41 protein-coding genes and 1 tRNA gene (1 of these 42 running past the window's edge) are annotated in these 57,671 nt (G+C 42.9%); 24 read left to right on the top strand and 18 right to left on the bottom strand.

Features of this window, described 5'->3' with window-relative positions; all coding sequences use genetic code 11:
• The 10 genes from hppD to L1286_RS10250 all read right to left on the bottom strand — a co-directional run.
• A protein-coding gene (gene hppD, locus L1286_RS10295; protein ID WP_235406866.1) for a 4-hydroxyphenylpyruvate dioxygenase crosses the window boundary here: on the bottom strand, nucleotides 1-563 show its 5' portion. It extends 484 nt beyond the left edge of the window; only the first 563 of its 1,047 coding nucleotides appear in the window; it begins with the start codon at nucleotides 561-563; its stop codon lies beyond the left edge, outside the window.
• Nucleotides 564-992: 429 nt separating this feature from the next.
• Nucleotides 993-2,429 carry a peptide MFS transporter gene (locus L1286_RS10290; RefSeq protein WP_235406865.1) on the bottom strand — a complete coding sequence of 479 codons (1,437 nt, stop codon included), beginning with the start codon at nucleotides 2,427-2,429 and terminating at the stop codon, nucleotides 993-995.
• A gap of 275 nt (nucleotides 2,430-2,704) precedes the next feature.
• A complete protein-coding gene (locus L1286_RS10285; protein WP_235406863.1) occupies nucleotides 2,705-3,913 on the bottom strand; it encodes a DUF642 domain-containing protein in 1,209 nt (402 codons plus the stop codon).
• 172 nt (nucleotides 3,914-4,085) lie between these two features.
• Nucleotides 4,086-8,186: a poly-gamma-glutamate synthase PgsB gene (locus tag L1286_RS10280; RefSeq protein ID WP_235406862.1), complete on the bottom strand. Its 4,101-nt coding sequence runs from the start codon at nucleotides 8,184-8,186 to the stop codon at nucleotides 4,086-4,088.
• Nucleotides 8,176-12,474 (bottom strand): hypothetical protein, encoded by a 4,299-nt coding sequence (locus L1286_RS10275; protein ID WP_235406861.1) that lies wholly within the window; start codon nucleotides 12,472-12,474, stop codon nucleotides 8,176-8,178. Before L1286_RS10275 ends, L1286_RS10280 begins: the two co-directional genes overlap by 11 nt.
• On the bottom strand, nucleotides 12,453-13,220 hold the full coding sequence (locus L1286_RS10270) for a hypothetical protein (protein ID WP_235406859.1): 768 nt from the start codon (nucleotides 13,218-13,220) through the stop codon (nucleotides 12,453-12,455). The genes L1286_RS10275 and L1286_RS10270 overlap by 22 nt, the downstream gene beginning before the upstream one ends.
• A complete protein-coding gene (locus tag L1286_RS10265) occupies nucleotides 13,207-15,495 on the bottom strand; it encodes a hypothetical protein (protein ID WP_235406857.1) in 2,289 nt (762 codons plus the stop codon). Before L1286_RS10265 ends, L1286_RS10270 begins: the two co-directional genes overlap by 14 nt.
• Entirely contained in the window at nucleotides 15,482-18,598 is a 3,117-nt protein-coding gene (locus tag L1286_RS10260; RefSeq protein ID WP_235406856.1) for a poly-gamma-glutamate biosynthesis protein PgsC/CapC, read from the bottom strand. Before L1286_RS10260 ends, L1286_RS10265 begins: the two co-directional genes overlap by 14 nt.
• On the bottom strand, nucleotides 18,598-20,568 hold the full coding sequence (locus L1286_RS10255) for a hypothetical protein (RefSeq protein ID WP_235406854.1): 1,971 nt from the start codon (nucleotides 20,566-20,568) through the stop codon (nucleotides 18,598-18,600). Before L1286_RS10255 ends, L1286_RS10260 begins: the two co-directional genes overlap by 1 nt.
• 14 nt (nucleotides 20,569-20,582) lie before the next feature.
• Nucleotides 20,583-22,802: a CapA family protein gene (locus tag L1286_RS10250; protein WP_235406853.1), complete on the bottom strand. Its 2,220-nt coding sequence runs from the start codon at nucleotides 22,800-22,802 to the stop codon at nucleotides 20,583-20,585.
• A gap of 237 nt (nucleotides 22,803-23,039) precedes the next feature.
• Here L1286_RS10250 and tyrR point away from each other — a divergent pair, with 237 nt between their 5' ends.
• A complete protein-coding gene (gene tyrR, locus L1286_RS10245) occupies nucleotides 23,040-24,596 on the top strand; it encodes a transcriptional regulator TyrR (RefSeq protein WP_235406852.1) in 1,557 nt (518 codons plus the stop codon).
• A 26-nt stretch (nucleotides 24,597-24,622) separates the two neighbouring features.
• Here tyrR and L1286_RS10240 read toward each other — a convergent pair whose 3' ends face one another.
• Entirely contained in the window at nucleotides 24,623-25,117 is a 495-nt protein-coding gene (locus L1286_RS10240; protein ID WP_235406850.1) for a hypothetical protein, read from the bottom strand.
• A gap of 164 nt (nucleotides 25,118-25,281) precedes the next feature.
• Here L1286_RS10240 and L1286_RS10235 point away from each other — a divergent pair, with 164 nt between their 5' ends.
• Nucleotides 25,282-25,821 (top strand): thioesterase family protein, encoded by a 540-nt coding sequence (locus tag L1286_RS10235; protein ID WP_235406848.1) that lies wholly within the window; start codon nucleotides 25,282-25,284, stop codon nucleotides 25,819-25,821.
• Between the two features lie 66 nt (nucleotides 25,822-25,887).
• On the opposite strand, the gene L1286_RS10230 is transcribed toward L1286_RS10235, so the two are convergent.
• On the bottom strand, nucleotides 25,888-26,538 hold the full coding sequence (locus L1286_RS10230) for an OmpW/AlkL family protein (protein ID WP_235406846.1): 651 nt from the start codon (nucleotides 26,536-26,538) through the stop codon (nucleotides 25,888-25,890).
• 290 nt (nucleotides 26,539-26,828) lie between these two features.
• Between L1286_RS10230 and dapE the strand changes: the two genes are divergently transcribed.
• Complete coding sequence (dapE, locus tag L1286_RS10225; RefSeq protein WP_235407045.1) at nucleotides 26,829-28,001, top strand: succinyl-diaminopimelate desuccinylase; 1,173 nt, start codon at nucleotides 26,829-26,831, stop codon at nucleotides 27,999-28,001.
• Between the two features lie 50 nt (nucleotides 28,002-28,051).
• Here dapE and L1286_RS10220 read toward each other — a convergent pair whose 3' ends face one another.
• The 3 genes from L1286_RS10220 to L1286_RS10210 are packed head-to-tail and all read right to left on the bottom strand — an operon-like array spanning nucleotide 28,052 to nucleotide 30,803.
• On the bottom strand, nucleotides 28,052-28,603 hold the full coding sequence (locus L1286_RS10220; RefSeq protein ID WP_235406845.1) for a hypothetical protein: 552 nt from the start codon (nucleotides 28,601-28,603) through the stop codon (nucleotides 28,052-28,054).
• Nucleotides 28,600-29,793 carry a peptidylprolyl isomerase gene (locus L1286_RS10215; protein WP_235406843.1) on the bottom strand — a complete coding sequence of 398 codons (1,194 nt, stop codon included), beginning with the start codon at nucleotides 29,791-29,793 and terminating at the stop codon, nucleotides 28,600-28,602. The genes L1286_RS10220 and L1286_RS10215 overlap by 4 nt, the downstream gene beginning before the upstream one ends.
• Nucleotides 29,793-30,803, bottom strand: a complete 1,011-nt coding sequence (locus L1286_RS10210; protein ID WP_235406842.1) for a phospholipase — start codon at nucleotides 30,801-30,803, stop codon at nucleotides 29,793-29,795. Before L1286_RS10210 ends, L1286_RS10215 begins: the two co-directional genes overlap by 1 nt.
• Nucleotides 30,804-30,986: 183 nt before the next feature.
• On the opposite strand from L1286_RS10210, the gene L1286_RS10205 reads away from it, so the two are divergent.
• On the top strand, nucleotides 30,987-31,805 hold the full coding sequence (locus tag L1286_RS10205; RefSeq protein ID WP_235406840.1) for a MipA/OmpV family protein: 819 nt from the start codon (nucleotides 30,987-30,989) through the stop codon (nucleotides 31,803-31,805).
• A complete protein-coding gene (locus L1286_RS10200; protein ID WP_235406839.1) occupies nucleotides 31,795-32,187 on the top strand; it encodes a DUF3019 domain-containing protein in 393 nt (130 codons plus the stop codon). Before L1286_RS10205 ends, L1286_RS10200 begins: the two co-directional genes overlap by 11 nt.
• A 57-nt stretch (nucleotides 32,188-32,244) precedes the next feature.
• Here L1286_RS10200 and L1286_RS10195 read toward each other — a convergent pair whose 3' ends face one another.
• From L1286_RS10195 to L1286_RS10185, 3 genes are all read right to left on the bottom strand, one after another.
• Entirely contained in the window at nucleotides 32,245-32,751 is a 507-nt protein-coding gene (locus L1286_RS10195; protein WP_235406838.1) for a hypothetical protein, read from the bottom strand.
• A 65-nt stretch (nucleotides 32,752-32,816) separates the two neighbouring features.
• Nucleotides 32,817-33,290 carry a globin gene (locus L1286_RS10190; RefSeq protein WP_235406837.1) on the bottom strand — a complete coding sequence of 158 codons (474 nt, stop codon included), beginning with the start codon at nucleotides 33,288-33,290 and terminating at the stop codon, nucleotides 32,817-32,819.
• Nucleotides 33,291-33,534: 244 nt separating this feature from the next.
• Nucleotides 33,535-34,320, bottom strand: a complete 786-nt coding sequence (locus tag L1286_RS10185) for a delta-class carbonic anhydrase (RefSeq protein ID WP_442961705.1) — start codon at nucleotides 34,318-34,320, stop codon at nucleotides 33,535-33,537.
• Between the two features lie 203 nt (nucleotides 34,321-34,523).
• On the opposite strand from L1286_RS10185, the gene L1286_RS10180 reads away from it, so the two are divergent.
• From L1286_RS10180 to L1286_RS10090, 19 genes are all read left to right on the top strand, one after another.
• Nucleotides 34,524-34,600, top strand: a tRNA-Met gene (locus tag L1286_RS10180).
• Nucleotides 34,601-34,859: 259 nt separating this feature from the next.
• Nucleotides 34,860-35,315: a ribosome maturation factor RimP gene (gene rimP / locus L1286_RS10175; protein WP_063355430.1), complete on the top strand. Its 456-nt coding sequence runs from the start codon at nucleotides 34,860-34,862 to the stop codon at nucleotides 35,313-35,315.
• A gap of 39 nt (nucleotides 35,316-35,354) precedes the next feature.
• A complete protein-coding gene (gene nusA / locus L1286_RS10170; RefSeq protein WP_235406836.1) occupies nucleotides 35,355-36,854 on the top strand; it encodes a transcription termination factor NusA in 1,500 nt (499 codons plus the stop codon).
• A gap of 26 nt (nucleotides 36,855-36,880) precedes the next feature.
• Nucleotides 36,881-39,562: a translation initiation factor IF-2 gene (gene infB, locus L1286_RS10165; protein WP_235406835.1), complete on the top strand. Its 2,682-nt coding sequence runs from the start codon at nucleotides 36,881-36,883 to the stop codon at nucleotides 39,560-39,562.
• Between the two features lie 107 nt (nucleotides 39,563-39,669).
• Nucleotides 39,670-40,074, top strand: a complete 405-nt coding sequence (rbfA, locus tag L1286_RS10160) for a 30S ribosome-binding factor RbfA (protein ID WP_235406833.1) — start codon at nucleotides 39,670-39,672, stop codon at nucleotides 40,072-40,074.
• Nucleotides 40,074-41,009: a tRNA pseudouridine(55) synthase TruB gene (gene truB, locus L1286_RS10155; RefSeq protein WP_235406832.1), complete on the top strand. Its 936-nt coding sequence runs from the start codon at nucleotides 40,074-40,076 to the stop codon at nucleotides 41,007-41,009. Before rbfA ends, truB begins: the two co-directional genes overlap by 1 nt.
• Nucleotides 41,010-41,112: 103 nt before the next feature.
• Nucleotides 41,113-41,382: a 30S ribosomal protein S15 gene (gene rpsO / locus L1286_RS10150; RefSeq protein ID WP_063355435.1), complete on the top strand. Its 270-nt coding sequence runs from the start codon at nucleotides 41,113-41,115 to the stop codon at nucleotides 41,380-41,382.
• 244 nt (nucleotides 41,383-41,626) lie between these two features.
• Nucleotides 41,627-43,756, top strand: coding sequence for a polyribonucleotide nucleotidyltransferase (gene pnp, locus L1286_RS10145; protein ID WP_235406830.1), 2,130 nt, complete (start codon nucleotides 41,627-41,629; stop codon nucleotides 43,754-43,756).
• 107 nt (nucleotides 43,757-43,863) lie between these two features.
• Nucleotides 43,864-44,745, top strand: coding sequence for a lipoprotein NlpI (gene nlpI / locus L1286_RS10140; protein WP_268832248.1), 882 nt, complete (start codon nucleotides 43,864-43,866; stop codon nucleotides 44,743-44,745).
• A gap of 4 nt (nucleotides 44,746-44,749) precedes the next feature.
• Nucleotides 44,750-45,937 carry a hypothetical protein gene (locus L1286_RS10135; protein ID WP_235406828.1) on the top strand — a complete coding sequence of 396 codons (1,188 nt, stop codon included), beginning with the start codon at nucleotides 44,750-44,752 and terminating at the stop codon, nucleotides 45,935-45,937.
• A gap of 224 nt (nucleotides 45,938-46,161) precedes the next feature.
• The gene (locus L1286_RS10130; protein WP_235406827.1) at nucleotides 46,162-48,954 is read left to right on the top strand and encodes a monovalent cation/H+ antiporter subunit A; all 2,793 of its coding nucleotides are present in this window, start codon (nucleotides 46,162-46,164) and stop codon (nucleotides 48,952-48,954) included.
• Nucleotides 48,954-49,325 carry a Na+/H+ antiporter subunit C gene (locus L1286_RS10125; protein ID WP_235406825.1) on the top strand — a complete coding sequence of 124 codons (372 nt, stop codon included), beginning with the start codon at nucleotides 48,954-48,956 and terminating at the stop codon, nucleotides 49,323-49,325. The genes L1286_RS10130 and L1286_RS10125 overlap by 1 nt, the downstream gene beginning before the upstream one ends.
• On the top strand, nucleotides 49,322-50,833 hold the full coding sequence (locus L1286_RS10120) for a monovalent cation/H+ antiporter subunit D (RefSeq protein WP_235406824.1): 1,512 nt from the start codon (nucleotides 49,322-49,324) through the stop codon (nucleotides 50,831-50,833). Before L1286_RS10125 ends, L1286_RS10120 begins: the two co-directional genes overlap by 4 nt.
• Nucleotides 50,834-51,370, top strand: coding sequence for a Na+/H+ antiporter subunit E (locus tag L1286_RS10115; protein WP_235406822.1), 537 nt, complete (start codon nucleotides 50,834-50,836; stop codon nucleotides 51,368-51,370).
• Nucleotides 51,364-51,633, top strand: a complete 270-nt coding sequence (locus tag L1286_RS10110; protein ID WP_063370914.1) for a K+/H+ antiporter subunit F — start codon at nucleotides 51,364-51,366, stop codon at nucleotides 51,631-51,633. The genes L1286_RS10115 and L1286_RS10110 overlap by 7 nt, the downstream gene beginning before the upstream one ends.
• Before the next feature lie 6 nt (nucleotides 51,634-51,639).
• A complete protein-coding gene (locus L1286_RS10105; protein WP_235406821.1) occupies nucleotides 51,640-51,969 on the top strand; it encodes a Na+/H+ antiporter subunit G in 330 nt (109 codons plus the stop codon).
• A 246-nt stretch (nucleotides 51,970-52,215) separates the two neighbouring features.
• The gene (locus tag L1286_RS10100) at nucleotides 52,216-54,330 is read left to right on the top strand and encodes a methyl-accepting chemotaxis protein (protein ID WP_235406820.1); all 2,115 of its coding nucleotides are present in this window, start codon (nucleotides 52,216-52,218) and stop codon (nucleotides 54,328-54,330) included.
• 96 nt (nucleotides 54,331-54,426) lie between these two features.
• Nucleotides 54,427-56,364 (top strand): DNA topoisomerase III, encoded by a 1,938-nt coding sequence (locus tag L1286_RS10095; RefSeq protein WP_235406819.1) that lies wholly within the window; start codon nucleotides 54,427-54,429, stop codon nucleotides 56,362-56,364.
• A 71-nt stretch (nucleotides 56,365-56,435) separates the two neighbouring features.
• Nucleotides 56,436-57,293: a tetratricopeptide repeat protein gene (locus tag L1286_RS10090; RefSeq protein ID WP_235406818.1), complete on the top strand. Its 858-nt coding sequence runs from the start codon at nucleotides 56,436-56,438 to the stop codon at nucleotides 57,291-57,293.
• The last annotated feature ends 378 nt before the right edge of the window (nucleotides 57,294-57,671 follow it).

Below are 57,671 nucleotides of genomic sequence, written 5' to 3'. Positions count from 1 at the left end.
AAGTAACGCACTTCTTCAAAACCAAATACGCCTTTGTAGAAGTTAGCCCATGTTTCCATTGTCCCTTTGTAAACATTGTTTGTTAGGTGGTCAATACGAAGGAAGCCTTTGTCTTCAACAATATTTTGCTCAGCTAAATCTTCAAAATCATTTTCGAAGATAGAGCCTTTATCACCGAAAACATCGATGAAGTAAATTAGGCTGTCACCAATACCGTAAATTGCTGGGTAAGGTAGGTCTTTGTTTGCAGAATCAGTTGCAGGTTTTGCACCACGCTCTACAGCGACTTCAAATGCTTTTGCAGCATCTTCTACACGCCAACCCATTGAGCAAATCGCTGGGCCATGTGACTTTGCAAACTCCGCAGAGAAACCGTCGCGCTCATTGTTTAGTAAGAAATGGATATCGTTCTGGTTGTAATGAACGATGTCTTTACCTTTAAACTTTTTAAGTTTAGAAAAACCAAACTCGGCAAAGATTGTGTCCATGTAATCTGCGTCTGGGGTTGCGTATTCAGTAAATTCGATACCTACAAGGCCAAGAGGATTATTTACTTCACTCATTGTCATTCTCCTGCATTAAGCACTGGATTGCTTGTTGTAATTTATGCAGTGGATGATTAATCAAATTTACCTAAAGGGGAAGGTTTTAGGTGCAATTGCCTGTGATACGTTTTGTAAATTTGGCTGCACGTTTACAGGCGTTTAGACACAAAATGAAAACAGACAATTTTTTTAGATTGAAAATGTGTTATTAAACTAAAAAATGGCATAAAAAACGGCCTCTGTTTTGGGTTTTATAATTTTAACTATCTGAATTTATTTGTATTGTGTGGTTTTTTATTGATTTTTAGTAAGACGCATGTTTGGAGATAATCATAGCTCAGTTACACGGAAAATCCGATTAGGTGTAAAATTATCTATACATTTATTTGTTCAGATATAAAAAAACCGCGCTATTTGGCGCGGCTTTTTATAAATTCTATTGGCGGTTTATTGTCTTTCACCGCTCACTTCAAGCTCTTTTTCAAGGTAGTGCTCTTGTGTGTGAGGCTCGTTGTCGCCTTCTGCACCATGCATCCAGTCAACAAGCTTATTGCTTAGTAAGTACATTGCAAGCGCAGATAGTAATGCGGTCGCACCTAAACCGATGAAGATGCCCATCGCATTGTTCATTGCTTCTTGACCTTCGCCTAAGAACGAGCCGACAAAGCCTGCGATCTTATTGGCAACAGCAGTACACAGGAACCAGATACCCATAAGCAGAGAAGCAAGACGTAGCGGAGCTAATTTACTTACCATAGAAAGGCCAATTGGAGATAAGCATAGTTCACCAAGCGTGTGGAAAAGGTAAAATAGCACTAACCACATCATGCTAATTTGTAATGTTTGTCCAGGTTCTGCGCTTTCTGTCATCAGTGCTAACATCATTGTCAGGAAGCCAAGTGCTAAAAATACAAGACCGATGGCAAATTTTACTGGCGAGTTAGGCTCTTTTTTATCTAGCTTAAGCCAAATCAACGCGACGATTGGTGCAAACATAATAATGAAAATGGAGTTCAAAGATTGGAACCAAGAAGCAGGGATTTCAAAGCCCATTAACATACGATTAGTATAGTCATTGGCAAACAGGTTCATTAAGCCGCCCGCTTGTTCAAATCCCATCCAGAAGATGATACTGAATACAGACATAGTGAAAATGACGCGGATTCGATCTTTTTCTACCTTGGTCAACGGCTCTTTAGTGCCTGACGCCGATTGCTGTTGTGAGAGCTTCGCTGATGGTACAACGCCTATGTCACCTAAGTATTTTTGACTTAGTAGCATCTGCATCACAACTGAAATCACCATACCGATACCCGCGGCAATAAAACCAGCCTGCCAGTTAATAACCGCTGCGACATAACCTGCCACGAGTGGACCTAGGGCGCCACCCATGTTGATACCCATGTAGAAGATAGTAAATGCACCGTCACGGCGTTTATCACCTTCTTCATATAGATCACCAACCATCGTAGAAATATTTGGTTTGAATAAACCGTTACCAATACATAGTAGTGTTAAGCCAATATAAAAAACGTTTTCTTCTTGACCCGCAACAATGCTATGAGGAATACCCATAATAAAGTGACCAGCGGCCATCAAGATACCACCAATGATGATGGCCTTGCGTTGTCCGAGTACGTTATCTGCTAGCCAACCACCGAACAAAGGGGTTAGGTATACAGCCATTGTAAATGTACCATATAGGCTTAATGCGTCTGCATTAGTCCAACCAAAACCGCCATTTTGTACTTGCGCTACTAGATAAAGTACTAAGATTGCACGCATACCGTAGTAGCCAAATCGCTCCCACATTTCCGTGCCGAAAAGCAAGAATAGGCCTTTAGGGTGACCTAGGATCTCGCCTCGATTAGGTAATGAATTCATGTTTTCTTCCTAAACTTAATCATAATGTGTTTTGTGGCCTTAATATTATTGGTGAGTTAATACAGCTTTATGAAGCCAAATTAGCGCACGCTTTGAACGGGTGGCCAGTTCCCAAATTGCTTACATGCAAAGTAAATGTTGACTAACTATGCATGAAAAGCGAGTCAGTATACCCAGCGGACAGACTTTGGGGAAGCCTTACCAGCTAGGATTAGACGCATTTAGATATAAAAAAGCCAGCTCAACGCTGGCTTTTTTGTTTCAACAAGTTGTGATTAACGACAATAATTGTCGACAAAGGTTAAATCGTTGATGTGCTCAGGGCCGTCCATGACATAGGTCGCAACCCCAGTATTCGGGTTTAATGTGTAAATTTTAGCATTTTGACCACTTTGGCGACCTGATACATACAATGTACCGTCATCTGATATCGCCAAACCTGACGCCCAATTTACACCATGCTTACCAATTTCAGTCAGTGTCATATCTGCAGTATCTAAAGTATAAAGTGCTTTGCCTGTTAGTACGTAAAGTACATTGTTATCGGCTGAGTAAGCGATGTCGCCGTGACTAAAATCATCGCCAGCGTACTTTAACTTACCTAATACTGTTTTTGCACCCGTCGCTAAGTCGTAGTCATACATGTAAGTCTTGCTCGTCGCACGAAGTGATAAGCCATCATCACTGATTGCTGAGCGATAGATAGGCCAAGACGTGGCATTGGCAACTGCTGATTCTACATTACCATCCAAATCAAGAGACCACAGCGTAGACGCTTTAGTTGACTTGTCATTTTGTTCCATGAAATACAACACGCCATCTTTTGAAGCAATGTTTGATGCGGTGTGTGAGACACCCGCTACTTTGCTGTATGTACCGTTTTGAACGTCGAAGTTGAATATGTAACCATTGCCCGCATCGCCAAAGTTATTGATACCAAATAAACCAGTTACACAATCAGCAGTCACTGACACGTTATCAATCAATGCGCCATATGAATCTGATGTGCCGCTTCCGCTAAAAGTGAGTGTACTTTGTGCAGCATTTGCGGTCACAGTGACGGTAATATGTTGCCAACCACGAGCAGTGCCATTTAAGTTTGCAACAACTTGCCCATCCCAGCTTACCGTTGCTTGGTTTGTCTGAGCGTTATTTGCTACGCGTGGTGAGTAGTAAAAGCTAATTGTGTATCTTTTACCTGCTTCAGTGGCAATGGTTTGAAATGCACTGTAGTTGCTGGTTGAGTCTAACTCTAGGTACTGACTGCCTGCTTGTGGCTGGATTAGACCCAAACGGTCAGTTTGAATTTCAAAACGTGCACCGCTTCTTTGCCAGCCTGGTAGATCATTAAAAAGTTTCCAAGTCCCTGTGATATTGCCCGATTGTTCGAAAGAACCATTGCTAATTAGATTGTCGTCAGCCAATACAGATTGGCTTGCTGCTAATGCGGTGATAAATAAAACAGATGACTTCGATAACTTCATTCGCTACTCCCAACGATTACCTAACACTTGGTGTTAGTAAATTGTTAATACATAATGCTTGCTTCTAATCTTATTTTCCTAGTTAAAAGGTCTCGGGTCAATTAAAATACAAAAAATGACTGGAATTTATTATTCCTTAGTTCTAAGTCTTAGTAAAACCAGTTAAAAAGTATTACTTTTTAACTAAGTTTAGCCTCTTTCGCTTCTGCTGAAGGGCTAACCACCCAGGCTTTTGGCTGCGATTGAGTGCGGCGAGTACCACAATGGCTTTTTCCATCGTGATGCGCTGATTGGCAATATCTTTATAAACTTGTTGTGCGGTTTTTTTACGTTTTACCGCTGCACCTGCGTCTAAAAATGATTCTACGACCTGTAATACAAAACGCATCACCCGGTTTTGTTGCACGTCAGGCTCGCCAGTTTGTTGGTCATCATCATCACTTTGCAAACGCTCTTTGAGGTGCGATATTTCTGCTTGGCTAAACTCGTTTTGGGCGAGTGGCAATTTACTCAGCTGGGCCAAAAAAGCGTTAAAATAGTCATGTTCGATTACGCCAATACGAGAGATTTGCGACAGTTTAAGCAGCCCAGCTCTAAATTGAGCTTGACTAATATGGGTACTGAGCAGTTGCTCACAAGTTTGATGTAACTGGTGCCACTTTTGCCAAGCGTAAACGTAATTAAGCCCAGCCCCTTTGATATTCTGCATACCGACAATTAATTGATGTTGACCATCGATCCCCAATTTTGCGAGCCTTTGTGTCAGCTCGTCGGCACTGATATAGGGGTTTTCAACCAAGTGCGTTCGGCTTGTCAAAAGTTTACCGAGACTGTCAGATAAGGTTTTTGCATTTGATCTTAAATCTTCTATCTCAACTAGACTATGTGCTAGGTGCCAATCAGCAGCAATCTGTTTAAACAAGGCCAATTGACGTTGGCAACTGACCTTTTGTTCAAGTATCGTATAAATTCGTTCTAATTCATGAAAGTCTTTGCTGTCTAGCTGGGCTTCTGGCAGTAACGCAGAGAATTTGTCGCACAGCATTTGATCTGAAACTAAACATTTAAATTGTTCGAGTAATTTGACAAGGTCCTCTCTATCATTGTTCGCGACAATTCTTGTCAGGCGCGCTTGGAGTGCCTGATTAAAGTAAGCCAAAAAGCCATCTACATTGGTACCAATGACCACGATATGGTCGAAGGTTAAATCCTCGACCAATATTTGTGCAAACACCTTCGTGCGCGCGATACGGTCATTACGATTATTTATCAATGCAATAGTATGTACTTTGGGTTGTTGACTCAAACCAAATAGATTGAGCCGGCGCCAGTTCTCAATGGTGGCAAGACGTTCGTTGGCGGACATACTGTTCACAAAAGACTGAGTTAGATTACCGATAGGTGCCTGTTCAAAGTGTTGTAAAACACCGATATCAGGTACGATTCTTTCGGCTGTTTCTTTGTATACATAATCTTTTTGGATGCCAATGTATTGCGCCATTTTGCTAACGAGCGCGATATTGTCTGGATGCTCTTCATAAGGATAGAGGGCACGTATATCGTCCGTGATTTGGAAGCCATCACCCCAATGCACTTGAATCAGGGTTGAGTTTTTTTGCTCTGCAGATTTATTCAGTACAGGGTACATGGTTTGCTCTGCTGTAAAGACCTGCGTATTACGTCCAATAAACGAAGACATTTCACGGGCAACGTCGAGTCCTGTTGGGCCTAATATGTCTTCATGATCGGGGTAAGCATTGGTAATTGTCGCAAAATTATCGTTCATCCAGCGCCTAAGTATTCTCACATACCTTGGTGTAAGACCCATACATTCCCACAAAAATACATCGGCTTTGACTGATTTGGCAAAAGCGAGTACGTCGCTTTGCTCCCAGATACTGGCTTTATCAAATGGTCTAAACAATGGGAGCTCGTGTTGCTCACCGTCACTGGTCGCATAGATCATCATCGCTTCACAGCCGGTCGTTTTTGTGATGACCTTCAAAGCAATGCTGCTAAACAATGCGGCTTTTAGGCGCTCTGTACCTGATTTCCCTCTCGTGCCCCAGCCGCCAATAGAAATGGGAATATGTTTTCTATTGCTGCGGATTTGTTGGCTGACTTTGATGTGTCTTGACCAGAAGTAAGCCATAAAAGCACACACAAAAAAGACCAATTGGCCGATGCTATTTTGATAAATAGAATATAAATATTCTTTAAATCCCAAACCGATGTTCACCAGTGCGGTAGTGATAGAAGCCCGGTTAAATAGTCTCTGAATCCCTTGTTCAACGGGGAAGTGGGCATTGAGTGTGGAACCATAAGCACTAAACTCAATCTTAAAATCAAGTGCTCTGATTGCCTCAAGATAGTTTTGCTGTTCAATTTCACCACCTTTTCTCATTTGATCAAGTGCAGAAAAGCGCAGTGAAATATGCCAGTACGCACGTAACCTTTTTAGTAAAGTCGGTGGTCGAATGATGGTTAAAATACCATCAGGGGTGTAGCTTTTTGCTTCAGGGGACAGATTGTCTTGGCTTAAAATTGACAGTAAATAGTCCGGCAGCGGTAAGTAAGGTCTGGATGAATGTTCCTTGAGGTTATAAAGGGCTTCACCAGGTACATTGGTTTCACTGATCTCGGCGGTTGTACAGCTGGGCACGTACAGTTGGGCGGATGGTTTTTTGGCTTGAGTGTGGCTATAGCTTTGACGTTTGTCCGTACTCGGCGTAAAAAACTCATGCCATATGCGCCAAAACCGGCGGCCTGTAGCGGTTCCTATCTGGATTTGCCATCCGCCATTTTGTTGATAGCCATTAAACCCTTCCTCCGATTGAGCGATAAAGCTGAGTGCTCTACCTATCTCATCAATATCGTGAGCCGATTTGACGTCAATTGATTGCCCTATGCTCAATTGGTCTTCAATATCGACAACCAAAGACTGTAAATAAAAACTGTTCAGCTGCTCCCTCGTTCGGGTAATAAAGCGCTTAACGGCAAGGTTAGGCTCAACGTCTAATTGTGCATTGAGTATGCGTATGAACGACTCAAAAACGGCATCAGGTTGCTCTGTTTCGAGCTGCATGTTGAGCATGAGTCGTGCACTTTGCTCCAAGGCAATGCGCTTTATTTCAAAGCTTTCATCTCCCTCAATGCAAGACTGCCAGCGTGTTAAGGCAAAATTATCAGTACTAAAACGTGCAGCAGTGAGTTGTTTGACGAGAGTAAAACGAATGGCATCGGCGGTTTCCGCTTTGAATCTGCTTTCCAGTAACTGGATCGCAAACTCATCTTCATAATAGGGCGTGCATTCAATTGTCGCCTGACGAACTCTAGGGTAGGGGTGCTCGCTCAATTGTAATAACAGCTTTAAATCTGAATCTGTGAGTAAGCGCTGCTGTACCAGTACTCGCGGGAGTGCAACCAGAATAAAAAGCTGATCATTGCTTTTTGGCTTATCGGGGTAATCGTTAACAGACTCTGCAACTTTGGCCCACATAAAGCTACGTATAAAAGTTGGCCGCTGGTGGATAAGTATTTCTAGGATATCTGTTATTGCAAGATAAGGGGTGTTTTCAGCCTCAAGTAGCTCGATTAATTGAGCCACCAAATCGGCATCTAACTCTGGATCTGCACTGAATTCGTGGATTAACGAAACCTGATTAACCAAGGCCCGTATCATACCGTGTCGGATATGAATACTGTTACTATTTGCCAGTAAATGTAAAAAGAATGGCTGCAAATCGAGTTTTTGCCATGCCGTACTAAGGTCATCTTTGCTCAATCTTAAATACCGATTGGTTAATGCCCCTAGTTTTGATATCAAAAATTTTAAATTTTGCTCTAACCCTGCCACTTTGCTTTGATAGCGAGATATGACAGCGCCTTCGTCAAACCATCTTGAAAAGGCAATTTTGTCCTGTTGTAGTTGTAATCGAGTGGCCCCGAGTTGCTCTGCATATTTTAATATATGCAGCTCTTTTTCTGCTTTTAGTTCAGCTTTATTTAGCCGCTCAATAAAGTTTTTGTAATCAGCATCAATTGCCTGAAGTTGCCCATAATGACTTTCAATTTTATGACGTAAAAAAGCGATTGTTTGTAGCAATTGCCAGTAAGATGTTTGTTCGTGATCAGGTTTGTTTTTAACAAGCTCCCATTCACTTAACTCATCAACGAGCTGTTGATATTTATGCTGATACAGGTTTAGCCAAAACTTTTCGGTATCTGCAAATAGTAAATCTTGGAGTTGATCCCTAAGGGTCTTATCTGCCATTAATGTCTTGCTCCAAGAAGTGTGTTAATTGTAGAGACTCGAATATGATTTCATCATGCGCGAAGGGAGCAAACCCTGTATTTTGTAGGTTGCCCAATGTGACTTCTAAGCGCAGATTATGATTGTTTCTAAACCAATCTTGTGTCCAGTTTAAGCTTATCCAGCCGGCGGTTTGCTCACTGAAATCAAACAAGGTTTGCCAGCCTATGGAGGTTAAATACTGCCATGTTGCGTTGGGTCGGTGCTCATCTGCAAATACGTAACTACTGCTGAGGCCAACATTAAATATATGGCCTTGATAATACTGCTGCCAGCTGCCGCTAAAGGTCACTGTGTCCAAACTTGTCCAGTCCTCATTTGAAACACTGGAAATTTGCGCATTAAATTGGCTATCTACCCAAGGTTGATAGCGAATACGATAACCTGCTTGCCAACCATGCATATGTTGGGCGCGATAAAAGTTATACATATCTTGGCTGATGAGCGCATCATCAAGATATTCTTGTTTGTCGATGCTGGTGTAATAGTAATAGGGTTGCCACCACCATTGATGCCTGACTGAGGTGTCATCTCGCCATATCTGGCCAATCGTAGCGTCAATATGACTTGTTAGGTGTGTCTCATTGCTTAGGTGCGTTTCTTGCCAGCGGTTATAGAGTCCAATTTCAGTATACCAAGGCGAATCGTCATCAAGCCAATTGTAGATGCCGTTTAACGCAACGGACTCATAGCGCAAATTGTTAACACGATACGCCCCCTCTAGCAAATACCAATTTTGTTTGTAGCGATTTCTGAGCCTTATACCAACATCGAGTCGATGAGCGGTTGCAATTGGCTCACTGGTTTGAAATATGCCATCGCGATCATAACTAATAAAACCTTCGACATGTGTTTTATTCCCATTGGCATTGATCAATGGGGTATTAAAATGTTTTGCTAGTTTATCAAAATGCAGCTTTGGTCGTTTCAAAGGGAGCGGGGCTACGGGCGGAGCAACCGCAATTTTCTGACGATTTAAGTTAAGTTGCCAAGAGAACAGCCTTGCAAGCTTGGAGTAACTTCTGGGGATGGTAATTGTGCCAGCTGGGTAGAATGCAACGGCCTCTTGGCGCAAGTTATTCTTAACGTATTCAATTTTTACGAGCGCGTCTTTGGCAAGCGTAGCCGATACCGGTTGCGTATTACTGGCATAATAAAACAACTGTCTTTGGTCCAATTCGATATTTTTCCATCCTTGACGGCTCATGACTTGCACTTCAACTTCCAACACTTGTGATAAGTAAGGGTTTAGCCAGCGAATTTTTACAACCTCATTGTCCAATTCGGTTTGCTGCAGGCCAAAGGTGCTTACTTCATCTGTGATGGGCCAGACTGTTTGCCCATCGGCGGTGTTTATTGTGACCAATGCTGCCGCATTGGTAATCAATTCTGCGTCAGAAAAGTGAAATACCAAACGGGTTTGCAGAGCCGTTAAAGCACTAAAATCAAGTGATAGCGTATGATAAGGCCGGATTGTGAGCCCTTTTGCGTTGTCGACTTGTGATGTATGACGACTGATTTGTTCTGCAATACTACGGGCCTCTAATGCAGATAAATCGATAAGCTGCGTCCCAGCGTAATTGAGGTAGTGTTCTACCGGTACCCAGTGGCCATAGCTTTGTACGCGGGCATGCAATTTATCTAATTGCGGCGGGATTTGTAGCGTACTGAGCTTAGAGAATAAGGCAGTAAATTCATAGTCTTTAAGGGTGTTGTTGTCGAGTCGATAAAGTGCATTGTTTAATAAGTTGGTAAGTGAATCTAAATTAGTACCTGATTGGCTGTGTAGTAATTCTACAAAAGAAGTGCCCAACTCAAAGTTGCTCAGCTGCTGGGTTGAATAAGGGTCAAAGTGGGTGTCTTCAAATATCTGCATTTGCAGATATACTGCGGCTTCGCTACTGACAGTCAGCGTCTCTCCAGCCTCTAGCGTGATCATGCTACTGGACGCAATTGAAAGCGTGATCTGTTCATCCGGTGTGAGAGCTGATGTTGTAGACAAAACGTCACTAAACAACGGCATAATATAGGTGTTCGTTTGAGTGTCTACATGTAGCCACTGGATTGCATTCTCTTCGCTGTTTTGGCCTTCAACTCGCGCGTTTATTTTTATATTGAGGGGCGTATGTGCAGTAATATCAAGTGCTGAATCACTGACTTTAAACGCTTTGTAGGTTGCGGTGTCGCCTAGAAGCTGTACTTGCTCGAAATAGCGAATATCATAACTTGGCTGAATAGGGTCAGAGCGTTTCCCATAACTGGCGAATCCCAGACCTTGATACAGTTTTTGACTTTGTGTGGAGAGTAGCTTTGCGTCGTGATCAAGCCACAAAGTTTCAAGAAACTTCCCTTGAGCAAACAGCGTGCTTCTTACCAGTTGTGGGCATCCAGTAAGTGTGTCTTTCAATGCGCACAACCCCTGAATGTTGAATACTTGGTTACTTTGTTGGTAGCGCTTTAATAGAGCATTTGCGGCAAACGCGCTGAGCTTCTCATCAGGGAGCTGTAACAGTGCAGACAGATAACGCAATACGGCATTTTGTTGACCAAGCTGATTTAAAATCTTCAATCTCAATTGCCATGCTCGCAAACGTACATCTGAATAGGGGCTTTTCACTAACGCTCTCAGTTTAGGGAGTGCTTCAGTCGGGGATTGGTCAGTCAAATACTCTATTTCACCCAGCCGATATAGCCAATGAGCCAGGGGGGCAGAATTGTTTTGTGTAATCGCGAAAGGGCTACTCGGTTCCAATTCAGATTGAATTTTGAACAACGCCAAACTGTTGATGTAGCTGTCTGCTTTGAGCTGTTGAAGCTGTGTGAGCAAAGTCGTGATCACGTAACTTTTCTCATTTAATGGCTTGGTTTGAGCATAAAGCAATTCATTGTTTGGTAACGGAAGGAGCGTTCGGACTTGTATCGCGGCATCAATATTTGCATCGCTCGCTGAGAATAGGGTTAGCTGTTGTGCATCCATAGCAATGTCAACTAACAAAGGAACAAACCCTTGTTTTGCCTCCACGTAAACCTTTTTGCGCTCCCCATCTACATCTAACACGAGTTCAGTATTACGGTTGCTTCTGATATAAAGCACCGCGTTCGGTGTAATGCGTTGCTCTTCACTCAAATTAAACTGGAGAGACTTTTTTATCCGCGCATATTGGAGCGTGTTATTCACCTCGCTTTGAAATAATTGCTGTTTCGCAGCGCGCAGTGGTTGGTAAATTGACACTAAACGCCTGTGTATCGCAATGGATTGTTCGAGTGGGCTAACGGGGGTGAGATAGCGCCCCGTAGAAACAGTACTTATTAAATCTTGATAACGCCTCAGCTCAAGCGGAGTTGCTTGTTCTGGGCGGAACTTAGCCAAGCTGGAAATATCATGCTGAAGATAAATGGGGGCCAATGACTCGTCTAGGTTATTGACCCAATACGGGTTTAAGAGCTTTTCTTGATGCTTTATCCCGGCATCTACATCGAATATTCCACGATGCATTTGTTCTAGCTTAACCCATGTCTTGGTATGACTTTTCAAGGTAACGTAGCTATTTGCTGGCACAGCTAAGTAGTCGACATTCTCAATGCCTAGTTTATGTAGCGTATATTCTTGTGCTTGTGCACTTGAGACGTTAACAATACTCGCGGGTTGATCATTAATGAAAGCAATGACTTTGCCGCCTTCATTCAGGTCATACAGATCTCGATGCACAGTGAGCTTTAACTTCTTTGCCTGTTCAAAGAATATTTTTACGCTTTGCGTATTATCGAGCGGATAGAGAACTTCTCGTTCTTGTGCAAGCTGAATCGTTTTACCAGGTAAAGGCAAGCGGACAGCGCGGCGGAAAGGGTCTCGATGCGTATGTTGATATCCGCGCCAAACATGAATTTGCATCGACTTTTCGGCATGGTACAGTTTAATCACGCGCGATCGAGTGGTCGCTGGCAATTGACAATTTTGATCTCGACATAGCCATTGGTTTTTATTCACCTGGGCTAAAGCATGAAACGTCTGTCCTTGCCAAAACTCGACACTTTCAAGTATTTTTGGCTTGACTGACAGCCATTGTCCCGCTGGCAAGAAAAGGTACTTAGCCTGTTTTTTATTCAATGTAATGTCTGCAGCACTGCGCTCTAGCTGTCGCGTGTGCTTGTCATACCAACTGACATCTGCTTGTAAATAGGCATTTTGTGCCATTGATGGTGTGATAACCGCACCTAATAAAATGACTATGCAGAGTATGAGAGGCATAAATTAAATTGCTCCATACTAACAGGGTGTGATTTTAGTCTTTTTCTCATTGGTTTACTTATTTCAATGTGAATGAATCTATGAGGCGCTAACCCCACTTTATGGAGCACATTTTTTGTGCCGCCTAGTTCGAAAACCTCTTTTTGATAGATATAGGTGTGCTGGCTTAACGTCATTAAGCAAGATTGAAGTTTTGCGAGCTTTGCGTTGTAACTGCGCCCTTGGCTTAATATAAAATCCGCTTTTTTACCTTGGGGTGTTTTTCGCTTTTTTGAATTGAACCCATGTAACTGAAAAATCAGACCATTTGGATAAGCTTTGTGAAATGCTTTGACGGCGGCAACGTGCAATCCATCAGCTCGTTTAGAGTAATCCATTGGACTAGAATCTAGGCTTTCACTATGACGGTGGTGGGTGTTGTGCACTAATACATTACAATGTGTATCAAACAAAGCGCGGCCTATGGTTAAGGTATATTTATCATGAAATTGATGAGGCACTGAAACAAAACACGGTTTGTTACTGGGTCTAAATAACAACACGCCCCCACCATAACGCGGTGAGGGGTTAATCAACGAATGTAATATATCGCTATTGGCACCTGTCTGCTGATGTTTCCAAGGGCCAAGGCTGACTGGCTGCGAAAACCACTTTTGTATATCCTGCCAGTCAATCTGGTGTATTGAAGCACCAGAAGACATGCTGCAGAGCAGTATAGGTAGGGCAATGAGGCTATATATTTTCATTTTGCCACCATATTGGAGTTAAAGGTTGCGCATTATGTTCTTCTAAAATCGTGATCCACATCTCATGTTCAGCTGTAATGGCGAATTTTTCAAGGACTTGAATGTCAGAACCTATTTTTATTGTAATTGCGGGATAGCTGAGAATCTCTGTCGATTGCGGGTGGAGCATATATGCTTCGGTTTTTGTAGGTAGCAGCGCATATCTTTTTTCGGCAATCGTATACTCTGTGTTGATGCCTTTTGCGTACTGACCATATAGGTGCGTATTGAGTGTAAGTGCCGATTCTCTGTGTTCTCTAACAGGATACAAAAAGGGTTTGATCACAATGGAAACAGGCTTTTCTCTGTTACGGTATTGCAAAGACAGTGTTTCTCCTTGTGCCATTTTATACAATCGCGTTTTGATATAGTTTCTGCCCTGTCCGAAATTTGTGTATACCAATGGACTGAGGGTCGTGTTTGAGGTCACATTTGACAAAGCGCTATCAGTTAACTCCGTCTCGGTATATTTCGGAACCTGATCCTTAATCGCGATCATTTTTGGCGATTTAAGCTCTCGACTGCTAGGTAATGAGAGTGTGTCTGGTTTATCGACTTTGCGAAAGTGAGCGGGAGAGGGCGTCTCTGGCGGCTCAAAGTAGTTACTTGGGCTATATACCAGCGCGGTGTTAGAAATTGGGTGCTTATCAAATAAAGACTCAGACACATAACTGGTTTCCTTCACAATCGGCAAAGGTGGCGACTCAAATAGCCGAACTTTTAGGATTTGCTGCAACTCTGTAAAGGCAAATTCATTGACTGCCTTTTGAGCAAACCAAGCCCCGATCTCAATAAAGTCGGGCAGGGGGTTGTCGCATAGCTGATCACATAAAACATTCTGATAATGGAAGTGTTGGCTTCTGCTTTGTAACTTTACAGCAACACTGTCTTGGGTATCTATAATGACCTTTGCTGCGTGGCTGGGAAGTCGCAAGAAAAACTTCTGACTTTCGTTGATTGTTTGGCGCTGTGTTTCCGGCGTGATCAACCTATCATACTGGGAAGTCAGGGGCTCTAGTTCAAGCCGATAGCGTTCGATGGGCTGCGCTGCTTTGTCAAAAACCGTGATATTGGTTGTTGAAGCAACGGCGTCTAAATCTCTAAAGTCCATGACAATATCACTATTGCCAGTGACAGAGTAGATCACAGGAGCCGTCGCACTCATAATGTAGTAATAGCTGTGCAGAGGCACAATTGGCTGCTCTTCTTGTCGCCATTGGGTTAAAGCGGGTAGGCTAGATTGTACTGTGATTAACCCTGGGCTGACATCTGCAATCTGAAAAACGTCTCCTGATAGCTGCTCTGCCACCAATTCTTTAGGCGCATTAATCTGATTTAAATCATGCCAAGTGATTCGCAAGGTACTGAGTGGGGTTGTACTGGTGAATGTTAACGCTTGATCACTCGAAATTCTGAATGTTGCCGTTAGTTCCTTTGAGGAATAAAAACTATCTAAATCGAGTTGCTGTGCTGAAAAGTCATAGGTGATGACATTGTAGGGCAGTGTTTCATATAAAATGTCGCTGACAAAATCGATGTTAGGGATCCCTTGTGGTGCTAACTTTTGCCAATCAAAGCTCACTGCGTTGCTAAGCTCCCATTGCGTGAGCGCATTGCCACCTAATGTATGATAATTGAGCATCCGATCTCGCCATTCTAGGGGGAGCTTTAGCCATATCTGTTGGCTGCCGTCATTGTCTGCTGGTGTCTTTGCATGCAACCGAACCACAACACCACGTAACGCATCTTCTTCCGGTAGCAGTTTTAATCTGATCTTGCTCGCGTTGGGGTAGGCAGAAGTGTCCACATAGAAAGACTGCCCAGAAGCAACCGACAACGCTTTGCGGTCTTCGATAATCTGTTTAACCTGCTGCTCTTGTGCTGCGAGCACTAATTTAGACGCATGATGATAGACATGTTCAACTAAAATCTGTTCTTGTTGATCAAGCAATTGATATTCAATGGCGTAATTAACCGGTTCATCAAATACTTGCTGCCCTTCGAAAATCGCGTTTGACAGTAGTCTTATCGCGAGTGTTCTTGAGCTCGAAAAGTTAAATGAAACAAATTTATCTGTTGGTAACCAATGTACCACTGAGCGAGTTTCTTCCTCACTGCGTTCCTCAAGGCGCTCGGCGGATGACAGCCACACATAACCATTGTAGCTAGTCCACAATGCGACCACTAAAACAGCACAGAGAATTAGCATCTGAAGTATGTTTTTAATCCAATACATGCTGACCTCCTCCGGATGCATAGTTGAAATCATGTAACGTCAGTACTTTATTGCTGGTAGGTGTGTAAATTGCAATAAGTTTATCGTTTACCTTAACCGTCAATGCGAGTTGCTGGGTCCGCTCTAGTCGCACAGCTTGGAGGCGGCATTGGTTAAGTGTTTGGCAAAACTCACTCAATAGTGGCAAATGCTGGTCTTGCGCGTATTGCTCAGTCAAGGCAGTAATAACATTAATTGGCATCTTGATATCTTGGTGTAGCCAGTCGGCGGGACCTAATACGGAAGTGCGTAGTGTTCTAAGCTGAGGGATATGAGAAACCGCGATCAACCGCTGTAGCAATGCCTGCTCTGAGATAGCAAAATGCTGTTTAAAATCAGATGCCAGCCAAAGAGTGGCGAGTTCACTTCGTGGGCTAAATAGCCGATACCCTGATTGTGGTGAAGTACCAATTTCTAGCCCTCTCGTTTGGGCTTGCCCTGTAACGACTTGAGTTGATACCCCCAATTCCAACAGTGTTTTTTGTAGTTGGGTCAACATATCCGTGTGCTGACTGTTGGGTTGTGTGAACTGAAATGCAATGGCGCTGGGCCTAACATATGAAGGGGCGCTATGGCTTCGAACCTGAAGGCTGAGGATCGGTGTCTGAGCAAAATGTCTCAGCGTACTTTGATGTACAACGTTGAAAAGGCTGCGAACATTGGCAGGTGCCATCACATTTGCTAATTCGTTAGCATAGGGGTGTGCGCCCGCGATTAACAGTGCCTTGGCTTTCGAGCGCGCAAATAATTTACCGGAAAACTTCAATGTATTGCTTTCGAATAACGGGCGAGGCACTTGGATATTAAGCATTGCTTCTGGATGCATGTTTATGACATAAAAACCTTGGCCTTGCTGGTAATGTTGCGGGGAATTGATTGGTGCAATAACAATGTATTGTTCTAAGTCGTTATCTAAAATCTGTAATTGGTACCCCATCATGTTTGCGATATGATTGATGCGTTCTAGACGGTTTAGCTCATCTTGACTGAATTCTCTGTCAGTTTGTTCATATACTAATGTATACAATGGCCCCAAAATTTCAAACTCCCAAAGTGCAGCCTCGTTATTTGTGAGCTCTAAATAGTGATTACTGCCTTTGGCGCTAATATGCATTGAAAACTCGTCGATGAGTTCACTTAAAGAGGCATCAGTAAAAGTCACTTTCGCATTGGATTCTGTACTTGTATTTAGTACAACTTCGGAGAGTAAATTAGAGTAACTTTGACCATCAATAAATGCTTCGACCATTTTTCCTGTAAAGTCTGGCGTTGGTAAGCTATTACGGTGAAGAAGTCCGAATTGCCCACGCTCAAACCCCATTAAATTAGTGAGCTCTCGTTGAGACAATGAAGCCGGTAACTGGTTATATATCCAGAACTGGCTTTGTAGCCCAAATGGACTAAGCTTCAAATCAATACGAGTGTATTGGTTAATTGAGCGTATTTGCAGCACTTCGGCGTCATCTTGTACTGAGAAAAACGCTCGGTAATATGCACTTTGTTGTGAGACCTGCTGAGTTGCAATTGACGGGGTAAATTGGGTACCTAGTACAAGTGCATTACTATCTAGAAGTTGAAATAGTAACCCCGCAGCGTCACTGGCAACCCGTTCACTTGAGGGATGAGGCACGCTAATGATATGCCCTCTAGTGGGGGCCTTAGCCAGAACAAAAAATCCTCGTAAAGAATTACTCATTGCATCTTTGATGTACAGATACTTATCGTCTTGTTGTAAGGTAAATTGAGATTGCGCCAATAACCTGCGAGCGAGTCGAATATTGTCAGGGTCTTGTCTATCTCTATTTAAAACACGTATTGCACTTACAAAATTTTGTAAAGTTTGCGCTTGTTGGTACTGGCTCAGAGACACTTGGTCGGTTTGTGCTGTATATAAAAAGCTTTTATAAGCACTAATTTGCTGGCTTAATTCAATTTCAGTGTTATTGACAACATTTAGATCCGTGGGCTTATAACTAAATATTGCTGGTATAAACATGATTAAAAAGCCGATCGTGATGGCAATTAACCCCCCAACAATGGAGGTTTGAAAAGTAGCTCTGATCACCAGTCCGAGTGCGCTTTTTTGATAAATTTTTAAAGCAAGTAGCGTTGACAACATATAACCAAAAGCAAAGGTATCTGTGACCTTTAGAGTTGGGTAATAGTTAACAACAAGGTAGTTAAGAGCAATTTTGTAAGCAAAGCCGATGTTAAAGAAGAATAACAGTAGCCGAGCTCCCTCAAAATTGGCATGGCGCAGTTTTGTGAAAGTGAGGATTGACCCGCCAATAATGAGTATTACCGCCGTCTCTGCAAAAGAGGTCAGTAACTTGGTAGGCTGCATAATTTGCAGAGCCAGTAATGCAGGCAGCATAATGCCATTGAATTCCCAGCCATACTTAATGTTTGCTCGTGATGCGATAAAGGCGGTGATAACCAAAATAATATACGCTTTAGGCGCTGCGACGATTGAGGCTGCAACGGCTTCGTACATGATCGCTAAGTTGGCAATACTAAAATTAGTAAAAGGCATGAGTCCATAACGGACCAATAAGTAAGTAACAAATAACTGAATTAAAGTCACGCGCATGCCGTACTTAAAGCCACCGTTCCACATGACATTCGCGGTCAGGGCAATAATGACTAACCCTAAGCTATAAAGTTGGCTGGAGTAATCAAACGTGATGTCCCATTGAGCTAAGTACAGGGCGACGAGTGGCCACAATAGGGTGTCCATGACGACCCTAACGAGAATACTGATCAAAATAATGGCAAAAAATCGGTCTCTGCCAAACATCTCGCTAAAACCCAGCCGTTCCATTAAAAGTTTGGCTGAGGAGAGCATGACGACATACACAACAATAGCTTCGATGAGAATAACCACAGCTGAAACGGGGGTCACGATAAACAGTGGTACCAGATAACCAGGCACAACCAAGCCTGTGAGAGGGAAGCCGAACCTTAGGTTAAGCATACACACGACGGCAATACCAACCCACACTGTGGTGATAACTGATTGGCCTAAACCGCTACCTGTGGGGAAAAGCTGCAAAGCCCAATCCATTAACTCTGCGCCTTAATTTCAGCCGACTCCGTTTGATCAACCTGCTGCATTTGAAGTTGTCTTAATAGTCTGCTTGGGTCGTCCAATTGCTGGATTAAATAAGAGATATCTATAAATTCAAACAAAATGCCACCCACTTCAAATGGTTCGCCGATACTACTTGTTGTACGTGAAGCTTTAAGCGAACGAATACTTAAAATGAAGGTCGCTTGACCAAGCTGTGCCGGCATATATAACTCACCTTGTTGGAGTGTGATGTAGCGCAATTTGCCTTTGGCTTTTTCATTGTCTAAATGCGTAACGCGCTCAAGTAAATCTAATGCGGTCATTTCGAATAGGGACATTTCATTATGCTTGGCAATTTCTTCAATTTTTTGGTTAGTTTGAACAACTTGGCCAAACAAGTTAAACATGATCGCCGCGGTATGAATTTGGTTGAATACATGCTCCAGAGTCGAAAGCTTCTGCTCCATGTCACCTATGGAGGACTTCACTTGCTGACTTAAAGGCTTCTGTAGTGCCAACGTGAGCACCCGAGTTAACGCACTGGTATTGGCTTTTTGCTGATTTTCATAAATCCGGAAATGGAATAACAACTCACCAATTTGGTTGGCAAAACGATTCACATTCTGCACAAAACGTTCTTCATCAAAATAGTCATTGGGTTCGACTGTCATGGCCCAAAACCCACGTATGTCCCCTGCATACATGAGGGGTACAACGTACTGGGCTTCAGACTCTGATAAGTCATTAAAGAATGGACGGGTAATGTGTATTGCACCAAATGCTTTAATGGCGTCAGAATAAGGCGGTCGCTCATAATCTCGGCGCATTTCATGGATATCTGACAGGCTACAATTAATAGCGCGAATTTCGTGAAGACGGTGGTCCCCTTCGGTACGCGCCAAAAATATTGAGCGTTTTAACGCTAACTGCTGGTTTACAAGTGTAATAATGGCATCCCAAGGACTTGTTTGTGCACTAAAAGCTTGTGGAAGATAACGTCCCATCATACGCTGTTGAACATTGGTTATAATGTCATTGAGCTCGATTTCTTCTACCCACTTTCGCGCAAAAAAGACCCAAAGCAGCGTCACCACTGTAGTAAAAATGATCTGTCCGATAGGCAAGAAATAATCGATCCAGAGCACGCCTAAATAGGCGACCAATAAGCTGACTATGACAACCGCACCCGCAATCATCAAGGCGATATTAAAGCTACAGCGCTGGTATGTAATGAGTAACAACGCTAGGAGAGCAAGTTGTAGTAGACTGGATTGTAGCAACGACATTTGCGTTACTAAGTTGTTTTCAATCAAGTTGTCTGCAATGTACGCATGCAAATAGACGGGGTCGTTGAAAATATTGATTTTGGGTGCGCGGATCTGAAGTGCGAAATCCAATTGTTTCTGAGAAACTAGGACTAATCTGCCTTTTATTTGGGCATCAAATATATCGCCTTCAAGTAGTCTAGAGGCGTTGAACTTTGTCAAAGCAGCGGGCGACAGAGAAAAGTCGAGTAATTTATTCTGAGATGCGTCTTTATCACCCAACACCGCATGCCAGACGTTTTTACAGCCATGTGGGGTTCGCTTTAATACAATTTCATAGCCCAACCATGCTTCAAGGGTAGGGAGGCAGTACCTTGGGTCGGCATACGGAAAAAAAACATTGTCAAACGAACGTTGCTGCTCCCCTGAAACATGGCTAAATATCACAATTGCCTTGGCCTCTTGATTTCTCAAGTGGGTGATAATTTGATTTTGTTCCGCTAATAGGTTTTCAGACTCAACCACAACCACCTGCGTGTCTTGCCTATTAAGTTGTTGGCTAAACTCGAGGTAAATAAAGGCGTTCAATCGATGCAGAGTACCACTCAGTGTGACCAGTAAAATCACCAGACACAGCAACATCGTAGACCAGAAGGTCTTTTGTCGTTTTATGATGAAAAACTGTTGCTTAATCGACACTACCACTTAACCCTTTATTGAAAAGACGAAAAAGTTAAGCTGATTGTGACGTCTTTTTGGCTATTGACTTGTAGAAAGTCCATACCATGTATGATGTTTTGCGTCCAAGAATTGCTCTGTTCAATATTTAAGGCGATGTCTTTTTGCCATGAAATGAGGGCGATATCATCAAGCATTAACGTGGCTTCTCCCTCTGCTGGTGGGGTGTGCAAAAAGGCGATTTTAACCGCTCTGGCTGGGAGGTTTTCAGGGCCTAATACATTGGTGTCTTCAGGTAGGCTAAATGAATATTCAAATGGCTGCCAGTCATACTCACCCGCCGCTTTTATTTGCAATGTTTGCTCCGAGAAAATTAGATTGTCCTCAGAAGTAAGGATGGACATTTCAGCACTCAGCGCTCCTGCATTTAGGCCTTTGCTGTAGCCATATAAGCTCATGTCGTGATAAGCCAAAAGCGTGGAGTCACCTGGCGTGATTGGCATGGTACGAATGGTATGTTTAAACGGCATTCTTAAAGGACGGTTGTCAAATTGCGTTCGCACCAAGCACATGCCTTGGCGTCCTCTATGCGCACCAGTTAAGCAAGGCGTAATATTGTCACTGTCGTTTTCCCAGCGAGATACCTCACCAAACACTTCGTCGTTGTCCCAGTCCTCAAAGTCACCAAACAACATTAAGTCACGCCCCATGCGCAAGCTCACTGATTGAGACACTTTAATCCCAGTTAAGAACGCATTACTTGGTGCATATTCCCTTAAATCAACAATATGTTGCCCCGCAGGCAAACTGACTTCAACTGAGTTTAATGTAGTGGGGGTTACTTTTTGGGTAAACAATACGTCGGCATAGCCTTGTCTCGGTATGACAGAAACTTGCTCATCTGAAAACTCTCCTAGCCTTCGAATCAGATAGTCACTCAAAAACCCCGTCACCAATTTAGGTTGATAATCTTCTAGGTAAATTGGGTAAGCGCGGGCTTTCTGCGTTTTTGGTTCAAGGGTGGGATCGACTTCCAGAATAACGGCTACTCCCAACAAGGTTTCAATACGGTTTTGTTCAAAAACAAAGTTGCCCAACCCTAACAGGGCTGGCGTGTCATTAAATAGGCCAAAACCTTGCGCCACGTGTGGGTGATGAGCGATGAGTAAATCAGGGCTTTCACTGCCTATTACCTCAAACCGATTCTTGATGTAACGCGTGGGTGCATAGGAATATTCATCACCTCCGTGGAGTTGAGCAACGGCAAAGTCACTTTGCGCGATGGCGTTTTCAACGGCGCTCCTTACACTTGATGTATCGGTTAAATCGGCTGCACCGCCTTTTTGTTCACGTGCAATGTAATCAATGGGGTTATCTTCGCCGGTGATAGAAGTTGCAGAGACGATACCCACAGACACGCCATTTACGGAAGTAAAGAGTGGCGCAAATGCTTCTGTATCGTTATTACCTGCGCCACTGTGTAACAACCCCGCTTCATTAACATACTTCAATGTGTCATCAAGCCCGTTTTGCAGATAGTCGTAGACATGGTTATTTCCAAGCGCCACGTAATCTACACCGATTTCAGTAAGGCCTTGTAAAGTTTCAGGCAGTGAGAAAAATGCAAACTCTTTGGTAGGGTGAACACTCGTAGGTGTCGATAAAATTGGTGTTTCTAAATTTACCGAAGCAAAGTCTGCGCTTTCTACTAACGGCTTAACATACTGAGTAAGGGCGATGGCGTTAGCTGCTGCGGAGTCTGCTCGTATTAAAGCGCCCTCTACATCGGGTACTGAATTCCCCATAGTTGTTAATGAGGGGTCCATGTAGCGCCGGCCAAACATTGTGTCACCAGCAAAAAATAGATTTACTGATTGCACCGGTTTACTTTCGATTTTTAAATCAAAGTTTTGTGTGCTATTTTCGAGCTGTAAGGTAGTTAAAATACTGGTGTAGCCTTGCTTGGCGACAGAAATTGTATGGTTGCCTTGGGCAATACTTGGAATGGCAATTTGGCCCAATTCATCTGTGGTATACAGTGTACCTGATAAATTTACAGTTGCATTTCCTACAACAGTATTTGTTTCATCTTTGATTGTAATAACAAATGAGGCGGATTGGGCATTTTCTTTGTCTTGTTCAGCTTGCTCTTGTTGCTGGCTTTGTGTAGGGCCCGTTTCGTATGGGTCTTCAACAGAGCATGCACTAGTAAAAATGGCTGTTAGAACTAAGGCTATATTTTTTGCTAATCTCATTGTTCTCACCATTCATTTTAACATCGTTTAGTTATTTAGTATTATAAAGTGCATTGTATTCTCCATGCAATCTTTTCTACCTAGTTAAATACCAAGTTTTTCATATATTTATTGTAGTCCAATACTATTATTTTTGATGAAGAAAATATCTGTCCAAAAATGTTTACAATTTGCTAGGCTGATGACTATTCTTAGAGTATGATCCGCACAGAGGTAAAAAACCGTTTTGAGGAACAGATGCGTTTAGAGATCCATTGCGCCGATCGAATTGGTATTGCACAAGAAATACTCAATATATTGGTGAATTATCGAGTTGACCTAAAGGGGATTGAGGTTGATTCTGTAAATTGTCGAATGTATGTCAGTTTCCCGCCGATTGAGTTTGAGCAGTTTCAAAAAATCATGCCTGAAATACGCCTAATTGATGGTGTTGAAGATGTTCGAACGACAGCATTCCTGCCTTCAGAGCGTGAGCACAATGAATTAAACACGTTATTAAGTGCTTTACCAGATGGGGTGATATCAATCGATGCTAAAGGCGGGGTGAGACATTGCAATGACGCCGCTTGCAGGGATTTAAATTTATCTTTAGATGAAGTCATTGGTACGAGCATTAATGTCTTATTGAAAGGGTTCAATTTTACGCGTTGGTTAGAAGGGTCCGAAGTACTGGGACAAACTACCCGTGTAGAAGTCGGTGGAGAAGATTACATTGCTGATATTCTGCCCATTGCTGTACCACAGGGGTCTGAAAGTGATGTGTTGGCCGGTGCGGTTATTAATATCAAATCACAAAGCCGTTTAGGACAACAGGTCAGTGCATTTAGGCGCTACGGCCAAGAGAGCTTCGCGACGATTCACAATCAAAGCACCGCAATGCGACGTGTTGTGCGAGAAGCCCGTAAAATGGCACAGTTAGAAGCGCCAATCCTAATTACAGGGGAGACTGGTACAGGTAAAGAATTGCTTGCCAGAGCGTGTCACTATGCCTCTAATCGTTCACTAAAGCCCTTTATTGCCTTATCCTGTGCATCTTTACCTGATGATGTGGCTGAGTCTGAACTGTTTGGTTACGCCAGCTTTGATGATAATGTACCTTCAAAAAGAGGTGTGTTGGAACAGGCTGATGGCGGGACGGTTTTTCTGGATGAAGTGGGCGAAATGTCTGAGCAGTTACAGACGAAATTACTCCGCTTTTTACAAGACGGTACTTTCCGTAAAGTGGGCGATGAAAACGAAGTAAAGGTCAACGTACGTATTATTGCTGCCACACAAAAAGATTTGCCAGCAATGGTCCAAGAGGGCGGATTCCGCGAGGACCTGTACTACAGAATCAATGTACTTACGCTTGAAATAGCGCCATTACGAGATCGCAAGGCAGATGTCAAACCGCTCGCCGAACATTTTATCCAAAAATATGCACAGCAAAACGGGCAGGCAGTGCCAGCACTTCACGCAGAATGTTTGGAGTTTCTCGAGCAATATCCGTGGCCAGGTAACGTACGGCAACTAGAAAACGCGATTTATCGCGCGGTGTCTTTGTTGGATGACAAAGAGCTTCGCATCGAGAATATGCAACTCCCGACGTTTACTCACGATTTGGGCTATTTAGAGTCTGACTTCGAAGGTACTTTAGAACAAGCTGTAAAACGCTTCGAGGCGACACTACTCAGAAAGTTATATCCCGCCTACCCGAGCTCTAGGCAGCTGGCGAAACGCCTAGGTTTGAGCCACACCGCAGTGGCCAATAAACTCAGGGAGTATGGAATTAATCGTAAAACGGTGAAGGTGTAAGTGTGTTTAACTAAGGAGTAGCCAAGCTACTTCTTAGTTCCCATATTCCTTGTCACTCCATCAAGTCTGACCGCTTTGATGCCTGATTCTTCGAAATGAACGTCAATACTTACATTATTGCGAGATAAAAAGTAATCTACGTTGTTCAGGGTCAGAATATAGTCTCCTTTTACGCGACTGCTAAATTCCCTTTTGGACAACTTAAGCTTGTGTTTGCCGATCTGCCATTCGAATGACTCGATATACCCTGAGTTAAACTCTTGTATCCAAACTTTAGACTCATCTTTGCTTAACGTCAGTGCAATAGAATACGATTCGGGGAGTTGAGACATAGAGTAAGACTTGTTACCAATGCGAAACTTCTTATCATTGGCCTTCCAGCCAAATCCAAAATCAAAACTTTTATCTATCCCTGTCGGGTAGGTCACCACCCCTGAACCATTCACATCAAAATCTGCTGCAGCACCATCGCTGAAACAAATGAAAGAAAAGAAAAAGCCAATTTTGAATAGATTATTCATAATTACACACTGATATTTGAGTTACAGAAAACTTAATCCAGTTTCTAAAATTAAGCAAGTAGCCGAATTTAAAGAGAAATTGAATTAACTTGTTGCACACGCTTGTTGCTACTTAGAGCTATGATACACTGGCCCAACGAATTACTGGTTAGACCATTGGGAACATGAATTTATATTTTCGATTATTACTTTTGTTTTGGAAAATTAAAAAAAACAAAACCTATGAAGGCATGCTAGATCCAACAACAATTGATTTTAGAGCGTTGCCAAGTGATTGCGACATCAATTTACACCTCACTAACTCTCGATATTTGGCCATGATGGACATAGCTCGAACTTGGATGACAGAGCGAATTGGATTGCTGGGTAAAATTCTCAAAAGAAAATGGTTTCCAATTGTCAATGCAACGGCAATTACGTATATAAAAGATATCAAGCCATTGCAAAAATTCTCTGTGACAACGCAGGTGGTTGGTTGGGATCACAAATACTTTTACATCGAACAAAAATTTCATTCGCAAAGTGGTTTGCATGCGATTGCATATGTGAGAGGTGTGTTTAAAAGCCGCAAAGGCGTCGTTAGTGTGAATGATTTATTATCTTTGGCTGAATTTGAGGGAGACATGCCAACACTGCCTGAAGAGGTCGTGCATTGGAAGGAAATGTTGGAGCAAAAAAAAGCAAATAACAAAAAGGCCACTTAAGTGGCCCGAGGGGATTGAGGTTGCGATCCCTGCCAAATTAGTAGCCCGATTAGGCTACTATCGTGCTTAGAACTTGTATTTCGCACCAATCATTGCAACAAAAGGGTCTATTTCCACATCTGAAGTTAGTGCTTGAACACCGTTAGCATATACCGTCGCATCGGTATCAATGTCCATTTTAGAAACCATGACATGCAGACCCCACTTGTCATTAATTTCGTAGTTAAAGCCCATTTGTAGTGCCAAACCAAAAGAGCTATCTAATTCAACTTTGACATCGTCAGTCTGTAAAGTCTGCTTCAAGGCCGCGCTAGCTTCTTCATCGAAAAACACCGTATAGTTTAAGCCGACACCTACGAAGGGGCGAAACTTAGAGCCTGCATCAAAAAAGTGATATTGTGCAAGTAACGTAGGTGGTAGGTGCTTAACCTCAGCGATGTCGTTTCCAGCTAAACCGCCTTGACCTTCAACTGTGTGAGAAAAAGGTGTTGCAGCAATAAGTTCAAATACAATGTTGTCGTTGTATTGGTAGTCAAAGGTAATACCTAACTGTGTATCTGAATCAGCCGATAGGCCCAGTGTTGTATTCTCTTTGATAGCCGAAGCTGAATCAATCGGGTTTACGTGGATAGCACCTACATTAACGCTCAATTGAGCTTGTGCAAGTGGCGCAGTTACTAGCAGGGTTGAAAGTAATGCAGTTGTCAATTTATTCATATTCATCTCCTGAACCTATGCGAGGTAAATCTCTCTGATGTGTTCATAATAAGGTGAATGGCAGTTTAAAAAGCTGTCCTAGATCAACTTTAAATGGTCAGTTTTCAGAAATTTCTGAAAGTTTGATTTGGATTAAGTTTTTCCTTTTTTGCAAGTAAAAATGACGGTGTATTGTGTGATTAATATGCTTTGGCAAGCCCATCAAAGTAATAAAATTGCAATGAGTTAGACATTAACCAGACATGTTTACCTCGTTTAATGAAGTAAAACTGGCTGATTGGCACATTGTTATGTCTCACCCACTTCATACTCCCAAGACTGTCGATCCTTCCACGGCAGATATATTGCAATACTTGATACAAGCACGTTCAATTACACCAAATGATGCGGGAACGTTGTGCTTTCTCGCTGCGCAGTTAATAGAATTGGACTTTGTTGTTGAGCAGTTGGATTGCAACGGGGTGAAAAACTTGATTGCAAGACGTGAATTTGGTGATGGACCGACCTTAGCTTACTCTGGCCATGTTGATGTGGTTCCCGCGCAGCCTGCGGGGTGGGTGGTCGACCCATTTTCAGGCCAAATTATAGATGGGGTTATTTATGGTCGCGGTGCTGCTGATATGAAAGGGTCGATAGCGGCAATGCTGACTGCAACTAGGCAACTGTGCGCGAAGGACAAACCGGGTGTAGGCACGTTTTATTGGCTTATTACTTCGGACGAAGAGGGAGAAGCGGAGTATGGGTCGTTAGAAATAGCACGGTATTTAAGACAACGAGGTGTTAAATTAGACGCGTGTTTAGTCGGAGAGCCGACGTCAAATAAATTGGTCGGTGACACGATTAAAAATGGGCGAAGAGGCGCCATTTCTGGCCGTATAACAATCAGTGGTAAAGCGGGGCATGTTGCTTACCCAGAAAAAGCAATCAATGCGGCGCATATTGCGGGAGAACTTGTCACACAATTGGCTCGATTGCAGTGGCAAAAAGATGTTCCTGGCTCTCAGACTACACTGCAAATTACAGGTATTTCTGTGCCAAACATTGTTGACAATTTAGTCCCTGCGAGTTGCGAGATAACCTTTAATATTCGTTATAGCCATGCATATAAAAGTCATGAAATCTGTGCTGAAGTCGCTTCATTGACGAACCAAAGCAAATATTCTGCGCAGCTACAGTGGGAGCGCCCGTGCGAGTCTTTTTACACTGGTAGCAAGACGAAAAGGTGTTTTTTATCTCTCGTTGAGCATGCTATTTCTAAACAACGAGGTCATTTCCCTTCGTTGAGTACTGCCGGCGGTACGTCGGATGGGCGCTTTTTTGCAAGTGCTGATACCCAAGTGATCGAGTGTGGTGTTAAAAATGACTCGATACATCAGGTGAATGAACATGTATCTCTCGCTGATCTTGAAATTATTGAAGGTATATATACCACTATTCTTCGTGACTTCTTTGGTGTGCAGTGAGCATCAAGCGGAGTAATGATGTGTACATCGACCTAGTACACATCATTGTCTCAATTTTGCGCGTTTAATTCCTTTTCGAGATGTTGTTGCATTACTTGCAGTGCTGCAATTTTCTCTTTTGCCTCATTGAGTTGGGACTGTGGAAGACCCGCATTTATGCCTTTTTGCAATAGTTGGGATAGCCTTTGAACTTTTTTGTCGACCGCAGCAATATAGTCTCTTTTTAGGCCATGCTCTTGATCCAAAAGAAACTCATTATAGGCTTCATGATCGTCCAAATCTCCATCATATACTGGTTGTGAAGGTGTCTCTTCTTTGCTAGCAATCGGGGGGATATATACGCTCTCTTGCGGACGCGGTGTAGGAAGTTGGGTCGGTTCTATGCGCACACCATTATTCTTTTGCGGGTGAGACTCTGATTGTGGCGTTAAATCAATTGCAGCGTGTGAAGGGGTGGAAGGGAATTTCATCGCTTGTGGTGACGCCTCGTTGGCTAGCACGTTGTCCTTATGCGTGTTGGTGGTGGCATTTGCCAACCACCAAACGAGCGACAAAATACAGCCGGTTAAAATAAAACACAGGATCAATTTGAATTGATTCATAAAATCACCCCCTGTGTTTTTTGCCAAGTTTTAAACAGCTTTTCATAGGCGGTAGCGGCTTTTTTCCTGGTTAGTGACAGTGACGCTCGATAGCGAACCGTTTCACTATTTGGCGCGTGGAATTTGAATTTTGGTTGCTCAGTATACACAATCGCCCACTGGCCATTCGGCATTCGAATTGGACGAGAAACTTGACCCACTTTGCTACTAAAGGCGAATTGAGCAAGCCAGCTTTTTGCATGTTGTCGGGTAATTTTTATTGGCATTTGTAATTTATCTGAGCCAGAAAATTGATTGTATAGGCCATTTTTCTCCATGGTTGACTTCATAGAGCTCTGATTGGCCTGAGTAAATATCGTCTCCGCTTGCTTTTGATCTGCAAATACGAGCGCGATTGCCAAGAGGTTGTCGAGGTATTTAAAATCCTGTTTGTTGCTGCTGTAAAAGTGTTTTATCTCCTTTGTGGTCAAAGAATCCTTGATCGCTTCAACATAGCCACTGCGCTCCCCATGCAGTTCATCGATAACGCCTAAATATGTTTGCATTGGGGGACGAAGCAGTTCACCAAGCGCTAACAACTCTAGCCTGTCTGCGTCAAGTTTATGTTTGCCAAGCTCACTGCTTATAAGTTTTGTCAGTATGTGAAAATGGACGTATTCATTCACAGCAACTTGCAGTTGTTTTACATCACCATTGTGTAGTGCAAATCGCCCTTGCATGGATTGATCGTAAACAACATCACCTAGGGTTAGACGAGGAGATTTAACCAATTCAACCCCAAACCACTGCTGCAGTTGCGTATCACTGTACTGCCCAGAGTTTGGGTATGGTCCCAGCGCCGATATGAGTTTATCTGAACTCCAATCTAAAGTGATCCCTTGCATTTGCTGTTTTGCGTGATGGGGAAACTTATGCTTGAGCATAGCAAGTAAGTACCGTCGAACATGGTACTGATTGCTAAACCCAACAGCGGAATGTCGCTTGAGTATAGGGAGTGCTCTCGACTGTGCTTGCGAAATTAAAAATTGATTCTCTAGCAGTCTTTTTTTCAGCTGTTTTTTAGAAATATCTCTGTCTTGTGCTTGGTAAAGGGAGTACATCAAGTCCAGTTCAGGTTTTGATATGTGGTTTAAAACGGCGAAACAGGGCAGGCTAACAAAGCCTGCCAAGAAAAATATAATACAACGCATTAGCGAGCAACCATTGCGTGATTAAGTAAATGTACCACCATTGCTATGGCATTTGGGATGACCTGTTTGGCTGTATTTAGTCTATCGTGATGATCTTTTGAATTCAGCACAATACCGCCTTGTGAATAAGAAAACGCGCCCCCCTGTGTTAGTAATGGGCGAATGTCTGTTTCATTTGACTGAATCGGCGAGAAATTTTGCATCGCCTGAGAAACTAGGCTCATATCATTGAGGCTTTCTCTGTCATAATAATCCTTGACCCATGATTCCCAATCCGCGTGGTTCAAGTCTGATGTTGTCCATGTATGATGTGGCTGTAATAAGTCAGTGGTATGAAACACAAAGCCCAAGACTTGTGGGTTGCCCGTTTGCAAATAGCTTTGATACCAATATTGGCCTAGATTGTCGATTGGCTGAAATGGCATTTCTTCAAAGTCGTCGTACATGTTGTAGTTTGAGTGACTATCGATACGGTAGTTTTTTTCAGTAATACCATAGGTATTGTATTCGCTGTCATCGGCGCTAAACCAGCCGGTTTCGCCGCCTGGACCATCATCTAAATAATCGCCTTTGAGCCAAGTTGCTGCCATATTATCAACCGTGCCCCATACGGTTAGTTTGTCGTAATTGTATCCGCCAAAGTCGTTACCATGCTGGTCTGCACCTTGAGTATGGTTTTGAAAGTGCCAGTAGCTTGTGTATTTAACGATGCTCTTAGCGACGCCCCAAACGGGAGCCTGTACGCAATCACCTGTAATAGCACCGCAAAAGAAAGTGTCTTCAAAATCGTCAACATCATAAGCCGCTTGACCCATTAATTCGCCAAGCTGGGCAACGGTCATTCCTTTAGACTGTGCAAAACTTTGTAACTTATTAAACTCTGTTGTATTTGGGTTTTGTGCCATATAATTAACGGCATCAATGACGATGCGTTTATGCGTTTCTTGACTAAATGCATGCGCATTCCCAGCACTCAATGTAAGTGCAGATAGAAAAAGGATTTTTTTCATTATTTCCTCGATTTGAATATTTACTCGATTGTGAGAAGACGCATTTAAAAGTTTTTTTGTGACAAAATAATGTGAAAATTGTTAATTTTTAAGTCGCAAAATGTTTTCTTGTTGGATGAGAACTGCTCAGGTATGATCTGGGACTGAATATAGGCACAAGTGCTGCGATAAAGATAAAAAACAATGAAAAGAATATCATATTTAATCTTTGCTGCGTGTTTAGTCATCATGGGGAGAGCGGATGCCGAACCTTGGTATGATGAAGACGATTTTGACTGGCAATTAAGCTTGGGTGCGTTTTATGTTAATACAAAACTACCCTCGCTAATTGGTGCAAAACATGAGTTTTCTTCATTGGCTCCACTTATAGACGCAAAGCTGCGATACAAAAACTTTTACTTAAACACACATTCGGGTGACTTCTTTGGTGGTTCAGATTTGGGTTATCAATTAGTTCAACGAGATGGATGGGGGTTGGATGTTATTTTCGGTAACTATCAAATCCCATTCTCTGAAAATGGTTATTACTCTAACGATGATAAAGTCAAAGAATTAGAGGGTATTAAAGAACGTAAAGTGGATCAATCAATTGGGTTTGCATACTACCAGAATGTTGGTGAGTATTTAGCTGTTGTTGAATTGGTCTATGATGTTTTTGGTGAGTCTGATGGGTGGGTTTTTCACATTGAAGCGACCCGTAACTTTGAGCTGCGCAATTGGGATTTGTGGTTAAACTTTGGCGCAAATTACTACTCACAAAACTTTAATGACTATTTTTACGGTGTAGATCCTTCTGAAGTGAATGATTACTTGTATGGTTTCACTGCTGGCGACGGCGCAACTGCGTTTGTGCAAACGCAATTAAATTATCCCATTGCACAAGACTGGGTATATAGCGCAGGGCTGTCCGTGTTGGTTGGATCAGGCGGGGTGAAAAGTAGCCCGCTCGTTGAATCCAACTACGCACGCGTCGTCTTTACTGGAGTGAAATATGTATTTTAGACTCACTCAGGTAATGTTAATGTTCTTTATCTTGACGCCGTTAGGTGTATCAGCAAAAGAACAGCGTAAAGGAATACTGAACGCAACACCAAGCAAATGTGTTGCGCTAAACCAAGGACGTACCTGCTATGCTGACGTAGTATTTGAAATCTCAGCACCACAAGCAGGGGATTACTGCCTTAGAGAGAGTGAGTCGAAGCGTATTCTTCAGTGTTGGGCAAATACAGCAAGCTTTGCCTATACATTGAGTTTTGGTTCGGCGGAAAGTGTTAGTTATGAGCTTATTTCAAAAGCACAGAGTGATACGCTAGCGGTAACAACGATTGAAGTCAATTGGGTGCACAAGGTGCGTGCAAAGAAACGTCGTTGGAGACTCTTTTAGAAAATTTTGACACAATCAGACGCTCGGTATTAGCCGCCGAGCATCTCTGCAAATCGATTAATTACATTGTTCAATCAAACCACGTAAATGTGTGCCGATATCTTCTGTTTTGGTCTGCCCTTGTTCGAGCAACACACTAAACTGACTTTGCAGCTCGCCTAAATCATATGTTTCAAGCATAGTTTTGAGGTAGGTGACGGTTTCTGCCCCCGCCTTCAATAGTTCAGGAATGGTCTCCAGGCTGATCTCCTGATCGCCCAAATTGGCAATTGAATTTGCAAGTTCCGCGACGCTTGCGCTGTCTTGTAATGCTCCCTCAACTTCTACGAGTGCACCCATTGGATCACCATCCAGTTTACCTACGACACATCCAGCCAGAGATCCTGCCTCTGCACTTCTGCTCATCGCTTCGAGACCTTGCTCACGAATTTGCTCGATCACAGCCTGCAGCTCTTGGTTTTCAGCTAAATATTGCGCCTCAATTTGGGCCTTTGAGTCTTCAAATACATCACATCCAGTGGTAAGTACTGCGCTAAGGCCCATAATAATTGCGATACGTTTCATAAACTCACCTAAAATAACCTAATTTAGGGCCAGTCTAAAGCTTCCCATTATGAATGTCACCTCGATTAGGAGTGGTGCACTTGATGTTTTTGTCGAAATTGGTCGAGATAAACGACATTTGTCATACCGAACAATTCAGACTTTAAAACATTCGCGACAATGTGGAGTGCGCGCTTCCAAGCATTTCTCACAGCAAGGGTAAACTGTTTTCCCAAATGCACTTTAAGTGTGTCTAAGAAGCAATTGCACAGGATTTTTATGTCACATACCGAGGGCCGTAGAGTTTTAACCGATGCGATATTGTCTACGATGTACTGGCACAACTCTTTTTGATTTGCAATGCGCAACAAGCTCTGCTGAATAAACGCTCTGAGTTGATATTCAATCGCGAGAATTTGATGCTCAGCTTCTGGGACGCGCATTGACATAGGATGCATCTTTAATCGATGATTAAAGCTGACGCAAAAGCAGTGAAAATTCGGCTTTATAGTCGCAAATGATTGACTTAGCAGTTGGTATTGATAAGGTGAAATACTCATAATCGCTCCAATACGATTAGAGCGGATCCGTGCTCAAGTTTAAATCAAATCTGTTTCGTCATAATCCTCAATGGTACAACTAACAAAACGTAAAAAACTTGGGTAATTGATTTCGCTCTATTGTTTTGTTTAGATAAACACTATGAGCGAGCTTTGAGTATAGGCTGGATTATTTTGCTATTGCAAATCAAACAACAAATATTAACGGCAGCGTCTGATTGACGCTGCATAGGCATAGAAACAGTTATTTTATCGGAGACAATAACTTAGGGTCTGTAACCAATTGTCTGACACCATGTGCATGATCTTCTTCAAATACGTTATCTTCACACCATTTTGCGAGGCTGTTGATGTCAATTTTGGCGCAAGCAGGGCGAACACTCCATGTGACTTGTAATGGAGAGCATTGTTTATCATTGTAACTAGGACCTGTTGTTGAACCTAAAAATTCGACGGGTTTCCCTGTATTATTTGGAATATGTTTTGGCTGGTGGTAACCATTGACGATATTCCCGTTATAGGATAGGTCATTAAAGTCCAGTGCATCTTCATCATTGACCACAAGAAACACTTGCGTTTCGACACGTAAATCTGGATTTGCGCATTGCGCATTTAGACAAGCACCAAGGCCTTTTCCTGGTTTGACATCACAAGAACTATGCACCCAATGTACTTCGATCGTGTCGCCAGGCTTCACATTTTTACATACCTTCCCTTTAGGTGCTTTTAACTCAGCTGGGGTAAGGTCAGCTGTCGCATTGCATTGGTATCCACCATATTTACCTTCTCCTGCGAATACGGAGAAGTCCTTCGCTTTGTGCTCTGCATTTTTATGGAAGTGAATATTACATAAGTTCATTTCCGAAGAGGGCGGAGCCAAGCTGAATACCCTTTTATTTTCTCCGTGTAAATTATCAATATCACGTGGAGTTTGAGGCCCAGCACTGGTACAAGTGTTTGCAAGTGTTGCACTACTCATTAATACCGATGATATCGCTGTCAACACCATCTGGACTGTCTTCTTTTTCATATAAGCTGCTCTTGATTGTAAGAAAACTGAAGTATATATGGATCCTGAATGGGTACAAGGTTGCAATGTTAATGATTGTTAAAGCCTTTTTAGGTTGTCAGTGAGGTGAAGAAGGGTTTTGTTTTTATCTAGTTTGAGGTTGCGTATTAATGGAACAATCTCTATAATACTCGCCAATTGAGCAGTGTAGCACTGCATATGGACGCGGGATGGAGCAGCCTGGTAGCTCGTCGGGCTCATAACCCGAAGGTCGTCGGTTCAAATCCGGCTCCCGCAACCAATGTAAGAAATCGCTGAATTTCTTAAGGTCGCGCATTCTTTGTAATGCGCGTTTTGCGTTTAAGCGCAAGCTTAATTTAGGCTGGTACAGCCCGCAACCAAGCTCGGCCTTTGGCCACACAGTTTGTTTTTGGTGTGACGCCCCGCTTGGTTCGGGGCGTTGTTGTGTCTGGTGCTAGATAATAGCAAGGTAGGCCCAAGAGCGAACAGCTGAATTGATGGGGCTATATGCCCTTTTTTTGTTTGTATGGAGGTAATTTGTGTCAAAACTCGAGCAAGATTTAACCGTTATGCTAGAGCCGGCTGTTGAAGCCTGTGGATATGAGCTGCGCGGTCTAGAGTTTGTGCAAGCTGGTCGTCATTCTACACTGAGGGTGTATATTGAGCACGAGAATGGCATTAATGTTGATGATTGCGCGGAAGTGAGTCGTCAAGTCAGTGCTATTTTGGATGTAGAAGATCCCATTACAAATGAATATAACTTAGAAGTGTCTTCACCAGGTGTGGATAGACCATTATTCAAACAAGCTCATTATGAGGAAGCGCAAGGTGAAGAAGTACGATTACGTACTAAGCTTCCACAAGATGGTCGCCGTAATTTTAAGGGTGACTTAGTAGCAGTTAATGGCGACATGATCACGCTAACGGTCGATGGGCTGGAGCATCACATAATGCTTAGCAACGTCGAAAGAGCTAATATCATCGCCAAATTTTAAGATTGAGTGCGAAGGACCAGGGCAAGCGAGGCAAAACCTATGGCAAAAGAGATCTTGTTGGTTGCAGAAGCTGTATCCAATGAAAAAGCAGTCCCAAGAGAGAAAATTTTTGAAGCGTTAGAGTTCGCACTGGCGACTGCAACAAAGAAAAAGCATGATGGCGAAATTGAAGTACGTGTTTCTATCGATAGAAAAACGGGCGAATATGATACATTCCGCCGTTGGCAGGTTGCGGAACCATTAGAAGATGGTTCACTTGAAAACCCATATTCTGAAATCACCATCGAAGCTGCACAGGTTGAAGAACCTGATTTACAACTGGGTGATTATGTTGAAGAACAAATTGAATCCATTCAATTTGACCGTATTACCACACAAATGGCCAAGCAGGTAATCGTACAAAAAGTACGTGAAGCCGAAAGAGCACTTGTTGTTGATGCGTACAAAGATCAGCAGGGTGAATTAGTAACTGGTGTGGTGAAGAAAGCGTCACGTGACACTGTCGTTATCGATCTAGGTAATAATGCAGAAGCGGTTATTTATCGTGAAGATATGTTACCGCGTGAGAGCTTCAGACCAGGCGATCGCGTGCGCGGTTTGCTATATGAAGTAAAACCAGAGGCCCGTGGTGCACAATTGTTTGTGACTCGCTCTAAGCCTGAAATGCTCATGGAGCTATTCAGAATCGAAGTGCCAGAAATTGGCGAAGAGATGATTGAGCTAAAAGGCGCTGCACGTGATCCTGGTTCTCGTGCAAAAATCGCGGTTAAATCTAACGACAAACGTATCGACCCAGTTGGTGCGTGTGTTGGTATGCGTGGTGCTCGTGTGCAAGCCGTTTCAACAGAACTAGGCGGAGAGCGCGTTGATATAGTATTATATGACGACAACCCTGCACAATTCGTTATCAACGCGATGGCACCTGCAGAGGTTGCTTCAATTGTGATGGATGAAGATTCACGCACAATGGAGATTGCTGTAGAGGCGGACAACTTAGCGCAGGCTATTGGTCGTAATGGTCAAAACGTTCGACTAGCAAGTCAATTGACGGGCTGGGAATTAAATGTAATGACCGTTGAAGACATGGAGCGTAAAAACGCAGAAGAGTCTGACAAACTAATTAGTTTATTCACGGACAACTTGGATATTGATGACGACTTTGCACAGTTCTTGATCAATGAAGGCTTCTCTACGCTTGAAGAAGTCGCTTATGTACCTGTTGCTGAATTCTTAGAAATTCAAGGTCTGGATGAAGAGACAGTAGAAGAGCTGCGTAAGCGGGCCAAAGATGCCTTAACAACTAAAGCGTTGCGTGACGAAGAGTCTTTAGAAGGTGCTGAGCCTGCACAAGACTTACTCGACTTAGAAGGTCTTGATCGTCATTTAGCGTTTGTGATGGCGAGTAGAGGCGTAATCACCCTAGAAGATTTAGCAGAGCAAGGTATCGACGAATTAGTTGAGATCACTGAATTATCTGAACAGCAAGCGGGCGACTTCATTATGGCTGCTCGTAATATTTGCTGGTTTAGTGAAGAGTAGTTTATTAACAGGAGGTAACGCATAATATGGCAGACGTGAGCATAGAGAAACTAGCCGAGAACATTGGTACAACTGTTGATAAATTACTACAGCAGTTGACAGATGCAGGGATCTCCAAAGCCAAAGGCGATCAGGTCAGCGAATCTGAAAAAGCCCAGTTGCTTGATCATTTGAGCAAGCAACATGGTGGTACAGGTTCTGATGGCCCTGAACGTATGACTCTTCAGCGTAAAAGCAAGAGCACCTTAAGTGTTACTGGTTCTACTGGTAAAGCTAAATCGGTTCAGGTAGAAGTACGTAAAAAGCGCACTTACGTTAAAAAGAGCGCAATCGAGCAGCAAAAAGAGCAAGAACGCTTAGCTGCAGAGGAAGCTGCGCGCAAAGAAGCAGAATTGAAAGCTCAACAAGAAGCTGAGCAAAAAGCGAAAGAAGAAGCTGAACGCAATGCCCAACAGGAAGCAGAGCGAAAAGCCAAAGAGGAAGCTGAGCGCAAAGCTAAAGAAGAAGCCAAACGTAAAGCAGAAGCAGAACGTCAAGCGAAAGAACAGCAGAGTAAAGAAGTGGATAGCGCCCAACAAGAGCAAGAGAAAATCGAAGCAGAACGTCTTCGTACAGAAGCAGAAGCAGCGGCCTTAAAGAAAGCTGAAGAAGAAGCAAATCGTCAAGCTGAAGAAGCTCGCCGTCTAGCAGAAGAAAATGAAGCACGATGGAAAGCTGAAGAGGAAGAGCGTAAACGTCGCGAAGCTTCAGCTGACCATCATATGACAACTTCTACATTCGCACGTGAAGCAGAAGACGAGTCTGATGCACGTGAAGAAAAAAGTGCACGTCGTAAGAAGAAGAAGAAACCGCAAGCTAAAGAGACAAGCACTCAACAGCCACGTGGTAGAAAAGGCAAGCTGAAAGCACCTACGTCACTTCAGCACGGCTTCCAAAAGCCAGCTGCAGAAGTTAAGCAAGAAGTGCGTATCAGTGAAACAATTACCGTATCTGAGCTTGCGTCTCGCATGGCTGTGAAAGGTGCTGAAGTTGTCAAAACACTGATGAAGCTTGGTGAAATGGTAACAATCAACCAAGTTATTGACCAAGAGACTGCACAATACGTAGCAGAGGAAATGGGTCATAAGGTTATCATTGTTAAAGAAAATGAGCTTGAAGAAAAAGTACTAAGTGATCGTGGCGATACTGACGAAAGTGTTGGTCCTCGTGCTCCGGTTGTTACAGTAATGGGTCACGTTGACCACGGTAAAACGTCAACCCTAGACTATATTCGTAAAGCAAAAGTTGCTGACGGTGAAGCAGGTGGTATTACACAGCATATTGGTGCATACCACGTTGAAACTGACGGTAACATGATCACTTTCCTTGATACACCAGGACACGCGGCGTTCACGTCGATGCGTGCGCGTGGTGCAAAAGCAACAGATATTGTTGTACTTGTTGTTGCCGCTGATGATGGTGTAATGCCTCAGACTAAAGAAGCTGTACAACACGCCAAAGCTGCAGAAGTACCGCTTATTATCGCAGTTAACAAAATGGATAAAGAGGGTATTGACCCTGATCGCGTTAAAAACGAACTTGCTCAATTGGATGTTATTCCAGAAGAGTGGGGTGGTGACACGCAGTTTGTTCATATTTCTGCGAAAACAGGTCTTGGTATTGATGATTTACTTGAAGCCATTCTGATGCAAGCTGAGCTATTAGAGCTGACTGCACCAGAGAAAGGTATGGCTCAGGGTGTGGTCATTGAATCTCGTTTAGATAAAGGTCGTGGTCCAGTGGCAACTGTACTAGTACAGGCTGGTACGCTTGAGCAAGGTAACATTGTGCTTTGTGGTCTTGAGTACGGTCGTGTACGTGCGATGAGAGACGAAAATGGTAAAGAAATCACAGAAGCTGGTCCATCTATTCCAGTAGAGATTTTAGGTCTTTCTGGTGTACCTGCAGCTGGTGATGAAGCAACGGTCGTAAAAGATGAGCGTAAAGCACGTGAAGTTGCTCTTTACCGTCAAGGCAAATTCCGTGAAGTGAAGCTTGCTCGTCAGCAGAAAGCAAAACTTGAGAACATGTTCACAAACATGACCGAAGGCGATATCTCTGAGGTTAATGTTGTTCTTAAAGCAGACGTACAAGGTTCAATCGAAGCGATTTCTGATTCACTAACGAAACTATCAACAGACGAAGTTAAAGTTAAGATCGTCGGTAGTGGTGTTGGTGGTATTACAGAAACAGATGCAACACTAGCTGCGGCTTCAAACGCAATCATTGTAGGCTTCAACGTTCGTGCAGATGCGTCAGCACGTAAAGTAATCGAAGCTGAAAACTTAGATCTTCGTTACTACAGCGTAATCTATGATTTGATTGAAGAAGTTAAACAAGCAATGGCAGGTATGCTTGCACCAGAATTCAAGCAAGAGATCATTGGTCTTGCTGAAGTTCGTGACGTGTTCAAGTCACCTAAGATTGGTGCTGTTGCTGGTTGTATGGTAACTGAAGGTATCGTTAAACGTAGCGCTCCTATCCGTGTACTTCGCGAAAACGTTGTTATCTACGAAGGTGAACTTGAATCACTTCGTCGCTTTAAAGATGACGTTCAAGAAGTGCGTGCTGGTATGGAATGTGGTATCGGTGTTAAGAACTACAACGACGTTAAAGTTGGCGATCAGATTGAGGTCTTTGAAACTGTTGAAGTACAGCGTTCACTGTAATTCTAACAGGGTTTAAACCTTGAAATGGGGGCAATTGCCCCCATTTGTGTTTGTGTTTTTTAGATTTTTATAACATAAAAATCAATAGCTTATTAAAAGTGGTGACAATGAGAGAATTTTCTCGTACCGATAGAGTTGCACAGCAAATACAAAAAGAAATTGCTGTGATTTTACAGCGTGAGATAAAAGACCCGAGATTGGGTATGGTGACAGTATCGGCTGTTGAAGTGTCACGTGATTTATCTTATGCGAAAGTGTTTGTTACTGTTCTAAACAGTAAGAGTGAAGATGATACGAAACAAAATCTAGCTATTTTGAATGACGCGACGGGCTATATACGCTCTTTGCTGGGTAAACGAATTCGTGCTCGTATCATGCCTGAACTGAGGTTTGTACTAGACAACTCGTTAATGGAAGGTATGCGCATTTCAAACTTAGTAGATGAAGTGATCCGTACTGACAAAGAAAAACGCGGTGATGACGCTAACTCAGCAGAGGATGGTGACGAGTAATGGCGCGTCGTAGTAAAGGCCGTCCAGTGGATGGTATTGTGCTATTACACAAGCCGCAAGGCATATCCTCGAATAAAGCTTTGCAACAGGCTAAAGGCATATACTTTGCTCAAAAAGCGGGCCATACCGGCGCATTAGATCCTTTGGCAACGGGTATGCTACCAATTTGCTTTGGTGAGGCGACTAAGTTTACTCAGTTTTTATTGGACACGGATAAAACCTATGTTGTGCGTGCACAGTTAGGTGAGAGAACAACGACGTCTGATTCAGATGGTGAGATTGTGCAAACCCGACCTGTAGACATTACACGGTCTCAACTAGAGCAAGCCGTTGCGGCTTTTCATGGTGAGTCAGATCAGTACCCATCTATGTACTCAGCATTGAAGTATCAAGGTCAACCATTGTATAAATATGCTCGCGAAGGTATTGAAGTGCCTCGTAAATGCAGAAAAATCAATGTGTATAGCATCACCCTTGATGAATATGACGCCAACAGTCAGCAGATACAAATGACTGTGCATGTTTCAAAGGGCACTTATATTCGCACCATCGTTGACGATTTGGGTGAAAAGCTCGGCTGTGGCGCGCACGTAATTATGCTTCACCGCAGTGAGGTAGGACACTATCCGTCAGACAAGATGGTCACCATCGAACAGTTGGAAGCAAAGTTGCAGCAAGCAAAAGATGAAGGGCTAGAACCTTCTGTTTACCTTGATGAACTCTTGTTACCAATGGACACGGCCTTAGTTGATTTACCAACCATTACTTTAACCAAAGAGCAGGGTATTGCATTTAGCCATGGTCAGACGGTTGTGGTTGGTGAGGTACCAGAGGGCGTGATCAAAGTGATGGCTGAAGAGACTTTCATTGGTATAGGTGAGCGTAACAAGCACGGACACCTAAAAGCCAAACGCGCATTATCGAGCGCACAATAGTTTTGTCAGCGGCGTTAAATACTGATACAATGCCGCCGCTTTGTCGCTTTGGCTGAATTAGTGATCGGCTGAAGCATTAAATTTATGTAATTTGGAGTTTATTATGTCACTAAGTAACAAAGAAAAAGCAGAAATCGTAGCTAAATTTGCACGTGTAGAAGGCGACACTGGTTCACCTGAAGTACAAGTTGCACTACTTACTGCAGATATCAACAAACTACAAGGCCACTTTGCTGACCACAAGCACGATTTCCACTCTCGTCGCGGTCTACTACGTAAAGTTAGCCAACGCCGTAAACTTCTTGACTACCTTAAAGGTAAGAACGTTGAGCGTTACGCTGCGTTGATCAAAGAGCTTGGCCTACGTCGCTAAGAATTTGATGAATTGTTGGATTTTTATCCGACAATAAAAAAGGGGCGAATTCGCCCCTTTTTTTGTGCGTGTACTAGCAGTATACTTACCCTCGTTCTAGCATTGTGCTAGGCAAACGCCGATACTTCTGCCAATTGTAGTGCTTAAGTAGATCTATAAGAGTACCAACGTTTTTTGGTTGTTCTATTTAAGACTGTAATTGGTTGTTGTTGGCGTTTTAATATATTTATTAAGGAATATTTTTGTGCAAGCAATAATTAAAGAATTCCAACTTGGTCAACATACAGTGACTTTGGAAACAGGTGCAATCGCGCGTCAGGCTGACGGTGCGGTTTTAGCAAGCATCGGTGACACATCAGTACTAGTGACTGTTGTTGGTAAGCGTGAAGCAACGCCTGGTCAGGACTTCTTCCCTCTAACGGTTAACTACCAAGAAAAAATGTACGCAGCGGGTCGTATCCCAGGTGGTTTCTTGAAGCGTGAAGGTCGTCCTTCTGATTCAGAAACACTGACAGCGCGTCTAATTGACCGTCCAATTCGTCCACTATTCCCAGACGGTTTCGTGAACGAAGTTCAAGTAATCGCGACAGTTGTTTCTTCAGATCCTGAAATTCAGCCTGATATGGTTGCGTTGATCGGTACTTCTGCAGCACTAGCTATTTCAGGCGTACCATTCAATGGTCCAATCGGTGCCGCGCGTGTTGGTTACATCAATGGTCAATACGTACTTAATCCGACTGTAACGGAATTAGCTGAAAGTAAGCTAGACCTTGTAGTCGCTGGTACTGAAAATGCAGTACTGATGGTTGAATCAGAAGCTGAAATCTTAACTGAAGAAGAGATGTTAGGTGCTGTTGTATACGGCCATGACCAATCTCAAGCTATCATCAACGCAATTGAAGAGTTCAAGGCTGAAGCTGGTAAACCGGCTTGGGAATGGACTGCGCCTGAGAAAAACGTTGCACTAGCAGACAAAGTAGCTGCAATTGCAGAAGAAAAAGTTGGTACGGCTTACCGTATTACTGACAAAGTAGCTCGTAAAGAGTCTCTATCTGAAGCAAAAGCAGAAGTAATTGAAAAACTAACTGCTGAGCTTGCTGAAGACGAAGCGCTAGACGAGCAAGAAGTGGGTAAGCTATTCAGCTCTTTAGAGAAGAAAATTGTTCGTGGTCGCATCATTGCTGGTGAGAAACGTATAGATGGTCGTGAACCAGATATGGTTCGTGCTCTAGATGTGATGACAGGTGTACTTCCGCGTACTCACGGTTCATCAATCTTCACGCGTGGTGAAACTCAGGCATTAGTAACTGCTACTTTAGGTACTGAACGTGACGCACAGATGATGGATGACCTAGTTGGTACTCATAAGCACCACTTCATGCTTCACTATAACTTCCCTCCATTCTGTGTAGGTGAAACAGGTTTCATCGGTTCTCCAAAGCGTCGTGAAATCGGCCACGGTAACCTTGCAAAGCGTGGTGTTCAAGCTGTAATGCCAAGCTTAGAAGAATTCCCTTATTCAGTACGAGTTGTATCTGAAATCACTGAGTCAAATGGTTCATCATCAATGGCATCTGTATGTGGTACTTCTCTTGCTCTGATGGACGCAGGTGTGCCTGTTAAAGCTTCTGTTGCTGGTATCGCAATGGGTCTAGTTAAAGAAGGCGAAGAATTCGTTGTTCTTTCTGACATTCTTGGTGACGAAGATCACCTAGGTGACATGGACTTTAAAGTTGCGGGTAGTAGCGCTGGTGTCACTGCACTTCAAATGGATATCAAGATTGAAGGTATCACGAAAGAAATCATGCAGATCGCACTACGCCAAGCGAAAGCTGCACGTATGCACATTCTTAGTGTAATGGACCAAGCAATTGCAGCGCCTTCACAAGAGCTATCTGAGTTCGCGCCACGCATTTACACAATGAACATTCCACCGAAGAAGATTGCAGATGTAATCGGTAAAGGTGGTGCAACAATCCGTCAGCTAACAGAAGAGACTGATACAACTATCGAAATCGAAGATGACGGTACAGTTAAGATTGCTGCAACGAATGGTAATAGTGCAAAAGAAGCAATTTCACGCATCGAAGCACTGACAGCTGAACTAGAAGTTGGCACAATCTACAACGGTAAAGTTGCTCGTATCGTTGACTTCGGTGCATTTGTGAATGTACTTCCAGGTAAAGATGGCCTAGTCCACATTTCTCAAATCAGCAAAGAGCGCGTTAACAATGTTTCTGATCACCTTAAAGTTGGTCAAGAAGTTAAAGTTAAAGTACTTGAAGTTGACCGCCAAGGTCGTGTTCGCCTGAGCATCAAAGAAGCGCTAGAGCCTTCTGAGCCAGCTGCTGAGCAAGCACCTAAAGGTGAGTAATAATTTGTAAAGAAACAACATGTTTCGTTAAAAGGGGCTGAATGGCCCCTTTTTTTGTGTTTTAATGGCCCTAGACACGTACTTTCTAGCCCAATGAGGGACATATCTTGAGATTTTTACTAATACCTTTGCTAGGACTAAGCTTAATGGGCTGTCAGAGTACACAGCAACAGGTAACCCAATCAGTACTGCCAATTCCTTTTACTGAGCCATTACAAGCGGATCCCCGCACGCAAATTGAAATTGCGAGATACAGTGAACTGTTAAATAGCCAAGAGATCACCCGTGCTCAACGAGCTGAGTTGTACCATATACGGGGCAAGCTTTACGATAGCTTAGGTCAAGCTCAACTTGCACAAATTGACTTCAATCGTGCGCTTAAACTGCAGCCTGACATGGCTGAGGCATATAATTTCTTAGGCATACATCATACTTTGAGACAAGAATTTAGCGAGGCTTATGAACGCTTTGACTCGGTCTTAGAGCTAGATGATAGCTATGATTACGCTTATTTAAATCGAGGTATCGCGCTTTACTACGGCAGTCGTCCAGAGCTCGCAGTAGACGATTTTAAGCGCTTTTTAGATAACGCTCCTGAAGATGCTTACCGCGTGATGTGGTTGTATATTGCAGAGTCTGCAGTCGACCCTGTGGCAGCACAAGCGTCACTTCTAAAAAACAGTGCAGCATTAAAAAAAGATATTTGGTCAACGCAGTTGGTACAGTTATATTTGAACGAATTAGATGAAACACAGTTTCTAACGCAAGTATCCAAAGGTGTTCAATCTCAAAAGGAGTACGCCGAGCGCCTCTGTGAAGCTTATTTTTACATAGCCAAGCGATACCGAGCAAAAGGTAACAATCTCAAAGCTGCTGAGTTCTTTAGATTGACACTGGCCACGAATGTCTATGAGTTTGTTGAACACAAATATGCACGTTTGGAACTTAGGTTAATTAGGGAAGAGCTATTGGCCATATCATCTAGCTAAGCCCATGTATTTAAAGTGGACTTTTTATTTTACACTAGTAAGTTTGGCTGTGCTTGTTTGCAGCCACTCTTTGTTGAGCTTTACCGAGTCCAAAAATGAGCAAATTGAGCGCTACATAGCGCAAGCTAGCCGCAAATACGATCCACTTGGGGTGGAATACCTTAAGCTGGTCGAGCTATCCGAAAGCTTGTCTGACGCACAAGCGTTATCCCTTCGAAAACAAGGCTACCCTCACTTTGCGATAGAGTGGGCAATCAGACTTATAAAACAGCAACAATATGAACAGGCTTGGTTGCTTATCAAACAATATTGGCCTAGTGCTGGTAAGCCAATACAAGTGAGATTGCTAAAGCAATTAGATCTGCAAAATCATTACCAGTTGATCTCGAATATTTTTGCTGATTACCCCACCATTGAACCTTATTATACGACTGCTCAACTTGCACAGGGGGTCGATCCTGACAAGCTCAGTACTGAGGTGCTTTCTCAAATCAATGTTGTTACATTGGATATGCTCCATGGGAAGCAAAATGATTGTGCGCATCAAATCATATTATTAGGGGATACTTTGAAGAGTACGTTGCAGTTGACGCATATAAAAGCTAAGTACCAAAAAAGTGCGCTTGCAAAACAGCTACCCTATTGTTTGAGCGACCCCATATATGTGGGTAAAAGCGTTGCATGTACAGGGAGCGAAAAGGCATTTATTCGCTGTAACTTAGCAAAGGTTGCCCATGCTAAAAGTCTGGCTGAAGCTCGCCATGTAGTGGTGATGACGGAACTGCCAGGACTGGCAAATGTAAGGCATGGCATTATGTCGTTAAACTCATCACATGAATTCGAGCTATTTGTGCATGAGCTGATGCACTTTTCTTATTTCGAGGATGAGTATCCAATTCCACAGGAAAAAGCCAAGTGGCTTTGTGCAGCGCCGGGCTTGAAAGCACCTAATTTATATGTTGGTGAGCACCCGCCACAAGACTGGTACCCTAGCAAAACTTGCATGCATGGCAAGCTACCTTCCTATAAACCAAGCCACACGCTGTCAAAGATGGAATATCATGCAATTAACTTGTCAAACCAATATTTAGGTTTATGGTTAAAGGCACTAGAACAGAGCTTGATGGCGCCAAGTGATTTTCAAGTTTATCATCACAAACTTGTCAACGCTTATCCAGCTTTGGTTAAATGAGCGCTCAAATTATGAATGGAGTCTGAATTGTTTGTTAATTTTGTCTAGAATTTCAACAGCCAGTATGTGAAACCCTAGACAAGTCAAACACTAATAAAGTATAACTGGTAGACGTTATGTGTGATAAAAATGCACGTAAAAAATAAACAGAACACGATCGCCATAACTTAATCATAACGTGCATTTAATAGTGATGAACGGCATCGAAGATATAAGGCTTCTTTATGACTTTGCTTTGGATACCATTGATATCCTTGTTAGGTAGTTTACTCTCTTCATTTACAGGTAAGCTGTCTCGCAATCAGTCTACTGCAATCACCTTGATTGCTCCTACTGTGGCCCTTTTACTGGCCATTGATTTAGCTCCCGCAGTGTTTGCTGGGGAAGCTGTTCGTGCAACACTAGATTGGGTGCCAATACTCGATCTGGATGTGTCTTTCCGTTTAGATGGTCTGGCACTTTTATTCGTATTTATGATCTTGGGAATTGGCATACTTGTTATTTTTTATGCACGTTATTACCTAAGTGAAAATGACTCAATGCCTAAGCTGTATGCATACCTGATGTTATTCATGACGGCAATGCTTGGTATTGTAATGTCTAACAATGTACTGCAACTATGGGTGTTCTGGGAACTGACCAGTATTAGCTCTTTTCTGTTGATCAGTTATTGGTGGCATAAATCAGAAGCGCGTAAAGGCGCTAAAATGGCATTAGCGATCACCGGTGGCGGTGGTTTGGCGTTATTAGCGGGTTTGTTATTACTCGGCAATATTGTTGGCAGCTATGACTTGGACATCATCCTTGCAAGTCGTGAATTAATTCAATCGCATGATTTATATGAAGTAGCATTGGTACTTGTGTTACTCGGCGCTTTTACTAAGTCAGCGCAATTTCCTTTCCATTTCTGGTTGCCACATGCAATGGCTGCACCAACGCCAGTCAGTGCCTACTTGCATTCGGCGACAATGGTTAAGGCGGGTATTTTCTTACTTGCACGCTTTTATCCGGCATTGGCTGGTACCGAAATTTGGTTCATCCTGGTTGGCTTAACAGGCCTTGTGACGCTCCTTGTGGGGGCTTATATCGCATTGTTCAAGCACGACTTAAAGGGGTTGCTAGCCTTTTCTACTATCAGTCACCTTGGTTTAATTACGTTGTTACTTGGTCTAGATACTGAGTTGGCAACAGTTGCCGCGATCTTCCACATTATTAACCATGCAACCTTTAAAGCTTCGCTATTTATGGCCACAGGGATAATTGATCATGAGACGGGCACAAGAGACATGCGTAAACTCAACGGAATGTGGCGTTTTATGCCTTATACTGCGACCTTGGCTATGGTTGCTGCGGCCTCTATGGCGGGGGTACCGTTATTAAACGGCTTCCTATCCAAAGAAATGTTTTTTGCTGAGACCCTTCACCAGCAATTACTTGGTTCGATGTCATGGCTTATCCCCATTTTGGCGACCATCGCAGCGGCCTTTTCAGTTGCTTACTCGGCAAGATTTATTCACGATGTTTTCTTTAATGGCGATCCGATTGACTTACCTAAAGAGCCTCATGAAGCGCCACGTTACATGCGAGTGCCAATTGAGATTTTAGTTGCGCTATGTTTGATAGTGGGCATGTTTCCAAACTTTGTCGTGGATGGTATTTTAAGGTTGGCTTCAGGTGCGGTATTGGGAGGAGAGCCACCTGAATTCTATATTGCGATTTGGCATGGTCTTAACTTACCTTTGTTGATGAGTGCGATTGCTGTTTGTGGTGGTCTACTTATTTACACGCAGCGGAAATATTTGTTCCAGTTCCAAGCTTCTTTACCGCCGATTAATGCGAAGAAAGGCTTTGAAAAAACCATGCATTCAGTGGTCGTTTGGAGCCAAAATAAAATCAGTGCTATTGAAAACGGGTCTTTGCAACGTTATTTGATGCTTATGCTATTGGTGGTTCTGTTGAGCGCCGGCTGGCCACTGTTTGAAATGAGCCAACTTGTTGGTCAAAATCAGCTCACTCCAGTTGATATTCACAATGGTATTGGTGCCGGTTTATTAATGATTGGTGCGATCGGCACGGTAATTTGGCATCGTACGCGAATGGTGGCATTACTCATGATTTCTGTGGTCGGTTTGATGGTGTCAGTGGCATTTACGCGCTTTTCTGCGCCAGACCTTGCTCTCACGCAACTTACCGTAGAAGTGGTTACCATTATACTGTTAATGCTGGCATTGTTCTTCCTGCCTCAAAAGACCCCCAAAGAGTCAAGTTCTATTCGTACTTTAAGAGACTTAGGTATTGCGTCAGCAATCGGTGTGATTGTAGGCAGTATTTGTTATGCATTAATAACACGTCCATTGACCTCTATTTCGGATTTCTTTGTTGCAAATGCCAAGACTGGTGGGGGTGGCACCAATGTAGTTAACGTTATTTTGGTTGACTTCCGTGGCTTTGACACACTGGGTGAGATCGTTGTATTGGGTATTGCCGCCTTGGGTATTTACAAACTGATAATTCACTTGCCGTTGTTTATGCCAGGTAGTGATTCTGAAGGTAGACCTTGGGCGAAAGAGCGTTATCCACTGTTGCTAGCGTCTATTTCACAAAGCTTATTGCCGCTTGCTTTATTAGTGTCCTTTTACATCTTCCTGCGCGGACATAATTTACCAGGCGGAGGCTTTATTGCTGGCCTAGTAACGGCGATTGCGTTTATTTTGCAATATATTGCTCATGGTTCTAATTGGATAGCGGAGCGCTTTACGCTGAACTATCGTAAAATTATTGCTTCCGGTATCGCGATTGCGATGCTTTCAGGGCTAGGTAGTTGGGCCTTTGGTCGACCATTCCTAACAACGTGGTTTGATTATTTTGACATTCCTTTGATTGGCGAAATAGAACTCGCTAGTGCCTTAGTATTTGATTTAGGTGTATACATTACGGTCGTTGGCGCGACACTGATGATCTTGGCTAGTTTAGGTAAGGTCACAGCAAATACATCGAAAGAAGAGGTGAACATTTAATGGAGCTTTTGTATTCTTCATGCGTAGGTTTACTTGTGGCCTGCGGTGTATTTATGATTTTGCGCGCTAGGACTTTTCCTGTCGTGCTCGGGTTAACGATGCTTTCTTACGCTGTAAACTTGTTTCTGTTTGCGTCAGGCCGGTTATCAATGAACCAAGCCGCCGTTTTAGGTTACAGCGAAAGTTACGCAGACCCACTCCCTCAAGCGCTGGTTTTAACTGCAATTGTAATAGGTTTTGCAATGACGGCATTTGTCGTGATCCTCGCAATTCGAGGTCGTGCAGACTTGGGGAACGACCATGTTAATGGCACCGTACCTGATAAGCCAAAAGCAGTTTCTCGACAAGTAAAGGAGCAGGGTAAAGCATGAGTCAACATTTAACATCTTTACCTGTCTTATTACCAATGCTGGCGGCAATCCTCATGTTAATGCCGCCTTGTGGGAAAAATCTCCAGATAAGGCGTTATGTTTCAGTTATTATGGGGCTTGTCAGCACAGTTGCATCAGTGAGCTTGCTGGCATATGTTAAAACCCATGGTACGCAAGTGTATGCAATAGGTGATTGGTCTGCACCATTTGGTATTGTACTTGTTGCTGATCCGTTATCGACATTGTTGGTTTCTCTTACTTCCTTTTTGGGCTTTGTTTGTGCGCTTTATAGCTGTGCAGGCGACGATGAACAGGGAAGCTTTTTCCACCCGTTGCTACATTTCCTAATTTTAGGCGTAAATGGCGCATTTTTGACGGGCGATGCTTTTAACTTATTTGTGTTCTTTGAAGTATTGCTTATCGCGTCATATTCGTTGCTTATGCATGGTGGAGATAAGCGTAATACTCGCGCAGCACTACAATATGTCATTTTAAATCTCGTTGGTTCTTCCGTGTTCTTAATTGCTTTAGGTATCTTGTACGGTACGCTAGGCACGCTAAATATGGCGGATATGGCAACGAGAGTGATGGAGCTGCAGGGGGATGATGTCTATCTTGCCAAAATTGGTGGCTTATTGTTGCTTGTTGTCTTTGCATTAAAAGGCGCGTTGTTACCGCTTCATTTGTGGTTACCCAACACATATTCAACCGCAATGCCGGTCGTTGCTGCTTTGTTTGCCATCATGACTAAAGTAGGCGTGTATTCGATGATGCGCGTGTATACTTTAATTTTTGGAGAGCAAGCTGGTGAGCTAAGCCATATGGCTCAGCATTGGCTTTGGTGGTTGGCAATTGCGACCATCGTAATGGGAGCGATTGGTGTGCTAGCTAGCCAAGATTTAAGGAAGATGGTAGCGAATTTAGTGGTTGTCTCCGTGGGCACTTTGGTTGCATTGGTAGCAGCTCAAACCATCGACAGTAGCGCAGCTGCGATATACTATTTAGTGCATTCGACACTGGTGTCTGCGGCTTTATTCCTGATTGCAGACTTAGTGAGCAGACAACGAGGCAAAGTAGCGGATCGCATTACAGCAGGTCGTCCTGTCGCACAACCTTTGTTTTTAGGTGGCGCGTTCATTTTTGCTGCGGTCACTGTTATTGGCATGCCGCCGCTATCTGGCTTCGTTGGTAAGGTGTGGATTTTAAAATCGACACTTGAGTCAGCGCATGGGCATTGGTTTTGGCCAATTTATCTGATCGCGAGCTTAGCAGTCTTGGTGTCTGTGTCAAAAGCAGGTAGTACTGTGTTTTGGCATCATACTGGCAAAGGGGAAGCAAATACTGAAGAAAAAGCGCACCTTGTACAAGTTGTTGCTGTGCTCATGCTTGTTGCTGCGTCACCTTTGATGGTTATTTTTGCAGGCCCAATGTCTGATTATGCCCAATTTGCTGCAGTTGAGTTACATAACTTTTACGGCCTTATTCAACATGTATTAGGAGGCAAGTAAATGAGATTAGAAGCTAAATATAGATGGCTACCAACGCCATTTAGAAGTCTCCTACTATTTTTGGTGTGGCTGCTTCTAAATAACACAGTTGCACTGGGACATATTATTCTTGGTCTAGTCTTAGCAATCGTGATCCCACTGATCACACACCCTTTTAGAACCAAGCAACCTCTTGTTGTTAGGCCTTTTAGAGCTATAAAGCATTTAATGTTGGTGTTATACGATATTTTGACTGCCAACATTGAAGTTGCGATAAAAATACTCGGCCCGACTAAAAAGCTAAAACCCGGATTTGTAAAAGTACCATTGGATCTACAAGAGGCTATGCCTATCACTATTTTGGCTAGCACTGTGTCGTTGACACCGGGTACCGTGAGTGCGGAAGTTTATCCGTGGCCAGAGACACTAGAAGATGAAAATGAAGCATGTCAGAAATTTTTATTAATCCATGTTTTGGACCTAGATAATGAGGAAGCATTGATCGCGACAATCAAATCACGTTACGAAGCGCCATTGAAGGAGATCTTTGAATGTTAGATACGATCATCTTAATTGTATTTGCCATGATTGGTTTAGCATTATTGCTGAACTTGTGGCGTTTAGTTGTTGGTCCATCAGTGCCTGATAGAATTTTGGCGTTGGACACAATGTATATCAACACTATTGCGTTGATAATTTTATACGGTATGAGTATGGGGACTTCCCTATATTTTGAAGCGGCACTACTGATAGCGTTACTGGGCTTTGTAAGTACCGTTGCTGTTTGTAAATACCTGCTTCGCGGCGATATTATCGAGTAAGGGCAAATGATGGATATTGTAATTTCAATTTTGCTTTTGATGGGCGGCGCGCTTGTTTTAGTTGGCTCAATCGGTTTGGTAAAAATGCCTGATTTCTTTATGCGATTACATGGGCCAACAAAAGCAACGACGTTGGGTATGGCGTGCTTGCTATTCGCCGCAATGGCTTACTTTAGTCAATATGGTGATGGGTTTACTCTAAAAGAGATTCTGATATCTCTATTTTTACTCATCACCGCGCCGATTAGTGGCTATATGCTAATTAAGTCAGCCATTCACCACCGGATAGATTCTACCGAGAAAACTACCGGCAAAGACAATATAGAAGAAGATTAAAAACTTCGTAAAAAGCTCGACATTAAGTCGAGCTTTTTTTTGGGACTAACGCTACTTGTCATGTAACCCTTCACTCGTTAATTTTGTTCTTGCGAATTATCTTTTCATGAATTAAGTTTAAAAAATTCATAAATTTAAAATATGCAAAATATAATATTTTAGAATTTATAAGATTGGAAATACGCAATAAGCCTGAATGATAAACTCATTGCACAGTAGGAAACTCAGAAAAAAATAAGGTCGTATATGCAGCAGATGTCTATTAAAAGAAAGCTGATGTTATTTGTCACTGCGTTAGTTGTGGCTATTATTGTGATCCTAGTGATGACGACTTGGCTTCACTTGCAAGAAGAGAATGAAAAACAAAGTGAGCAGGTACAAGCGCTGGTCTTAAAAGAAATCCGAGCGGGGTTGATTGCAAGAGGACAATTTTATAGTCAGCAAATATCGGGCTATCTAAACGAGGCATATCGAATTCCAAATTCTCTAGCAGGTGCAATCGAAGCAACTTTAAACAGCCCATTAGAACGTTCTGGAGTAGAATCGTTGTTGCGCGGCGCAATAAACAAGAATAACAATGTATCTTCAATTTATAGCCATTTTGAAAACAATGCTTATGATCGAAAAGATAGTCAGTTCACCGATGGTGCTTCGCACTCTGTCCCAGGAGCGGGCTCATTAGAGCTTTATTTTACGCGTGAAAGCAGTGGTGTTGTTCAACACCAAATAGAATCCGCAGACGCAAAGTATAGCGATACACGTAACGAGTTTGGGATACGTGAATCAGAGTGGTACTTGTGTGCTAGAGATAACAACATCCCCTGTATGATGGAACCATATGTCTATGAAATCTCGCCGGGTAATAGCATGTTGATGACGTCACTGACAGTACCGATTCAAGACAGAAATCAATTTAAAGGGCTCATTGGTGTTGATGTTAATCTACCTGAGTTACAAAAACTGGTTGAAGAGTTATCGAACTCTTTATATGAAGGCGAAGCGCAAGTATCTCTGCTAAGTGAAATGGGGCTGATCGCCGGTGCGAGTCATCATGCAGGCGCTTTAGGTAGACCTTTGTCTGAGGTAGTGAATCAAAGCCTAGCGCAAAATCTACAAACGTTGCATAAAGGCAATGGTTATACTGAAGTAGGCGATGACATAGTGACTTCGGTGCCAGTCGATATTGAATTAGCGGGTGTAACCTGGTCATTGGTGATTCAAGTACCAAAAGAAAAAGTCATGGCGTCGGCTTATACAATCAGTGCGCAACTCTATGAGTCTGCAAATGACTTAGGTGTTTGGATGACAATTTTAGGCCTCATCGTCGTGGCAGTGGCAATTGGGTTTAGCCTGTTTTTAATCAATACGATTACGGGCCCGCTTTCTTATATTGAATCGAGAGTTGACAACTTGGCATCCAGTGAAGGTGATCTAACCCATCAATTAGAAGTGAGTCATCATGCTGAATTGATCTCGTTGGCGGCTGGTTTTAATCGCTTCACCAATAAATTACGGGGTATGATTGAAGACCTTAAAGCATTGGCTCACCAATCATATCAGCAATCTCATGTGACGACAGAAGCTGCAATTAATATCAAAAATAAGGTGTCTAACCAACACATTGAAATAGATAATGTAGTAACGGCGATTAATGAGTTAAGTGCGACTGCGAGTGAGGTGGCAAGAGCATCTGAACAGGCTGCTAGCACAACAGACAGTGCCGTAAGGACAGTACAAAGTTGTGAGCAAGATATTGTTCTTACAACTCAAACTGTTGATGAAATAGCAGAACAAGTTTCAGTCGCGCAAGATGCCTTTCAACGCGTGGCTGAGAGAAGCGGGGATATATCAAAAATATTGGATGTGATCCGTTCGATAGCGGAGCAGACTAACTTGCTGGCACTCAACGCAGCGATAGAAGCTGCTAGGGCCGGTGAACAAGGTCGAGGTTTTGCCGTGGTGGCTGACGAAGTGAGGTCACTGGCATCGAAAACACAGGCTTCGACAGATGATATCAGTACTTTAATAGAAAACTTGCAAAATGAGATCCATGGCTCTGAAGAAATTATTGAAAAAACAGTCGGTAAAGGCCATAGCGCGACGACTTTGTGCCAAAAGGCTGCTACGTCAATGAGCTCTCTGGTATCTGAGTTATCTAACATATCGCATGAAGTGACCCAGATAGCAACATCAGCAGAAGAACAAAGCATGGTCACGGAAGAAGTGAACATGAATATGACCGGTATTGCGGATGCGGCAAAAGAGCTAGCTGGTTACGCAGACGAGGTTGAGCAAGCTGCAAGCACCATGACTCAGCTTATGGAGCAAAAGCATCAACAACTTAACTTTCTGAAAACTTAGAGATGTTTTGAGGGTTGTATAAGTAATTAAACTGCACTGGCATTATAACACTGGGTTAGCTAGAATAACTGTAAATATATACAGTTAACAAGTGATATGAAGCTTTACATTGCAGAAAAACCTTCTTTAGGCAGGGCGATAGCTGAAGTGCTGCCTAAACCACATAAAAAGCAAGACGGATTCATTGAAGTTGGCAATGGGGATTGTGTGACTTGGTGTATCGGACACCTTTTAGAGCAAGCTGAACCAGAAGATTACGATCCTCGATATAAAAAATGGGCGACCCAAGACCTTCCAATTGTCCCATCTGAGTGGAAGTTTAAAGCTAAGCCAAAAACCAAAAAGCAACTTGCAACTGTAAAGCGCTTAATCAAAAGCGCGGGTGTGGTGGTACATGCAGGGGATCCAGATAGGGAAGGGCAATTACTTGTTGATGAAGTGATTCAAGAGGCAAAACTCTCTAAAGCTAAAAAGTCCACTATAGAACGTGTACTCATCAGCGATCTTAATCCAAATGCTGTTAGAAAGGCACTGCAGAAGTCTAAATCCAATACAGAGTTTATGGCATTAAGTATCTCTGCGTTGGCGAGGGCCCGCGCAGATTGGTTATATGGTATGAATTTGACCAGGGCGTTCACACTGGCAGGACAAAAAGCGGGTGTGCAAGGTGTGTTGTCTATTGGCCGAGTGCAGACTCCTGTATTAGGGCTCGTGGTGCGTCGCGATGAGGAAATTGCCAATTTTGTTTCAAAGCCTTTTTATGAAGTTAAGGCAAATATATCAAAGGAAAGTGGCGAACAATTTGAAGCGAAGTGGCAACCCAGTGAAGCCTGTCTACCCTACATGGATGAAGAAGGCCGTGTACTCGTTAAAGGGCTTGCTGAGAATGTAGCTCGAAGAATTACGAATCAGCCAGCCGAATTAACAAAACTAGATAAGGTGCCCAAGAAACAAAACCCACCTTTGCCATACAATCTATCAGCGTTACAGATCGATGCAAACAAACGTTTCTCTATGTCTGCTAAGCAAGTATTAGATATTTGTCAGGCTTTGTACGAAAAACACAAATTGATCACTTACCCAAGGTCAGACAACCGATATTTACCGAATGATCACTACTCAGAGCGTAAAGATGTGCTGGCAGCAGTGGTTAATAACAATGGGTGCGAAGAGAAATTAGTCTCAGGCGCGAACACTTCTTTAAAGAGTAAATGCTGGAATGACAAAAAAGTCGAAGCACACCATGCCATTATTCCGACTAAAAAGTGTTTAACGTCAGCACAATTAGGCCATCAGGAATTACAAGTCTATGGCCTTATTTGTACACAATACCTTGCGCAATTTTATCCCGCTTACGAGTATTCACAAACTAAAGCCTATTTGACGATTGCCGGTGGCCACTTTATTGCTAAAGCAGATACCGTCATTAACAAGGGGTTTAAAGTTTTATATAAGAGTAAAAAAGCAGACTCAGAGCTCAAAACACAGCTACCAATGTTAGAAGTCGGAGAACCATTACATTGCAATGAAGGTGTTGTTAATGAGAAAAATACTCAGCCGCCCAGCCACTTTACTGAAGCTACACTCCTGAGCGCGATGACTGGTATTGCTCGCTATGTAAAAGACAAAGATGTCAAAAAAGTGCTTAAAGAAACAGACGGCTTGGGTACTGAAGCAACTAGGGCGGGTATAATCGAGTTACTCTTTAAAAGAGGTTTTTTACAACGAGAAGGCAAATCGATCAAATCTACTCAATTAGGTTGTGGGTTGATTAATACGATCCCTGTTCATTTATCTTTGCCAGATAGAACTGCTTTATGGGAATCTCAGCTTACTAATATTGCTCAAAAGTCGGCTTCTTATTCGCAGTTTATGACACCACTTGAGTCGGAACTTTCAGATTTAGTTAGCTTGTCTCAATCTATAAATACAAATGCCCTTAAAGGTGTGCAGGCACCCAACCCGTTTAAGAAACGGGGGGGCGGAAAAGGGCGCCGCAAGACTACCCGACACAAAACTAAAGCAAAGAGTTGAGAACTATTGGCTTGTAAAGTGTAAACCTGACACTATATAGCAATAAGAATTGAAATAAAGAATGCTCAGTTATGGAAAATAAAATCACGTTAACACCAGAAAATATTCAACAAGTTCTCGCTTCTTCAAGTGCTGAACATCTTGTGCTTTTAAGTTTTTATAGTACGCAGCACCCTGATTGTGTTGCTCAAGCCGCGATTCTGGATGAACTGGCGACGCAGTATAGTTCGAGTATCACAATTGCGACATTGGACTGTGATCTACAACAGGCTTTGGCTGGGCAGTTAGCTCAGCAAGTTGGTCTTCAAGCGTTACCAACCGTGGTGGTACTAAAAGGCGGTGCACCTGTTGATGTGCTTGCTGGCCCAAAAAGCAAAGAAGAAATTACTCAAGTATTGACTGAGCATCTCCCTTCACCAGAATTAATTCTATTGGAACAAGCAAAGCAAGCTCTAGTGAATGGCGATTTGAACAGTGCATACTCACATGCTAAGCAGGCCTATGATGTTGCTAAGGGTAACCCAAGAGTTAACTTAGTTTTTGCTGACATCTGTATTCAAATTCAGAAAATTGATGACGCAGAAGCGTTATTGTCAACGATCCCTGAAGATCAGCAAGATGCGTATTTTAATAATCTACAGACTAAGCTCTCACAAGCTAAAGAAGCCCAAGACTCTCCAGAAGTGAAGAGACTAACTCAAGCGGTTGCAGAAGCGCCAGAGGATCTAGCGTTAATGTGCCAGTTAGCACAAGCACAAGTAGAAGCGGGTAAAAAAGAAGATGCATTAGCGTCTTTGTTTAAAGTATTAAGTAAAGACCTATCTTTTGGTGAAGCGAAGAAAGGGTTTCTAGATATTATTGCTTCATTACCAGAGGGCGATGGCATTGCAGCTACGTATCGTCGTAAACTATATAGCCTACTCTACTAGTAATAATAAGTTCTCAGCACAATAGAAATTGTGCTGAGAAAATGTTTGCAAGATCTCAGATTTGTACAATACTTAAGGTCCTTTTCGGAAAAATGTGTCATTTTGGTTAAATTATAATGACATCAGGTGTGGTTTTAGGCTGTTTTGATGGTAATTTGTTCGAAATGGTTATTTTTATAAGTTTTTTCAAAAAACACTTGATCATATTTTGGATCTCCCTATAATGCGCACCCACTGACACGGCGGGATGCAGCGAAAAACGCAAACCAAAGTGAAGGTCAAAGTTAAATTGAAAGGTTGATTTAAAAAATTAAATTTTCTAGTTGACTTTAAAAGTGAAGCGGTTAATATGGCGCTCCACTTCGCAGCAAAGCGCTG

Source organism: Pseudoalteromonas sp. SMS1, from assembly GCF_021530565.1.
Taxonomy (GTDB): Bacteria; Pseudomonadota; Gammaproteobacteria; order Enterobacterales; family Alteromonadaceae; genus Pseudoalteromonas.
Note: the sequence above shows the minus strand (reverse complement) of the source record. Positions and strands in the feature narration are given on the sequence as shown.

Coding starts and splice junctions, on each gene's coding strand:
- L1286_RS10290 (WP_235406865.1), bottom strand. CDS start 2,429: ATGAATTCATTACCTAATCGAGGCGAGATCCTAGGTCACCCTAAAGGC.
- L1286_RS10285 (WP_235406863.1), bottom strand. CDS start 3,913: ATGAAGTTATCGAAGTCATCTGTTTTATTTATCACCGCATTAGCAGCA.
- L1286_RS10280 (WP_235406862.1), bottom strand. CDS start 8,186: ATGGCAGATAAGACCCTTAGGGATCAACTCCAAGATTTACTATTTGCA.
- L1286_RS10275 (WP_235406861.1), bottom strand. CDS start 12,474: ATGCCTCTCATACTCTGCATAGTCATTTTATTAGGTGCGGTTATCACA.
- L1286_RS10270 (WP_235406859.1), bottom strand. CDS start 13,220: ATGAAAATATATAGCCTCATTGCCCTACCTATACTGCTCTGCAGCATG.
- L1286_RS10265 (WP_235406857.1), bottom strand. CDS start 15,495: ATGTATTGGATTAAAAACATACTTCAGATGCTAATTCTCTGTGCTGTT.
- L1286_RS10260 (WP_235406856.1), bottom strand. CDS start 18,598: ATGGATTGGGCTTTGCAGCTTTTCCCCACAGGTAGCGGTTTAGGCCAA.
- L1286_RS10250 (WP_235406853.1), bottom strand. CDS start 22,802: ATGAGATTAGCAAAAAATATAGCCTTAGTTCTAACAGCCATTTTTACT.
- tyrR (WP_235406852.1), top strand. CDS start 23,040: ATGCGTTTAGAGATCCATTGCGCCGATCGAATTGGTATTGCACAAGAA.
- L1286_RS10240 (WP_235406850.1), bottom strand. CDS start 25,117: ATGAATAATCTATTCAAAATTGGCTTTTTCTTTTCTTTCATTTGTTTC.
- L1286_RS10235 (WP_235406848.1), top strand. CDS start 25,282: ATGAATTTATATTTTCGATTATTACTTTTGTTTTGGAAAATTAAAAAA.
- L1286_RS10230 (WP_235406846.1), bottom strand. CDS start 26,538: ATGAATAAATTGACAACTGCATTACTTTCAACCCTGCTAGTAACTGCG.
- dapE (WP_235407045.1), top strand. CDS start 26,829: ATGTCTCACCCACTTCATACTCCCAAGACTGTCGATCCTTCCACGGCA.
- L1286_RS10220 (WP_235406845.1), bottom strand. CDS start 28,603: ATGAATCAATTCAAATTGATCCTGTGTTTTATTTTAACCGGCTGTATT.
- L1286_RS10215 (WP_235406843.1), bottom strand. CDS start 29,793: ATGCGTTGTATTATATTTTTCTTGGCAGGCTTTGTTAGCCTGCCCTGT.
- L1286_RS10210 (WP_235406842.1), bottom strand. CDS start 30,803: ATGAAAAAAATCCTTTTTCTATCTGCACTTACATTGAGTGCTGGGAAT.
- L1286_RS10205 (WP_235406840.1), top strand. CDS start 30,987: ATGAAAAGAATATCATATTTAATCTTTGCTGCGTGTTTAGTCATCATG.
- L1286_RS10200 (WP_235406839.1), top strand. CDS start 31,795: ATGTATTTTAGACTCACTCAGGTAATGTTAATGTTCTTTATCTTGACG.
- L1286_RS10195 (WP_235406838.1), bottom strand. CDS start 32,751: ATGAAACGTATCGCAATTATTATGGGCCTTAGCGCAGTACTTACCACT.
- L1286_RS10190 (WP_235406837.1), bottom strand. CDS start 33,290: ATGAGTATTTCACCTTATCAATACCAACTGCTAAGTCAATCATTTGCG.
- L1286_RS10185 (WP_442961705.1), bottom strand. CDS start 34,320: ATGAAAAAGAAGACAGTCCAGATGGTGTTGACAGCGATATCATCGGTA.
- nusA (WP_235406836.1), top strand. CDS start 35,355: ATGGCAAAAGAGATCTTGTTGGTTGCAGAAGCTGTATCCAATGAAAAA.
- infB (WP_235406835.1), top strand. CDS start 36,881: ATGGCAGACGTGAGCATAGAGAAACTAGCCGAGAACATTGGTACAACT.
- rbfA (WP_235406833.1), top strand. CDS start 39,670: ATGAGAGAATTTTCTCGTACCGATAGAGTTGCACAGCAAATACAAAAA.
- truB (WP_235406832.1), top strand. CDS start 40,074: ATGGCGCGTCGTAGTAAAGGCCGTCCAGTGGATGGTATTGTGCTATTA.
- rpsO (WP_063355435.1), top strand. CDS start 41,113: ATGTCACTAAGTAACAAAGAAAAAGCAGAAATCGTAGCTAAATTTGCA.
- L1286_RS10135 (WP_235406828.1), top strand. CDS start 44,750: ATGTATTTAAAGTGGACTTTTTATTTTACACTAGTAAGTTTGGCTGTG.
- L1286_RS10130 (WP_235406827.1), top strand. CDS start 46,162: ATGACTTTGCTTTGGATACCATTGATATCCTTGTTAGGTAGTTTACTC.
- L1286_RS10125 (WP_235406825.1), top strand. CDS start 48,954: ATGGAGCTTTTGTATTCTTCATGCGTAGGTTTACTTGTGGCCTGCGGT.
- L1286_RS10120 (WP_235406824.1), top strand. CDS start 49,322: ATGAGTCAACATTTAACATCTTTACCTGTCTTATTACCAATGCTGGCG.
- L1286_RS10115 (WP_235406822.1), top strand. CDS start 50,834: ATGAGATTAGAAGCTAAATATAGATGGCTACCAACGCCATTTAGAAGT.
- L1286_RS10110 (WP_063370914.1), top strand. CDS start 51,364: ATGTTAGATACGATCATCTTAATTGTATTTGCCATGATTGGTTTAGCA.
- L1286_RS10105 (WP_235406821.1), top strand. CDS start 51,640: ATGATGGATATTGTAATTTCAATTTTGCTTTTGATGGGCGGCGCGCTT.
- L1286_RS10100 (WP_235406820.1), top strand. CDS start 52,216: ATGCAGCAGATGTCTATTAAAAGAAAGCTGATGTTATTTGTCACTGCG.
- L1286_RS10095 (WP_235406819.1), top strand. CDS start 54,427: ATGAAGCTTTACATTGCAGAAAAACCTTCTTTAGGCAGGGCGATAGCT.
- L1286_RS10090 (WP_235406818.1), top strand. CDS start 56,436: ATGGAAAATAAAATCACGTTAACACCAGAAAATATTCAACAAGTTCTC.